Origin of the sequence: Streptomyces sp. NBC_01433, assembly GCF_026340105.1 — a bacterium.
In the GTDB taxonomy this organism is placed as follows: Bacteria; Actinomycetota; Actinomycetes; order Streptomycetales; family Streptomycetaceae; genus Streptomyces.
This window is the reverse complement of record NZ_JAPEPM010000004.1, coordinates 398,531-453,503: the sequence shown is the minus strand read 5'-3', so window position 1 is coordinate 453,503 and position 54,973 is coordinate 398,531. Positions and strand designations below refer to the sequence as shown.

The following is a 54,973-nucleotide window of genomic DNA, read 5'->3' as shown; positions in this document are numbered from 1 at the left end:
GGTGACGGGGTCGTGCGGGTGGCATCCCAGCGGCAACCGTCGCCGTCCTTGGGGAAGTCCACGGTGTCGAACCGCTTGGGCGACCGGACACTGATGCCCTGATCCGGCCAACCACCGCCCCCGTGCCTCTACGGGATCGTCGTGGAGTGCTCGTCACGTTCGGCGCCCGGTCGCCGGCTCAGGCAGTCGGCCGCGATGACCAGCGGCATAAGCAAGACCACCGCCACCAGGCCTACGGCCGCGGCCAGACGGACCACGGCTCCCAGCAGCCCGACCAGAACAGTTGCCAGCGGCCACCCCCCGGCCGCCGAGCACAGTGCTATGTAGAGGAGTCCGTGCCCGGCAACGAGGGCGCCGCCGCACACGAGCATGGCCATGGCTGCCATGGCGAGGTGGGGCAGACCGCGCCGGGTGAGCGGTCTGGCCGCGCGCAGCAGCACGGAGATCACGGTACTCAGAGCCCAGTTCACCGGTTCATTCCAGGGGTGGTGGAGCTGGCGGCCAGGGCCTGGGTGTGGGCCTCGTCGTGGGCGGCGGGCTCTGCCGGGTCGGAAGCGTCCGGGGAGGCGGGGCGCGCCATGGCCTCCTGCAGGCGGGCGCGGATGTGCTCCTCGTCGAGGGGAACAACGGCGGCCGCGGTGTGCTCTAGTGCGTCGCGGGTGCGGGTCAGCAGGTCGGTCTCGGTACCGGTGGTGGCCCGGCGGCGGGCGGGCACCGGCTGCTGGAGCTGGTAGTGGAGCTGGCCTTCCAGCACCTGAGCCGCTCGCTCCAGGGTGCCGAAGGCTTCGATGACGCGGCGCTGGGTCTGCGCGGCCGCGACCGGGACGAGTGCCTCGGGCAGGTCGCGAGGGGCCGCGGCGGGGAAGGACAGGCGGCCGAGCGCGTCGTGCATGAGGTGCAGTTGACCCTCGCGTGCGGCCAGGTAGGAGGTCTCGGCGTGCAGCAGTTCCGGGTCGGCGAAGTAGTCAGTGCTGTCCTCGGCCGTGGTCGCGGCGCGCTGCGCGCTCAGATCCTCGACGGCGTCCTGCGCGGTGGCCGAGCTCTGCCGCCAGGCGGCGGCCGGGCCGCTGGTGGCCAGGGGGCGGGCCGGGACCGGAAAGGCGTCCTGAAGCTGCCGCGCCTCCTGCAGGCGCCCCGCGTGCGCGGCCGCGGTGTAGGCACGGACGGTCTCGCGGGCCTGCGCCAGGTGCGCGGTGCGCGGTGCGTCGAGGGCGGGGACGGCGACACCCAGCAGGGCGCCGTCGGATCGCCGGTCGCGCAGGTAGTCGGTGATGTCCGGCTCGAGGACAGCCCGCAATTGCTGGGCGGGCGCATCCCGCAGGGAGATCTGGTCGAGCAGCCAGTCGGCCATCTCCGCGAGCGCGGGGACGTCGGCGGACAGGGATTCCACGACGCGCCAGTCCTCGATCAACTCGGTGCGGGGGCGGTAGACGCGCTCCAGCCGGTCGAGGAGGTCGACGATCTTCAGCCCGGTACTGACCACCAAGTCCGCGGTGGCCTGGTCCTGTTCGCCGTCGCGCTCCAGGGCCTGGGCGAGTACGGAGGGCGGAGGATAGCTGGCCAGGGCGCGCATGTGACAGGTCCAGGCGGCGGCCGCGGCGATCCACCCGAGTTCGAGACCCTGCGGCGCTTCGGCGTTGCGCCGGTAGAACCAGCTGGCCAGAAGGTCGGTGAGCCGGGCCTCATCGTGGGACGGGTCGTGCATCAGCTGGGCGGCCAGTTCGCCGGGGGTGTGCTCGCTCAGGCCGCCGGGATCGGCGGTGATGATGGCCAGGTGCCGTACTCCGTCGTCCAGGCGGAGCCAGCGGCGCAGTGTCTCCTGCCGGCCGTGGGTGACCTCCTGCCGCGCGATGCGCGTGAGGTCGGCACCCAGGCGGGCGATCCCGGTCTCCCCCACCCGGGGTGTCTCGGCCTCTGTCCAACCGGTCGGCTCGCTCCCCTCGGTCACCCATGCCAGGGCGTATGCGTCCTCTCCCCGCTCGGTCAGCCAGGTACGGAAATCGTCGGGGAGGGGAGTGTGCTGCTCGCTCATCGAGGGGACCTTCTGCTCGGCGGTGGCGCCGCGCAGTCCGTGGACGGCGGCTGGCGGCAGCTTGCCCGGACCGAGGATGCCTGCTGGCCTGCTCGCCTGGAGGGTTTCGTCAGGCGGGAGGCGGCAGCCAAGCATCAGCAGCAGCGTCCCGCGAGACGGGACGGGCATGGTGAAAGGGGCCGACGCGGAACGGCTCGGCGCCGTGTCGCGGGGATCCGGCGAAGGAGTTGCTTGTGCAGGTGCCACAGCCGTTTCCGGAGAGGCGGGTCCGGTACACGAGAGGAGAGAGGTTTCGGGGTGTGCTTGAGTAGTTGCAGTTGCACGGGATGCTTCAGCCAGGGGAGATGGCATGTTCGAGGACTGCACCGCTGCCGAGTTGGCCAACGCCCTGGACAGTGTGCGACACGGGTCGCCCGAGAACACCGGCATCCTCTCTCTGCTCGACCAGGCGACGCTCCGCTGGGCCATGCGGCACCCCGAACTCGTCCCCCGACAGCAGGCATTCGCCCAGGCCCGGCAGGCACAGTGGCCTCGCACCCGCAGCGAGACGACCTGGCAAACCGTCGTGGCCAGCGCGAGCAAGCTGGCCACGGCCCTGCGCGAACACGGCGATGCCGAGCTCCGCCTGTGCCAGGAGCGGACCGGCTGGGGCACCTGCCACCTGCCGCTCCCGAAGGACGGGCCGTGCCGATCCGCCGCTGAGCACCTGCCGGCCCCGGCTCACTGACCGGCCGTTGCCTGCCCGGCTGTTGCTCGTTGAACGCAGATGTGACTGTCCTTTTGCACCACCCCGTACAGGATCCGGCCGCTGTCGAGCAGCTGAGCGCGGCCCTGCGGGAGCTCGCCGAGCAAGATCCCGAGCGTGCGTACGGGCTTATCGAAGACCTGGTCTTGAAGATGGTCACCGAACTTCCCGACGCGACGGGAGCCTTCGGCAGGATCGAGCTGCGGGACTACGGGCGGGCGCACACCCTGCTGGACGATGCCGGAATTCTGATCAAGCAGGCAGCCGGTGTTCTCCTGGGACTCCCCGTTGCCGGGCGGAGGGCTGAGCGGGAGATGGTGGCCCAGGCCCTTGCCGCGCCGGACAGGGATCCGGCCGACCGTGCGGAACATCGCATCCACGTGTGGACGAGGCCCAGGGACGTGTCCGCGTAGTCGGGGCGGGAGCTGGTTTATGGGAGCGGCTCCAGCGCGGTCAGCGTCACTGCCCAGAGCGCCGGCGGCGGGGCCGTTGCGGTGCGCGACGGGAGCTCCGTACGGGGGCCGGGGCGCCCTCGGCGGGCGCTGCGGAGAAGCCGCCCGCGATGCTGGGCCGGGCGGGGGACGGCACCTGTCCGGTGGGCGTTCTGGGTGTCGTGGGCGGCTTGGTTGCGTGGTTCGGCCGCGCGGCGCGGGCCAGGACGGTGGCGTTCGGGATGAGCGGCGCGCACATCTCGCAGACCTCTTCGAGGCTCCACACCCGGCTCACGATCGGGTCGTGTCGCAGGATCATCACCACCGTGCCTGCGCAGGACGTCCTCGCGCCGGGATGGGCGCCGCATCGCTGGGCGCCGCAGTGGCAGTAGGCGTGGGGATTGACGGTGGCGACCTTCGCATGCGCGGCGGCGTGCGCTGCGGCGAACCTTCGCAGTGCGGTGAGGTCCGCGGAGCGGGGCGGCATCCGGCACGCTGCGGTGCTGCAGGTGACCGAGGCGACGCGGCCGCTGTGGCCGATGATCCGGACCGTCCAGGCCCGTCCGGGGATGCGCTCGGTGGATGATTCGCTGCTGTAGGCGGTCGTCACGGCCGTCCGTTTCTGGTTGATCGGTGAGGTTGCTCCACTATGTGCTACCCGCTGGGGCGTTGGGCAGCAGATTTCGGCCTGGGGCTGTGCGGGGTCCCAGGCGCTGAGTCGGGCACCTTCACCGGTGTCCCATCAGACGGCCGCCTCGGTCCGGGGACCAGGTGCAGCCCCGCGGGTACCCGGGCGAATGGCGGACTGTGGGCGCACCCTGTGATGCAGTGTCTCACTGGCAACGAACCCGGAGATGGCCTGGTTGGATGCCGTCCGGCTGCTGATGCAGGGTGGCCAGGTGACGCGGCAGGGGTACTCGGCACGACGAGCAGGCTCTGCGAGCAGGGCTCCACGCTGGCCGAGGTCACCGCGCATGTCGTGCGGTCGGCGATGTCCCAGTGGGAGGACGACGACTCCTCTTCACCCGTGCTGGATGAGCGTGCGTCAGTTGCTGGTCCGTCTCGACGCGCCGTTGGTGGACAGGCTGACGTCTTGAGTGGGCCTCCGCGCCCACCGGTGCTGTGCCCTCCGTCAGGCGTTCGGTCGGGAGCCGTGCTGGCCGGAACGCGTGAGTGCGGGGAGCGGCTGGGCGACGTCCCACTCGATGAGCTGCCCGCCTTGACGCTGGTAGAACTCCCGCTTCTCTGTCTTGCGCCGGTCGTAGGCTTCCCGGCCGTGGATGCCGTAGACCTCGACGTATGCCGCGGGTGTCATGTCAGTGAGGACGAAGTCGGGCAGGACAGCGTCGGCGGTGTCGTAGCGCAGGGGCTTGATGAAGGCGCGGCGGCAGGCGGCGAGGGCGTCGGCCATGACCACCTCGTAGGAGGAATCGGCGGGAATGTAGGCGGCGGTGGTGAGCATCGCGGCCAGGTCGACGGCGATGAGGTGTCCCTTGGGGCTCCGCTCTACGACGAACAGGGCGACCCGTGTGGCGCCGTGCCCGGCGGCTGTCTTGCCGAAGGCATGTCGGTAGGAGCGGATGGCCCTCGCGTGCAGAGCCGAGCGGGCGTAGAGCGGGGTGCGCTGGTGGGCGAGGCGGTAGGCGACGCCGTGTGGGGTGGGTGCCACCTCTTTGATCTGTCCGAGGATCAGGGCGCGCCGTTCGGTCGTGCCGTGACGCCCCAGGCGTGCGCGGAAGGCGTCCAGGGCTGCGGTGTTGGCGTCGGCCGCCGCGTGGGTGAAGGGCGGTACGACGTAGAGCGCCTCGTCCATGCCGTGGCCGTTGATGGTGGTCTCACGCAGTTGTTGGCGCAGCCGGGCGTGGCACGTGCGCCAGGTGAGGCGCCCTGTCTGTGGGTGCGAGACGTTGAGTCGGGCCTGTTCCCAGAGCCAGTGCAGCAGTCCGAGCAGGCCGACGGAGCGCCGCGAACCGGCGTCGTCGCCGGTCTCCTCCGGCGCGGCGTCGTGGGTTGCAGGCTGGGCCAGGGTGCTGGTGAGGGGTGTAGCCAGGCGGATGGACACGCCGTGGTCGGTCTCCCGGATGGCTTGTGTGCTGTAGCGGTCGCGGCCGGACAGGCCGGGCCCGAGTTTATGGAAGGGGCAGGTGGGGTCGTGTTGTTCGCCTTCGCCAGGCCAGCCCGCGACGTGGTAGCGGCCCGCCCGGGTACAGCGGATCACCAGGCGCAGGGCGGGACGGCGGCACAGGCACCGGGCGTGGCCGACCTCGGCCCGGGCACGGGCGAACAGCGGAGCTGCCTGGGTGGAGTGTTCGCGCAGCCAGGCCAGTTGTACGGTGCGGCCCGCCAGTTGGATACATCCGGGGCCGTTTGTGGGTGTCATGTTCATCTGCCTTCAGCCGAGGGGGAGCCCGCGCCATGGGCTGAACTTCAGGTGCGGGGGTGTCGGTGCAGTGCGTGTCCGGGCGGCGTTGAGGCCGCGCGGTGTGGTGTTCAGCGGGTCGGGGGCCGGTGGCCGGGGCCATGTGTGTCGGGCGGGGGCTGCTGGCGCAGCGGCGAGTTCGGCGGCAGGAGGGCCGCGCGGTCGGCGGCGGTGCGGGCCCGCATCTGCTCCAGGCGGCGCTCGACGCGGGCATGGGTGTACAGGTCGATCGCGTCGGTGAGGTGGTCCCATTCCTCGCCGTCGAGGCCCGCGGGGCGCGGGCCCAGGACGTCGGGGCCTGCGCGGTGGTGGCGGCGCCGGTAGTCGCCGATGCCGGTGAGGAGCTTGGTGTAGGCGCGCTGCTCGTCCTCGTCGTCGTCGCCGGGGGCTGTGATTTCCTCCATCCAGGATTCGGGCAGGGGCTCGCCGGCGAGGACGGCGGCCAGGGCACGCCGCGCGAGGCGTGCATCGAGCGCTCCGTAGGAGAGGGGGGCGACGCCGAAGGGGTCGCGCAGGGCCGGGTGGTCGGGCAGGGGCCCGGTGGGCGGCGGCGTGTCGAGGTGGCTGAGGGTTGCTTCGATCATGACCGAGGCGGGGGCGTCGGGTGGCGGGAGGTGCACTGGGCGGCGGCGTCCGGACAGGGCGCGCACCCGGGCGTCCAGGTCGTCCCAGGCCGCGGCGTCCTGCGAGTCGGCGGGGCGCGGGCCCAGTCCGGGGGTGCCGGTGATGGCGTGGCGGGTGCGCCACAGTTCCACCAGTGCGGCGGTTGTGGCCCACGCGTGGCGCCTGCGGGGGGCGCTGGCGGGTGGCGGCGGGCCAAGAAGGCGGGCCCAGGCGGGCGGGGATCCGGCCAGGGTGTGGCCGCGGTCGGCCAGGGAGCGGGCCAGGATGCGGTGGCGCTCGGCGAGGTGTGTGACCCAGTGCTCGGGGGTGTCGGCGTGGACCAGGGCATGGGAGTCGGCGACCCAGTCGGGTATTTCACCACGGTAGTTGGGGCGGTGTGGGGCGTGGTCGGGCAGGCGTTCGCGCCACCGCAGCTCGGCGTAGATCTTGTCGGAGACGGCGTCGGCGCGGGCCAGCGCGGCACGCGCGGAGCGCTGGCGATCGGCCGTGGCGGTACGCCGGGTCGACAGGGTCCGCCGGATCGCGGCCAGTGAGGTGGCGCCGGGGGCGGCGCTGCTGGTGGCCCGCTCGCGCTGGAAGTCCTCGCGGGCGGCGTCGCGCCAGTTCAGGGCGCGGCGCAGCTGGGACTCGCGGGTGAGGGTGGCGATGACGTGCCGGGCCGTGTCGGAGAGCGGGGTCCTGATTCTCTGGGCGCGGCGGATCTGGGTGCGTACAAGGGCCAGTTGGGCGGCGAGTTCGCGGCGGGACAGTTCTCCCATGGGGCGCTGGTCCCAGGGGGGGTGGGTGTGGCCGGCGCGGGTGGTGACGTCGGTGGGCAGGTGGGTGAAGGCGGCGTCGGCGGCCTTGAGCGCCTCGCGGGCGGTGGCGCGGTGGGAGGCGGCGAGCCGGGTCAGGGTATGCAGTTGGGTCAGCGTGAGCCCGGCCAGGGGACGGGGTCGGTCCTCCTGCTGGGCTTCGGCGGCGTCCTTCAGGCGCTCGCGCAGCCGCCAGGTGAGCACTGCGGAGGGGTCGTCCGCATCGGCGAAGCCGCGCCTGGGCACGGTGGCGGACAGCAGACGGGGCAGGTCGAATCCGGCCCGTTCGGCGTCGTGGAGCGCGCGGATCAGGGCCGGGTAGGCGTCGGCGGCCATGAACCAGGCCGCCCGGTCGGTGCCGAGGGTATGTGCGAGAAGGCCGGTCAGCCGGGCGGTGGTGGCGCGCTCGGCGACGTCGGCGAATTCGGCGGACAACTGCCCGGGTGCGGCGACTTCTTGCTGCAACGCGGCGATCGACTCGGTCGCCGACAGCTGGGCGCGGCGTCTGGCTGCTATCGAGGCGAGGACGTCGTCCAGGCGGTCGCCGTCCTCGATCGCGACGTAGAGGCGGTTGGTGCGCGCCCCGCGGGTCAGCTGGACGTAGACGCCTTCGCGGTTGGAGCGGGCGGAGGCCAGCGCGTGCGAGGTGTCGACCGTCATGCCCTGGGAGCGGTGGATGGTGGAGGCGTAGCCGAGCTCGCACTGGGCGGCCATGTAGTTCGCGGGCAGGCGGATGCGGCCGCCGTGCTGGGTGTGGCGGACCACCACGTCCCCGCTGGGCAGGATCTGCTGGATGGCCCAGGTGTCGCCGTTCTTCACGAAGTCGCGCCCGCCGCGCACGGTCATGCGCCGCCGGTTGAGGCGGGTGACGATGACGTCGCCGAGGTGCGCGTGCTGCCCGGCCCGCAGGGCGGCGGACCGGGTGGTGTCGACGGTCCCGGCCTCGATGTGCCAGGCCTGGGCGCGCAGGTTGAGCTCGGTCACGGTCGCCGTGTCGGCGGCCGTCATCAGCGAGGTGAGCCCCTTGCCCAGGTCCTTGGCCCAGGCGGCGAAGACCATGTCGCACATCGCTTCGTAGTTTCCTGCGACGATCCGGCCCTTGTCCCGGTACCAGTCGAAGGCGGCCCGGTGGTCTTCACCGTCGCGAAGGACAAGGGAGGCGTCGGCCTCCCCGGCCACCCGGAAGCGGTGCAGCTGGTCGAGTTCGACGGCGGCGCCCGCCCGGGAGATGAGCCGCAGGGCTCCCCCGGCCTCGACGGCGGCGAGCTGGTGCGGGTCGCCGAGCAGGCGCACTACCGCGCCGGCGGCAGCCGCATCCGCGAGGATCCGATCGAGCAGGAGGGTGCCGGCCATGCCCGCCTCGTCGACCAGGACGACGTCGCCAGGTCGTAGCTGGAAGTCCTTGCCGACCGTCTTTCCGTCGGTCGCCCGGCCGCGCTGGTGCAGCCAGGAGTGCAGGGTGTGGGCGCGCGCATCGAGGTCGCCGCCGAGGACTTTCGCCGCGCGGGAGGACGGGGCGAGCGGGATCAGCCGGCCGCCGGCCGCGTCCACGGCCTTCGCCACCAGACGCATCGCCGTCGTCTTTCCGGCCCCCGCCGGTCCAAGGCCGGCCAGCAGCAGCTTCTCCGACAGGACGAAGGAGGAGGCCAGCGCGCGCTGTCCGGCGTCCATCGGGCCGCGGTTCAAGGCGGCGATACGGGCGAAGGTGCCGCGCCCGACCGGCGGGATCACGCTTCGGCGCGCGGCGGCCAGGAGCCGGTTCTCGGCCGCCAGAAGGGAGTGGGTGGTGTAGGTCTGCGACCCGATCGGCCGGTAGAGGGATGTGCCGTCTGCGCGCTGCAGCTCCGGGTGCGGCGGGTTGATCTCGGGCGGGGTGATGTCCAGACAGTCGACGTGGGCGAGTACCCGGTCGGTGATCTGCTCGGCTGCCTGAGGTTCAGCGGTGGCCCCGGCCAGGGTCCGCATCAAGTAGCGGCGCGCCTCGGCCAGGACGTGGCGGCGTCGGAAGGTCGTACGGCGCTCGCAGACCGCTGCCAGGACTTCCTCGGCCGCGGCGGCGAGGTCGAATGCGGCTGGGGCGGGCCGGGCTTGGGCGGCGGCCTGCGCGGTAGCCAGCAGATTGTCCACGGTGGCGCGGTCGGTGGCCGCGATCGCCCGGCGCCGCCAGTCGCCGAGCAGCTCGTTCAGGGAGCGGGCCTGACGCTTGGGCGGGCGGGTCTTCACGGTCGCCTGCCACTGCAGCCGGGTACGTGCGGGCCGCCCCGGCTGGCGGCCGTGGCGGCGCCGGTAGTCGTCGAACAGGGTGTCCGCCATGGTGCGCACTGCGTGGGAGCGCTGCGCGAACGCGGCGCGCAGACGCCGGTCGATGCCGACGATTTGCATCACCGGCCGCTGGCCGGGGGTGACCTCGACCTCTTCGGCGGCCAGGCCCAGGCGGGAGCAGACGAGCTCGAGGGAGCGCTGGTTGAACAGCTCGCTGGCGACCACGACATCGCGCAGCAGGAGGCGGGAGTCCAGGTTGCGCCATCGGCCGTCCGGCCCTTTCACACGCGGGGATATGACCGCGTGCTCGTGCACCATCGGATCGCCCGCACGGGATTCGTAGTGGAGGTAGACGGTCGCGAGCAGGCCGGGCTCGGCCCGCTGCTGGGCCACGCCGCCCGGGCCGGTACGGACCGCGAGCGCATGGTTCTCCAGCCAGGACATGGCCTCGGAGCGTGCTTGGGCCAGGACCTCAAGGACGATCCGCCGCACCTCGGGGCCGCCGAGCGCGAACAGCAGCGACAGCTCCTCGGAGGAGAAGGTGAGGTCGTAGCCGGTCAGTGCACGGCGTTGCGGGCCGGTTCGCGCGGCCAGGTACCGGCCGAGCTCGGCGCCGTCGGACGGGGCCCGGTGGTACTCGGCCTCGAAGGCACGCGCCGCACACTGCATCCGCAGGTTCTTCGTCTCAGACTTCGTCAGCGGGCGGCACAGCTGCTCACTGACACGCGCGAGGGCCTCCTCGATCTCCTTGTCGAGCGGGGAGAGTTCAGCAAGGCGCGGTACGGCCGGCCCGAGCTTGGCCGCCTTCATGGCCCGCTTGAGGGAGGCTCCTTCGCTCAGTTCGCGGGCCGCGATCACCTCGGCGTCGGGGTGCATGCCGAGTCCGAACAGGGCCCGCATCTGCGTGTCGCTCACGATGCCGGACAGCCCCAGAGCGCGGGCGGCCTGCCCGTGCCACACGCCGGGCGGCACCCCGGGCACGCTGGAGGACACCGTCAGCTCGGTGCCCTGAGCACCGTCGCCGAGGGCGATGTTGCGCCGGTAATAGCGCTCCCGCCCCGCGGTGAACGCGTTCGCTGTCATCCCCACGACGCCAGAAGATCACCGCGTTACAGGTCGGTGCGGGCCATGACCGGTGCGGAGCTCCGAACCTCCCAGGGCTCGAAAAACAACCTTCGAACGCGTCCCGCCCCAAGGGAAATCGGCCCTTGAGCACGGTGGCGCGTCAAAAGTGCCAGAGGTGTACTGCGACCGACCTGCCACCGGCCGGCGGCCACACACCCTCACCGTCATCGGCCCTCACCACCGGCCCGGCACCCGTGGCACCCACACACCACCGGCACCCACCGGCACCCCGGTTCAGGCAGCCCCCTCACCAGGACCGCCCCCGGCCGGAGCCCTCTCCCCCGCCGGGTTCGGACGTCGTCCCGTGAGCAGGACCGGGCGCAGCGACGGGTGTGCTACGGCCTGGGACGTGAACGGCTCCAGCGGGTTGGCAGGTGTGCGGGCGGCTGAGACTGGCGTGACGCGGCCCGCCACGGGGGTGGGCCGGTCGGCCGGGAGGTGGCTGCGGTGGCGTCAAGCCGGACCAAGGGCAAGGGGAAGAACAGCGAGCTGCTGGCACGCCGGAAGGCGGCGTTGGAGCGTGCTGCGGAGCGGATGGCCGAGCGGCGGCGGGTGGCGGAGGAAGCGGAGGCCGAGCGGCTGCGCCAGGAGGCGGCGTTCGATGACCTGGTGGCGGACTTCGAGTTGGCAGTGGAGGACGAGGCTGTGGCGGCCTCCGAGGTGGAGGAGGAGGTGGCTCGGGTGCGTGAGCGCGGCCAGGTGCGGATCGACGCGGCGAAGGTGGCGGCGGCGCGGGTCGTGCTGGCGATGGGCAAGGCCGGGGAGACGGTGGCCGGGTGCGGGCACCGGCTGGGTGTGGGGGCAGAGCGGATCAAGGAGCTGCGGCGGCTGGGGCGTGAGGACTCGGCCGGGGAGGGCTCGGAGACGGCACTGGGGAAGGTGAAGGCGGACGCCTCGGAGAGGGCGAGGGTGCCGGAGAAGGCGAAGGCGGGCGGGCCGGGCGGGGAGCAGCAGCTTGATGGTGTGCGGGCGCCGGGGCAGGCGGGCGCGGTGTCGCGCGGCGAGGGTGCGGCTGCGGCCGCCGCTCCTGCGGTGACTGCTCCGGCTGCTCCTGCGGTTCCTCCGGTCGCTCCTGCCCAGGATGTTCTTCCGACCACTCCGCCGGCCGGGCCCTCGGGGGCGCCGGGAGGTGTGGGCGGGGCACGGCCGGGGTGGCCGGAGTCGTCGCGGTGAGGCGGGGTGCGGGTATGGAGCGGCCCCGGCTACCGCGGGGGCGGTGGCCGGGGCCGGGGGTCGGGGTTCAGCTGGGCTGGTTCGACCAGGGGGCGGCTGGCCGCTGGGGCGCGGCCGGCTGGGGGGCCGCCGGGGTCTGCTGCTGGGTGGGATAGGCGGTGGGCGCGGCGGGCTGCTGCTGTTGCCAGGTGCCGGGCGCGGGGGCCTGCTGTTGGGGGACGTGGCCGGTGAAGCGGCCGGGGTCGATGTCCTTGAGGTAGACGATGACGGTGGCCTGGTCGGCGACGAAGATGCGTTCGTGGATGCCGGGCGGGGTGAGGACCCACACGATGGTGTCGCGGCGCTGGGAGCGGCGGATGAGCGGCGGGGGGAGGGTGACCTCCTCGGTGTTGTCGGTGTCCGGGTTGGTCTCGGGGACCGTGATGTGGTCGACGGCGCTGAAGAGTCCGGCGTATTGGGCGAGTTCGTTGATGGTGGTCTCGTGCTTCACGGCGCTCCCCCCTTCTGGTTGTGGCCTGGCCTGCTGGTTCGTTCGGACGCTAGGCGGCCTGGGGGGCGTGTGGGGCGCGGGTGGGGTATGGGTGCCGGGAGGCGGGATACGGGTTGGGGTGGCGGGTGCCTCAGGCGGGAAACACGGGGGCGGCCCCGCGCCGGACGGGTGTCCGGCGCGGGGCCGCAGGGTGGTGCGGGGGTTACTTGGTGGTCATGGTGAGCTGCATGCCCTCGTCGTCGTAGGCGATGTGGAGCAGGAAGTGGGTGGCGTTGTCGGCGGTGGCGGTGCGCAGCATGTCGATCAGGGCCGGGCCGTCGCCGGGGGTGGTGGTGAGGTCGAGGGTTTCGTGGAGGTCGTCGCCGCCGAGGACGGTGGAGGGGTCGGAGCCCGGTCCCCAGGTGTCGGCGAAGGCGATGTGGCGCCAGTGGCCTTTCTCATCGCGGGCGTTGGGGGTGTTGTCGATGCCGTTGCTCATGAGGAAGGTGCCGTCGCCCTTGATCCACCACAGGCGGGGGTGTGCGTCGGTGTCGCCGGGGCCGAGGGCGTGCTTGGGTGCTGCGATGGCGTGCTCGGCGGCGGAGAGGACCTGGTCGAGGGGGAAGGTGAGGGTGCAGTCCTGTTTGGCGGTGGGCCGGTAGGCGTCGCCGAGGACTTCGCGGAGCAGGGCGTCGAAGTACTCGGGGGTGCCGGGCTGCGGGTCTGCTTCGGTGGTCGGGGTGTGCTGGTTCATGTCGGGGTCCCTGTCGGTCGAGCTGGATGGAGGTGTGCGGGGCCGCCTGTGGCGTGGTGCTGGGGCGGGCGCGGCAGGGGTGACGGTGGGATGCCGGGGGGTTAGCCGGGCAAGGCACGGCACTGTGGGGTGGGGTATGCGGGCGGCCCCGGGCCGGGGACAGGTGTCCGGCACGGGGCCGCTTCTGGGGCGGGCGGGTTACTTGTGGGGGGCGCGGTTGAGGCAGGCGTCGATGCTGGGAGCGGTGCAGCGGGGCGGGCAGGGGGACGGCGCCAGGTTGGTGAGGAGGTCGCGGACGTCGTTGGTGCCCTTGGCCGTCTTCGTGGTGAGGGGGTCCGACGGGTAGGTGAGCGTGGCGCGCAGCACCTTGCCGGAGCGGGCCCCGATGATGACGTGGCCGTTCACGCCGTGCGGGCCGCGGGCGGCCAGGCGGAGCAGATGGACGGCCTTGCCTGTCTTCCAGGTCAGGCGTAGCTCCTTGGATGCGGCCAGGTCGACGATCCGTTGCGTGTATGTGGTGAGCCCGTGCGGGGCGATGGGAACGTCGGCGCGGAGGGTGTGCAGGTCTGTGGCGTCGTCGCCCAGGGTGATCGTCAGGGTGTTGTGGCCGTCGCGATGGGCGCGGATCAGATCGGAGTGCAGGCACTGCCTGGTGTTCGGGTCGTGCAGCGGGAATGCGTCGATCACGCGGTCGTCGGCGCCGAGAATGCCGGATGCGTCGTCACCGCCGGGCCCGTACCCCTGGGCGAACACATCGCGGGGTGCGCCTGGGTGGGTGGAGTTCCCGGTCAGGTACGTGCCGCTCCTGTCGCGTAGCCACCACAGGGCGGCGTGGACGTCTTCCTCGTTCTGGCACTGGTCGTAGGTGGCGCGCAGCGTGTGGCGTGGGGCGAGCATCGAATGGGTGGCGACGTCGAGGACCTCGTTGAGGGCAAACCTCAGGGTGAGCATGTGGTGTTGGCCTATCCGTTCGGGTGCTGCGGGATTCGTGGGCGGCGGAGCGGGGGCGGGAGCGCCGGGCGGACACGAGGGGCGGGTCACGGCGAGTTGGGCGTCTCGGCGTGAGGTGTCGCCGCCGTGTGCGCGGGGTGGCCCCGCCCGGCGGCGGGGTGCAGGACGGGGCCGTGGCGCGGGAGGGTCAGCGGCGGCGAGGAGCGGCGCGGGTTCCGGCGAGGTTGACCAGGGCGGTGGGCTCCGGGACGGCGGAGAAGCCGGTCGGGTCGACGCTGAGGTGGACGATCCAGTGGTCGGGGCCGGTGACCTTGATGACGTCGCCGGTGGAGACGGACCGGATGTCGTTGGGCCAGGTCTGGCCGTTGTCGTCGGGCCCCTGGTGATTGCCGACGGTGTAGGCGGCGTCGGCGGCGCCCTCGTGGGTGCGGATGCGGTCGCTGGCGTGGAAGACCAGGCGCAGGGGGCTGCCGTCTCGGCGGGTGGCCTCGGCGAGCGGGTGGCCCAGCTGGTAGCCGTCGAAGTTGTGGGGCGCGGTGTTCATGTAGACGGTGGCGGTGTACGCGGCCGGGGCGGGGGCGGTGTCGACGGGGGCGGCATCGACGGTGTCGATGCGGGCGGTGACGGTGAGAGGGCGAGTCACGGCGGTCGTCATGGGGGTGGTACTCCCATCGGGGTGGGGCTGGTTGATGGGGTGACGGTGCGGTGGCGGCCGGTTAGCCGGGCAAGCCGTGGCGGACCGACGGACGGACGGCGAGGGGGTATGGGTGCGGCCCCGTACCCGGGCTGTGGGGTCCGGGTACGGGGCCGTTGTGGGAGAGGGAGTCAGTCGTAGCAGGGGCCCGCGAGGGTGGGGCCGTAGCTGTCGCCGGGCTGGCCGGCTGCCTGGGGACCGCCTCCGGAGTGGCCAAGGACGATCCACTCGCGCACGGGGTAGTAGCCGGTGCAGTCCGGGAGGCACGGTTCTTCCTCGTGGCCGAGGAAGTTGCCGCCGCACGCGCAGGATTCGGACCACTCGGTGACGACCCGGCGAGGGGTGGGCGGCTTGAGCTCGGCGAGGTTGCGCTCGATGTGCTGCCGTATCGCGGGGTACGGGGTCTCGGCGGCGCGGCGCAGCATGCGCTGCCGCTTCTGGGTGTAGGTCACGGCCACGGGCTCTTTGTGGGCGGGGGCTTGAGGCGGCCCGAGGGGGCGGGAGGGGGGCACCGCTCCCCCGGGCCGGTGTGCTGACCATGGCCGGGTGTGGGGCAAGGGCCGCAACCAGGCGGCTGTTCGGGCACGGTCGGCCGCCGGGCCGGCGGTGCGGCGGTGGCCCCGTCCCCCGGCCAGCCGAACGGGCGGCGGGCGGCGGGCGGCCGGGGTACGGGAACGGGAACGGCCCCGCACCCGGGGACGTGGGCCGGGTGCGGGGCCGTTGCGGGAGAGGCATGGGGATGGCCCCGCCTCCGCAGGAGTACGCGGTGACGGGGCCGGGGGTGGAGAGTGAGGTGTCAGGTGAGGATTCCGGCAGCGGTCGCTGCGGCGAGCCATCCCGCGTACTCGTGGGTGAGGCCGTCGTAGAGCTGATCGTCGGTGACGGTGTGCGGGTTCGCGGCGTGGAAGAACGATGCGTTGTCGACCTTGCGTCCGCGGCGGAGGCCGTCGAGCTTCTCCAGGAACTCGACCCGCCCGCCGAAGCCGACGAACGCCCAGAAGATCGGGAGCTTGGAGGCGTCCTTCAGAGCGCGCTCGGTGGCTCGCCTGTCGTTGGGTGCGCCGTCGGTCTGGAAGATGACGAACGCGGGTCCGGCCTGTCCGCTGGCGCGGTAGTCGCTGATGACGGCATTCATCGCGGCGACGTAGTCGGTTGTCCCCCACGGGGTCCTGCTGTGAGTGCGGTCAACGATTCCCGCGTAGTTGTGGAGGTCTGTAGTGATGGGGGTGTGGGCCTGGGAGGCGAAGTAGATGAGGGGGACGTTGCCGTCGTCGTCGAGGTTCGCGGACAGTCCGAGAGCCTGCTCGGCGAGGCGCTGCACACTGCCGTCGGCGTAGAAGTTGCTCATGCTTCCGGAGTGGTCGAGGACCAGGTACACGGCGGCGCGCTGCCCGGTCAGTCCAGCCTTTTCCAGGGACACGGCGGCGGCCTTGGTGAGGTTGACGAGGCTGCCGGGGATCTTGTCGAGGCTGATTGCCGGGCCCCGGCCAGTGGGGGCCGGAAGCTGGGTGGTGGGTGCGGTGGTGTTCTTGCCGAACAGGTTCATGAATTCTCTCCGTACGTTGTTGGGCGGTGCGTCCCGCAGATGCGGGGCGCAGGGTGAAGATTCGGGCTGGGGGCTGCCGGGCCGTTGCGGGTGGTGACTGGCGGCGGGCTGATGTCAGCTTGAGGGCGCAGCGGGCTAGCGGCGCAAGGTCGTTGGCTGGAGGTCCGGTGGACGGGAGCAGGTGAACAGTTGTCAGCGCACCCGTCCCGCCAGGGGGCAGCGCCGGGGGGCAGGTGGCGGGGAGACCGACCGGTGAAGTGGGGGGCGACGAGAGGGGCGGCCTGGTCGGCGCGGGCGCGGAGGAAGCGGCGGGTGACTGGGCGGCGGGGGTAGTTACTACGGGATGGCGTCCCAGTCGATGCGGGGCGCGCCGCCCGCGAGTTGGGCGAGCGCGGCGAGCACTGTGCTTGCCCTGGTGCAGGAGGCGAAGAGCCGTCCGGCGTCATTGCCGGTCAGGTCCAGTTCCCGCTGGGCGACGATCCAGACGGGCAGGGGCTGGCTGCCGGGTGTGTGGGCGAGGGTCCGGGTGGCGCGGCTGCCGTGGGAGTCGGCGGGATCGTCGGCGACTTCGAGAGTGTGGCCGGTGAAGTGGGCGGCGTATCCGGCGGCGTCCAGGGTCGTCCTGCACGGGGAGTCGGCTTCGTGGGGCGGGGTGTTGGGGTGTAGGAGGGTGGTCCCGCGAAGCCAGGCAGTGGGGTCGTAGTGGTGGGGGTGGGTGAGGATCGCGGTCCGGATACGGGCTGCGAGCTCGGGGTTCGGCATGCTCGGGTTCCCTCTCATTTGGGCGGGGTGCGCTGAGGTACGTTGCCGCGCGGGGGCCTAGTCGCGTACCGCCGGGACCGTGCTGCGGACGGGCCAGGCCGCCGACTGCCGCGGTCGGAGCTGCGGCGGGCGGCGGTCTGGCGCCCCCGTGGGCTCGGGGCTGGAGTACCGGCGTGCTGAACGTCGACGGCGGGGGCGGGTCGGCAGTCCTGGCCGGAGTGGTTCGGCCGTGAGGGGCGGGGTCGGGGTGGGGCCGGTGTCTAGGTGGGGATGGCGGCGGCCTGGGTGCGGTCGAACGCGGCGGCGTTGAGGGCGTAGGCGTGCCAGTTGTGTTCGCCTGCGCGGCGGGAGCCGCGGGCCATGGCGAGGTGCTCACGGTGGCGGCGGATCCAGAAGGCGCGGGTCTTCATCTCCTGGGCGATGCGGGCGGCGGAGCGCTCGTCTTCCGCCCGGCGCTCGTCGATCACGTTCTGCACGTGTTGGAGGGAGGTGGTGTAGCTGGCCTGCCGGGTGCGCTCGGTGGCGGCGAGCAGTGCCGGGGCGTGGCCGAACATTGCCTGGTTGAACGCTGAGTCGGTGAGGTGGCGGCCGGCGTAGCTGTAGTACCGCTGGATGGTCAGGGGGTGTGAGGCCGCGACGTGGTCGGTGATGACCTCCAGCACGGCCGTCCCGTGCCGCAGGGCGGTGTCCAGGGTCTGGATGATCGGTGCGAGCTGGGTTTCGGCGTCACCGGCGAGGACCATGCCGTCCCCGGCGTAGAGGATCTCGGTGCTGTGGACCGTCTCGATGCCGTTCCAGACATGCTGGATGCTGATGAACTTGTTGCCGGGGGCGTCGTAGGCGATGGCCGTGTGGAGGTGGGTGCGTCCGGCGGTGGTCTTGGTAAGCGTGATGGCCATTGGCTTCCTCGGGTGGCGTGTGACCTGCGCGGGGGCTGGGCTTCGTGCCGGGCCGTGGGCGTCCTTGGTCGGGGGTGGGCGGCCGGTCGGAAGAGGGGGCGGGAGGGTGGTCACCGCTCCCCCGGGGCCGGTGGGCTGACTGTGGCCGGGCGTACGCCAATACCTGCAACTCCTGATGGCGCGGGCTCGGCGTCGGGGAGTCGGCGCATCAGGAAGCGACGGGCGCGAGCGGGGCGCGGCGAGGGTGCCGCGCCCCGGCGGGTGGGAGGGGTTACGCGGTGAGAACGGCGGCGCGGGCGGCGCACTTCTCGGCGGCCAGGCGGCGGGCGGTGGGGAGGTCCGGGGCGAGCGGCGAGCGGACGACGTAGCGGTCGTTGCGATGGGTGTTGACGTTGCGCTCCCAGTCGCGGACCTGCGTCCAGGCGTGGCCGCGCGGGTTCCGGCAGGGGTAGCGCTGCTGGTAATACGGGTCGGTCGCCCGGGGCGAGCACGCCTCGCACGGCCACCCCAGGGCCGATGCGTTCGAGCCGCTGAGCGTGCCGTCCGCGTTGAGGACACAGGCGAGGTAGACGCGCCCGATCTGCACGTCTGCGCCGTCGGGGAGCTGCGCTGCGAGGAGCTGCGCGGCCTCCAGTTCGGCGAGCGCTTCGCGGAATGCGCGGTGCGCGTCGTCCAGGCCGGGTTCCCACTGGCCCGGGTCGTCCATGACGGTGCGCGCCTCCACGTACCGCTCCCATGCGTCGGCGGGGTCGGGCAGGTAGGCCAGGTGTCCGGTCCGGGTCACGGCCCACACGGTCGCACCGTCCAGGTCGATGTCCCGGGCGGTGATCCAGCTGCCGCACGGGCAGCGGAACGTGTGGTCCGCAGCGGCGGTGAAGGGGTGGGTGCCGCACTCGGCGCAGATGATGACGGTCACGCACTCGGGGAGCGCGGGGGCAGGGGTGCTCGTGGGCATGGGCGTCTCCAGACGGGGTGAGCAAGACGGGAAGCGGACCGGGCCGGGGGGCGGGTTGGTGGTCACCGCTCCCCCAGGGGCCGATGCGCTGACCATGACCGGGAGCGCCCTTACAGCCGCAACCCGCACGGGCCGGGCCGGCGGGCTGGCCGAGGGCGGGCGGCGCGTTCAGCCCGCCTGGGGGGTGTAGGTGTGCGGGGCCAGGAGGGTAAGCACTTCTGCGATGGGCTCGATCATGTCCGAGGGCAGGAACGCCTTCTTGAGGGCGGCGAGGGCGTCGTGCGGGGCCATGTCCTGGATCTCGTATATGAGGTCGGAGTCGTCGGGGTCGTCGGATGCCACTTCCCGCGCATCCCGCAGGATCGCGTCGAACAGGGTGTGCGCGGCGTCGGCGGCGGTCTCGCCGGGGGCCGGGGGCGGGGTGCTGTTGGTGAGGGCGGTGATGTGCGGGGCGACGCGGGCGGCGGCCTGGTCGGCACGTGCGTGGAGTTCGGCGTCGCAGAGGCGGCGTACCAGGAGGTGGGTGCCCTGGTCGGTGACCTCGTAGCGGGGGTGGTTGTGGCGCAGGACGGTCTGCATGAGGCTGTGGTCGCGGTCGCGCTGGTAGTCGTCGGGGCCCAGGGCGGTGAGTTCGACGACCGGGCCGAGCTCGGGGTGCTCGGTTTCGCGGGCGGTGTAGCCGTGGCGGGGGGTGTCGGTCGGGGTGGTGTGGCGCAGGCGGGTCAGGTCGAACGGCTTGAAGTAGCGGGCGATGGTGTTCGCGCGGGCGGGGCGGGCGGTGGTGGAGTGGCGGATCGGTGTGCGGCGTTCGGCGTTGCCTTCGGCGTTGGTGTGGGGGGCGGTGAGGGGGGCGATCGTGTACGTCATGTACGGGGCGAGGTGGGCGGCGGCCCAGGCGCGGGCGTCGTCGGGGGTGGTGAACGGGCCGTAGGGGTGGAGGGCGACCTGGCTACCGGTGCGGTCGGGTTCGGTGGCCACGATCATGAACGTGCTGGTGAAGGCGCCGCCGACGAACTGGGCGTCGACGGTGCCTATCGGGTTCTGGTCGAGGTCGAGGAGGGTCGTCAGGTGCAGGAACATGCCGGGCTGCCTTCCAGAGGTGGGGGCCGCGGGGCTCCGAGGGCGGGCTGTGCGGCGGGGTGGTGACACTGTCAGGGCGCAGCCGGCAACACCGGCAACCCTGACGGGATACCGGGCGGGCGCCCCGACCAGCGCGGCGGAGGGGCAGCGGAGGCGCGGGGCGGCGGGATGTGGGGGCGGACGTGACATGACCCGCCCCCCGTGTGAGGGGGCGGGTCATGTCGGCGGCGTGCTGCGTGTGTCAGCTGGCGGAGCGTCCGGCGATCAGGCGGCTTCCATCCCCGCGAGAGGACGGGAGCCGGGCAAGACGGGGCTCGCGACGGTGCGGATACAGGCCGGGGCCGGAGGGGTCAGCAGACCTTGAAGCCGCCACGAGCCTTGGCGCGCTCCAGGTAGGCGATCCACTCGATCCAGTAGCTGGTGCAGTCGTCCTCGTCACCGAGTTCGGCGGCGAGGAGGGTCTTCACCCGGTCTGCGCCGTGGGTCCGGTAGGCCGCGAGCGCCGCTTCGATCTCCTGCGGGGTGACGAGCCACCCGTCGTTCGATCCGAGCTTGTGCACGGCGATCCCGGACGCGGGTTCCAGATACCAGGTGAGGTGAGCATTGAGCTCCATGACGTAGGTGGCAGCCGCCGTCTTGATCGGGAGTACGTCAGCCACCTCGGGGTTCGTCTCCTCTTCGGCGGCGTCGACGTCTTCCCATGTCACGCCGTCCGGCAGATCAGGGAAGCGGGGCTTCTGGTATCCGGTGACGAGCATGCCCAGCTCGTCCATGACGGTCCGGTACGCGCCCATGCCGTGGATGTTGAGACGGAAGTACGAGGTGTGAGCCGTCTGCATCGCCTCGTACGCCTCGTCGACCTTCTGCTGAGCGGCCCGATATCCGGGGTGCGACACCGCCAGGTGTCGCATCACCTCGCCCGCCTCGATCATGATCTTGGTCAGGGCGGCGGGCTGGTCTTCCTGCTTCATCCGCGCCTTCGCAGCGTCCAGGCGCTGTCTGGCCGCCTGGTACTCGGCCAGACCATGCGGGAGTTCGTCACGCTCGCGCACCGCTTCGTCAAACGCCGCACGTGCCGTCTGGTAGGCGGCCTCTTCCTTGGCGGTCATCGGATCGTGGATGTACATGTCGTAGCCCATGACGGGTCTCCTCAAAGGACGTGGAATTGGCTGTGTGCGCGGACGCCTCGGTCAGCGAGGGCTCTTCGTACGCGCGGTGCGTGCAGCCGGGTCGGCTGGCTGATGGCGGCCCGGCGGGCGGGTTGGTGATCACCGCTCCCCGGGCCGGCCGGTGTGCTGACCATGGCCCGGGGCCGGGCAAGGGCGGCAACCCGCAACCCTGCGGGGCGGGCGCGGGCGGGCGCGGGCGGGCGTGGCGGGGGTTCGCTGTGCCCGCGTGGGGCGGGGCTGCCGGGCAGGCCGACCCCAACTGCCCCAGCCCGCCTCACGGTCGGCGCGGGCACGGGCGCGGTCGGCGCCCGCGCGGTGCGGCGGGGTCAGGGCGCCGGGGGGCGCGGGCGGGACCGGGCCAGGGTGTGCGGCAGGACAACGGCCCCCTGCCTCTCGCAGAGGCAGGGGGCCGGGTTGGGGGGTCAGGCGAGGCGGGTGACGGTGATGTCGCCCGCGCGCCGGGAGTCGTCGAAGAGAGCGGTGGCGAGCGCCTTGGGGATGTCCGCCTCGGTGGTGTGGCCGGGGACGATCCGGACGGTGCGGCGGAGGACCTGTCCGGCGTGCTGCTCGGCGAGGCCGGGGCCGGTGGCGCGGAAGTACACGGTGCGGCTGTAGGGCTTGCTGTCGTCGGGGGCAGGGAAGAGCGCGTACCGGGCGCGGCCTGCCCGGTCGGTCAGGCGCAGTGCCGTGTGGGAGGCGAGCGCGAAGTCGGCCCACGTGGAGCGCGCGGCGGGGACGGTGGCGATGACGAACGTGTTGCGGGCGGCGGTGGTGGTGACGTCGGTGAACCCGGCGGTGGTAAGGCTCTTGAGGGCGGTCGCGCGCAGGTCGTCGAGCGTGGTCACGGTCATGGGGAGGCTCCGGGGAACTGGGCGGGGGCGGTGGCCCGCAGGCGGGTGGGGTGGGTGCCGGTCGCTGTGGTGGCCGGGCGGGTTCACCATCGGGGCGCGGCCGGCAAGAACGGCAACCCGGATGTGATATCGAACAGGCGCCTCGACCGGCGCGGCGGAGGCGCGGGGCGGGTGCGCGTACGACGGGGTACCGGCCGGGCGCGGAGCGGCGGTCAGTTGGTGGGGGCGTGGGTCTGCTCAGAGTTGTTGCCGTGCCGGTCAGTGCGAGTGAGATGTGCACCGATCAGGTCGTCAACTGCGGCCAGCAGGTCCGCTGTCGGCTTCGTCCCGTCCAGTACGAGCCCGGCCCGGTGCCGGGAGGGGGCGACGTGTTCTGCGTGGCGCTCGCGGCCGCTGAGCAGGTAGTTGCGCAGGGAGATCAGCGGGTCCTGGTGCTGTACCTCGATCTTGCGCACCAGCTTGCGGGCCAGGCGGATGTCGTCGGGGGCGTCGACGTAGACCTGCCAGGTGGCATGGCTGACGATCTTGGGCAGGGCAAGAGCGAACAGGCCCTCCACCACGACCAGCCGGTGGTCGCCGCTGGTGGCGGCCGCATCGACCGCGGCGGCCGCGGCGGTCTCGTCGATGGACCCGGGGTGGTTCCAATCCAGGATGTCGGCACCCGTGGCGCTCACGGTGCGCATCCCGCGCTGCGGGTCGTTGGCGGGCACGTAGAAGTCGTCCAGGTGGATGAGTGCCACGGCCTCGGGGCGGCGGCGTGCCAACGCCCGCGCGAGACTCGACTTGCCCGAGGCGGTGCCGCCGGCGACGGCCAGCACGGGCCGTCGGTGCCCTGCGCTTGGGGCCCACGTGTTCCGCACGGGTGTCCCTTCTGCCGGGCCGGGGTGTCCGGCGGCCGGGCCGCCGTGCTCGGCGGTTGTGGTGGTGTCGGATGCGGTCATGGCTGCTGCCCTCCGAGGGGTGGGGTGCGTCCGGCGCGGAGATGTCCGGCCGCTGGCGGGCAGCGTGTTCGGCACGCGGCCTAGACCTGCAACCCGCACCCCCCCTGGGGGCTGTCACCGGTTAGGGCAAACCCCGACGTCCCTGACGAGGGTCCTTAGGCCGGAGGAAACGCACGTGCGGTCTGCCCCGGGGGTGTTCCGGGGCAGACCGCACGGTGGTTGCTGGTATGGGGGTGCCAGGGGTCAGGTCGCCGACTTCGAGACCGTGCGCTTGGCCGCCTTGCGGCGCATGCTCTCCCGGCGCAGTGCCGGGAAGACGAAGCCCATCAGGCCGCCGTAGAAGGCGACGACGTACCAGGGCTTTTCCTGCCAGATGGCCGCGACGTTCAGCGCAAGGACCACGACCGACGCGGTCATCAGCTGGGTCATACGGCTCCCCAGGTCCAGCGCCCAAGTCAACGCGGTGAATACGAGAGCAGCGAGCAGGACGGCATCAACAATGTGCGCCATGACAGGTAACTCCTTCGGCTGTACCCGGTGTTCGGGCTGGTCGGGCCGGTGTGGCCCGATCCGGTGGGCACACCATGAAGTCGCGGCCGGTAAGCCGCGCAACACCAGCCGGGTAGCAGCCGTCACCCCCGGAAACCCGCCGGACCAGAGCAGACCGGACACCGACAACACGCACGGCACGCAGCGGGGCGACGGGGCGGCGGGAACGGCACGGACGGCGGGAACCAGCTCAGGAAAGGACCGCGCGCGGCGTGGACTGGGCACGGCGCCGGGCAGGACGTGAGTGTCCGCTGGCGGGTGTGCGGGGAGGGGTGCGGCTGAGGCCCGTACTGCCGGGTGGCGGTACGGGCCTCGGGGGCGGGGCTGGTCAGGCGGTGTGGAGCGGGGAGATGCCGGTCGGTTCAACGGCGAAGCGGGTGACGGTGCCCTGGGGGGTGGTGACGGTCAGGGCGTCATCGATATGCAGTGTCCGGGTGTCGGCGGGCCAGCCCTGCCCCGCGTCGTCCTGGCCGTGGCTGGTGCTGAGGGTGAACGCGGCCCGAGCCGCTTCCTCCGCGCTGGCAGCGCTGCGGGTGGTGAACACCAGACGCAGCGGCTTGCCCTCGGTGGTGACTTCGATGCCCTGGTCGATGTTGTCGAACCCGAAAGACGAGCCGTTCAGGTAGGCGGTGACGGTGAAGGCGTCCCGCAGGGCGGCGGGCTGGAGGCGGGCAAGGAGCCAGCGGAGCCAGGTGAGCACCATGGTCACGGCTGTGATGAGCGCGCAGAAGGCGGTGAACGCCGGGGAGACGCTGCGAGTGGCGCTGAGGACGGTGGCCGCCAGCAGCAGCGGAATGTGCACCACACCGGTCAGCGCGAGGACCCTGCTCACCTCTGGGCGGTGGAGAGCCTCGTTGGCGGCCCGGCCGCGTGAGACAGCCGGAGGCAAGGGGCTGGAGCGGTGGTAGTACCAGGGCACCACAACCGTAGGAACGATGATCACAGCGGCGGCCAGGGCGAACAGGACGAGAATCAGGTCCATGCGAGAGTCCTTTCCCATCAGGATGAGACACCGGGCGGTGTCCCCACAGCCCGCAGCATGCGAGCTGACATACCAAGCCCCACAACCCCCACAGCGGCCGGGGGCCGACGTACGACGCGGCCCGGATCGGGGCAGGGCGGGCAGGGGGCGTGCGATGCGGGGCGGATCGGGGCGGGGGGCGTGCGATGCGGGGCAAGTGCGGAAGGCGGGCACGTTGAGGAGACGGGCCCGAAAATGGTGCCGCCGGGGGCGTTCTCGGGGCCGGGTTACCGAGCGTCGATGGCCGCGCGCCAACCGTTCAGGACCGCGGTCTTCTGGTCGACCGCAGTGAGCACGGTGGTGATGCGCGTCTCGGCGCCGGACAGGTCACCCGGACCGAAGCCGCTGGGATGGACCCACGAGGGGCTGCGGTCGATGTGCAGCATGGCCACGGTGGTGTCTGCCGCGACGGTGCGGCGAGAGTCGTCGAAGAACCGGCAGGAACCGGCGGCGTCGGCGATGTGGAACGTGTCGAACTGGAAGTTGAGGAGCAGCCGGTCGGCGTGGTCGTCTCCGTAGAGGGCGCGGCGGGCCCGGTCGGGGACGAACCCGGCACGCAAATGCTCGATGCCGGAGACGGCGCAGCTGGTGAACAGGTCGTCGTTGTCGAAGAGGCCGGACAGCGCGTTGCCCATGAACCCGCCGGTGAAGCGGAGGGCGCCCAGGGTGGCGCCGGTGTGCTCCCACCACAGCGGGGCAAGTTCGAGCACGTGGGTGAGCATGTCCTTCAGGTTGCACAAGGTCCCGGTCCGGCTCATGGCGTGGGTGCGCAGGTAGGTGTCCAACTCGGTGTGGCCGTAGGTGATGTAGCCCATGAGAGCTCTCTCCGCTCGGTGACGTGGGGTGCGGCGCAGGAGCGGCCCGGGGGGGCCGGTGCGCGGTGACGGCACGGTGGCCTGGCGCGGGCCAAGCACGGCAACCAGCACGGACGGGGCCCAGCAGCGGAGGCGTCAGAGACACCCGCGCGGGACTGCGGGCATGACGCAGCCCCCGAACACCGGCCGTGTAGGCGGATTTCGGGAGCAGGTTGCCGTCCGGGCGGGGGTTGCGAGCACGACAGAGCAAAGGCCCACCCCGGGAACGGGATGGGCCCTGCAAAGAGACGGGACGGACAAGGGGGTGGATCACCGAGTTGCGGGGGGTCAGTCGTCAGCCTGTTGTGAGCGGGCGCCGACGACGAATCCGTCTCGCCACATCGCGGCCATGAGCCTGATGATTTCCTCGTGGTGTTCAAGCGGGAGGATCTTACGGAGCGTTCCGTGACCCTCGAACATCATTTTGGCGCGGACACCGGCCGCACCTAGGAGGGAGAAGCTGTCGTATCCGGCGAGTTTCCCGTCCGGACCGGGTTCGTTGCCATTGGACTGATCGTGGTCGCGGAGTAGGGCGATGAGGCGGAAGCTATCAGGGGGCGGTTGGGGCATTGACTCATCCTGTCGCATCGGGCGGGGCGTGGGTTCGGGGTTCAGCAGGCGGGCGCAGCGCGTCGCAAAGGTAACGCTCATGCTCGGCCCGGTGAGGTGTCGGCCGAGGACCGAGCCGGGTGGCGCGCACGCTGCCGTGCGGCCCGTGGGCGGGCTAGCGCAGGAGTCGGGCCCGCACGGCGTCGGGACCGCGGGTGAAGCCCAGCAGCGTGCGCCGGGTTCTTGCACTGGGCTGCGGTCTCCCGCAGTCCCTCCAGGACGTGCGGGAATTCGAGGACGTAGCCGCTGGGTGTCGCCTTCATCAACTCCTCCGGGGAGAGCGTGCGTCTGCCGTGCCGGGCCGCTGGGGAGAACATGGCTGAGGGCGGGGCAAGAGGCGCAACCGCCGGGCGGCGGCCCTACGCGTCGGAGGAGTCGGCGCTGGCGTGCTCGTCCGTCTCGGCCATCTCGGTATCGCTGTGGTCTCCGAAGGAGATGCCTTCGATCCGTACGCCGACCTTGCTGAGGGAGGCCAGGTCGTGCGTCTCGTGTTCGAGTCGCACGGACTGCGCCTGGGCCTCCTCGGCGGTCGCGGCGGTGAGGCTGAAGCGGAGGGAAGTGGGGAGCGAGGAGAAGGTGTAGCGGTGCATGGGCGCGAGCGGGCCGACCGTCCGATGCACGGGCCCGGGGCCGGCTGCGGGTTCGGGGGACGGGGCAGGAGCGAGATGCGAGGCGGCGTTGCCGTAGCAGGTGCAGGAGCGTTGCCGGTGGGCTTCAACGGCCCGGTCGTCGTTCTTGCTGTCGGGGACTTGATGGTGCGTGCCGTGGAGGTCGAACACGATGTGGCCACGGTCGTCGGCGGGGTCGGAGGGGCATCCGTCGCCCTGCCATCGCAGGTGGGCGGTGAGAGTGACCTGGTGGTCTCGCGCGAAGTCTTCGATGGCGACGAAGTCCTCCGACCAGGGCCACGATTTGGCCCAGTCGCTGTTCTCCTCATCCACCTGGAAGCCGGTGACGTAGCGCTTGGTGTCCGTGCCCTCGGTTCGCTCGAACAGCAGCGGGTTGAAGAACCGGGCGAGATCGCAGAGGTGCTCCTCTGCGCCGGGACGGTCCAGCCTCACCGGCCGGTCGAAGGTGATGCGGCCCTCGTAGTACAGCTCGTATCCCATAGCGGGTCTCCCTGGTGCAGTTCTGGTCAGGTGCCGTGGAGTGTGGGGCGGGAGAGGGCAAGCCGCACAAGACAACCCGGCGCGGCGGCCCGAGCGGCATGCGGGTGGCCCCGCGCCCGGGGAGCGGAGTCCGGGGCGCGGGCGGCGGTTCTCAGCGCCGGGGGCGGCCGATGCGTTCCTCGCGGGGCAGCATCGAGCGGTCGGGCTTCGGGAACGGGACGGCGCGGCCGTACGCGGCGCAGCGCCATGCCGTCGCCGCCGCCAGGCCCCCGCGGCGGATGGCGGCCTCCTGCACGCTGTGCCGCCATTCCCCTCTCGTCACACGCGTCTTGAGCCAGGGCGCGGCGCGGCGCAGCCCGGACGGGCACGAGCGGGCGAGACGGGAGCGGGCGGCGCCGACGGTGCGGCGCGTCGAGCGCGGGCCGGCCGGGCGGCGGTCGGCGTAGCTCGGCGAGCGGGCCTTGCGGGCACGGTGGGCGCGGAGCGTGGCGGTCATGACGACGTCCTCGAAGATCGTGTGGGCAACAGGGCACGGGAGCGGGACGCCGGGGCCCGGAGGCCCGGCGGCGCGGCGGCGCGGCGGCGCGGCGGTGGTCACCGCTCCCCCCGGGGGGGGCCGACCATGGCTGGCCAGGCCGCAACGGCCGCAAGCCGCCCGCCTGGTTGGCATTGGACCGGGCGGGCGCACTACGCGCCCGTGGCTGCGGGGCGGAGACCTATCCGACACGGGCCATGCGGTCGGCGGCGTCCTCGTTCGGGTCGGAGCGGAATCCGTACCGGGTGTACCAGGCGGCCAGTGCCTCGGTCGGCAGACCGGCGACCCCTCTGGGCCACTCCCCCAGGTCATCCACGGTGAAGGCGGAGCAGGAGAGCGCGATGTCCGCACCGGGGTTCTCGTGGATCACAGCGTTCAGCAGGCGGGAGGCCAACCCACGGCCGCGGTAGTCGGGATGCACGGCGATGTCCGTAATCCACAACTCGTGACCGCAGTCGATGATGTCAACGAACGCGGTCAACAGGTCTCCGTCGTGCAGCAAGAACCAGGTCTCGTTGGCCTCGTCATCGGTTTTGCGGGTGAGGACGCATGCATGCGCGGCGGCGGACTCGGTGTTCTGGGGCATGGCGAAGTTCCCCTCGGTGTGAGGCGGCTGGTGGGCGAAGAGCCGGGGTAGGGCGGCAGCGCATACGGAGGCGCCGGTGGGTGTCCGTCTCAGCGGGCGCGCGGACGGCGGCCCAGTGGGCGGGGCAGGTAGGTACTCATCGCTCGCCCGCTTCGCAACTCGGCGCCGACCCTGACCGACACGTGGGGCAACCGTCGCAATCTGCGGCCGGAGGCTGGCAGAACGCCGCCCGACGGGGCGGCTGAGCGGCCACCGCTCCCCCGAGGCCGGCCCTGTTCCAGCGCTGGAACAGGGCCGGGGAGCGGCCGGACGGCCGGAGCGCGCCGGTCAGGCGCACAGGGCCGGGGTGGCACCCGGGGTGTCGGGGTGGAAGAACACGTCACCAACCAGCCGGGAGTGGAGGGTGACGATGCCGGTGGGCAGCTCCAGGTGGACGCTCACCGTGCGGGTGCGGGCGGCCTGCCAGGCCAGTTGGCGCAGCCACGGGCCGGAGACCGCCTCGGCGTACGTGAACGCGCCGTCACGCACGCTCAGAACGCGGCTGCGGCTGGTGTAGCAGTCGCCGGTGATCAGGCTCGTCTCGGTAGGAGTGAGCCGGTGGACCAGGGCGAACTGGCTGCCCGGCCGGTGCCGGGTGTGCCACCAGCCGGTGACGGTCCGGTCGGTCAGGGTCAGGCCGCCCGTCCGGCCGGGGACGATCCACCGGCCGTCGTGGCGCATCCACTCGACGCCCACGGGGCAGCTGACGCTGTCGCCGTCGCGGAAGGGCGGCAGCGTGGTCTGCGCCCGGCCGGTCCGGGCGAGGGTGAAGAAGTCGGCGGCCGCGGCGCGGGGACCGTCGTAGAGGGCCGGGTGAGCGGGCACGGCCGGGACACTGCACGGAGCGGCGTACGGGGCGGCGTACGGGGCGGTGTACGGGGCGGCGGCCATCGGGTGGGCGGACGCGGGCATGGCAACTCCAGTGCAGGGGTGGCGGGAGAGTGCGAGAACGCGTCCGGCCCGGCGCTTTCACCGGCCTGGGGCTCCACCACCCCGACGGGGTGGGAACCGCGTTCTCGATGCCCGCACACTCACCCGGGAGCAACCAACCCCAGCAACCCCCGGGGACGGCAGAGAGCAGCAACCCGGCAGGGGGCAGGAACAACAACCCGCAGGGACCCTTGGAAGAACGGTTTAGAAAGGGCGAACACCCGCGAGACGCTCGGCAACGGGAATGGCCCGCCCCCGTACGCGGGCGCGGGCCATCCGATGGTGATGCGGGTCAGGTACGAGCGGCGGGCCGGGTCGCCTTGCTCAGGCGGCGGATGGTGGTGGTGCGGGCCGGGGCGCGGGAGAGCGAGATGCGGTCGGCGTACTCGTGTCCCTTGGTGTTGAAGTGGTCGGTGGGCCACGTGTGTGCAGCCTGCTCCGGCGCGGGCAGGTCGTTGAAGTCTCCGTCGAGCAGGGCCCGGCCGACCGGTCCGCGCTCTCCGCACGCCCGGCACCGGTAGAAGATGATCTCCGCGTACCGGTCGGGGTCGAAGCCGAAGGGGGTGAAGGGGTCGGCGAGAGCGAGAGCGGTCTCCGCGTTCATCGTGGTGGCGTCGGACGCGGCGGACGTGGTGGTGGTCATCGGTTCAGCTCCTGCCCGGGAGACGGCGAAAGCCGTCGACGGTGGTTGATGGGGCCGGGCCCGAAGAGCGGGGAAGCGATTCCCTTGGGTGCCCGGTGATCCGTACCGTGGGGCGGCGGCCGGCAAGGCGGTCAAGCAGCGTGCGCGACACGGCCATGGCATGGCGGGACGGCGCGGCCGGGGGCGGTCCCGCAGCGTGCGGCGGACATGGGACGGCGCGGCTGGGCAGAGGGCTGCGGGGCAGGCACACCGACGGCCCCCGGGCCCCGCCGTGGCAGCGGGGCCCGGGGGCCGGAGGAGACGGTCACGGTCGGTGGAAGACCTGAGCGGCCGGGTAGAGGGCGGACTTCCAGTCGGGTGCCATGCGTACGCAGATCAGGCCGTCCTCGCCCGGCTCGTGCCACCGGCCGCCATCGGCGAACTGGGAGATCCTGGCCTCGTGCGCGGGGCTGTCGGCCGGGCGGATGGTGACATGCTGGCCTCCGCGGACGCGTTCGGGGTCGACCGGCTTGCCGGTGAGCCACGGCAGCACGTTGTCCCGGTAGTAGGTCAGGCCGCCTGCGGCGTCGATCATCCGCTTGCCGATCAGGCACCGGTAGCAGGTACCCCACCAGGCGTGCTGACGCTGGCAGGAAGGGCATTCGGCCGTGTGCGCGTCAACGGAAGCGGCGAGTTGCGCGAACGACTCGTCGAGCTGGATGCGAGTTGGGCGCAGTTCCTCGTCGAGCCGGACCAGGTGGTGCGGGCTGGCGTTGCGTGTCGTCTCCTCTCCCTGGCGCTGGAGGACGACGACCGGTCGACGCCCGTCGGGGCCATAGGCGGTGCGCACGACGGTGGCAGGAGTGCGCCCGGCATCACGCGGCTCGAACACCTGCTGGCCAAGCTCGTATGTGAAGCAGGACGCCATGTGGAAGGTCTGCGGGCGGGTAGTCACGTGGTCATCTCCGGTGTGGGTGTACGGCGAACGGTCGCCTCGGTCGTGTGGCGCACTGTGGCCTGGCCCTCAACGGCTCGTCCGCATGGGACGGGGCAGAAAGGTCCCTGGCGGCATCAACACTCCCCCGGGCAAGGGCAAGCCCCGCAACTTCTGGCCGGGAGGCCGGAGCGCGAGGCGGCGCGCCGCGACGGCCGACAACCCGCACCGCCCTGCGGCGGGCGACGGCACGGCAGCACGGGCAGAGGCCACGCGTAGTCGGGGGCGGGCGGCTGCGCGGGCCCGGGCTGCGGCGGGTACGGCAGCAGCCCCGGCACGCGAACGCGCATGCCGGGGCTGCTCAGTTTCACGGGCTACAGGGCGGCTCGGGTCACGGCGACTGCCTCCGCGAAGCGACGGGAGGCGGGGTTGACCGGCCACAGTGGGATGTCGTAGTCGTGCTCCAGCCACCAGCCGGCCGCCGCCTTCAGTGCCGCCTGTGTCTGGGTGGCCATCTGCCCGGTAAGCGGCAGGTACGTGCCGCTGAGGTCGGCGCGTCCGGTGATCAGGGCAGGCCCGTGCAGGGTGTAGGGCAGGATGCGGTCGCGCCAGGCGCAGGCCAGGGTCCACAGGACCGGGTTGGGCTGCTGGCCGAGCACGATGGCGCTGCTGTTCACGTGCACGGACGCGTGGAGGTGGTAGGCGACTGCTCTGACCCCACCGCCAATCTGCCCCTCCAGCCAGTTCTGTTGCTTGTCGGTGGGCAGGTGAAGGGGCGTACTTCCCTCGGAGGGCGTGGTCTTGGTCGGGGTGAACGGGAGCGGGGTGACGTACAGAGCGGAAGGAAGGGTCATGGTCGGGGGCTCCGGGATGGTCGGCGGGCTCACCGGCGGCGCCGTGCCCGGCGCGGCCGATGAGGACTGATATGGGCCGGGGCGAGGGAGCGGGGAATGGGTGGACACTGCTCCCCCGGGCCGGTGCTCCGCACCATGACCAGGCGGTGGCCAACGACCGCAACACCCCACGACCGGCCCACGACCGGTCCGGGGCGGGGCACGGCGGCGCGGTACGGCGGCGGACGGGCGGGGATGACCAACGCGGAGGCCCACCCCGGCGACGGGATGGGCCTCGTGCACGCGGTGCGGGGGCGGTCAGTCCGCTGCCCGCTGCCCCTATGGCTCCGCTCGGCGTCGCGCAGGGCGTGCCGCCGCCCTTTCGACTGAAGCGGCCACCGCCAAGCCGAATCACAGAAACGCCAGGAAAGTTGGCGAACTTGCCATCTTTTATGGCGTTTGCACTATCGTGGTGACATGGACATCAATGAAGGACCGCGCTCGACTCTTGAGCACCTCGGAATGCTCGTACGGGATCGGCGCCTGGAGATCGGATGGAACAGAGACCAGGCCGCCCAGGAATGCCAGTTGTCACCCATGACGTACCGCCGAGTGGAAGGCGGGGAGCCGACCCGCAGCGCCACGTACGCGAAGATCGAGAACAAGTTCGGTTTCGTTACGGGTAGTTGTATCGCATTCCTCGACGGAGCCGACGGCATCCCCATGACTGGCGGAGCCGTGATGACCCCAGCCACGGCCTCGATTCCGTCCGCTCTCATGGAGTCGGAAATCCGCAAAGCGACGATCCTCGCTTCAGTCGCCACGTTGCCGGATCTGACGGTCAGTCAGGTACGGGATCTCAGCGAAGGGATCGTCAAAGAGCTGAAGGTGCGCGGATGTTTGTGAGCAAGCCGACCGTTGACCGCGCCTGGATCGTCAAGAAAGGGCAGGCATCTGCACCCTCGGGACTTCTCCAGAATCGGGAGCAGCAGTCCCTCGGCGGTCTCGGGTAGGCCGTGGACTCCAGGACAACCGTCCCGCTGAGGCGAAGGTCGCCTTTCATCGGGGTCGTCGCGCCTATGCGCGGCCCCGTGCCCTGCTCCGGCGCCGGAGCAGGGCACGGTCGGCCGTCCCGCCTGCTGGAGCCCGCTGGCCCGTGTCGCCTTGGCCCGCCACCCGCCGCGCTGGGGGCCGGCTCATGGCTGCGGTGCGCGGGCACCTGAGACCAGGTGGAGCAGGAGACTGCGGAGGAGTTGTGCCGCGAGTATGGCTCTGATCCGCAGGCCCTGGCGGATGCGCTGACCTCCGCCGCCGAAGCGGATGACGACGGCTACAGCAACGATGCCACAGCCGTGGTCCTGCTGCGACACACCGACTGACGAACCCCAGATCCCGGCTCCTGCCCGTGGGACAGTGCCGGGCCGTCGGCGGTCGTTGGTGGCCCGTACCGTGCGGCGGCGGCCAGCAAGCGCAAGAGGGAGCGGGCGGGGCGATCCAGCAGTGTGCGGCGGGCATGGGACGGCCCCGGCCGCCGTGAGGGCGGGCCGGGGCCGGGGTGAGGCGGGGGCTGGCCCTGCTACTTCCTGGACTTCTCGTCCTTGCGGGCCCGGACCCAGCGGACCAGGACCCGGGGCACCTGGCCCCAGGTGACCAGGAGCAGGGCGGTGAGGGCGGCGAACAGCGTCCCGGCGAGCATGTGGCCGCTCATCAGGTGGGCGACGGCGGCGAGCAGCGTCGCGGCGGTCATGACGCTGAACGCCCTGTGCCGGGTCCGCTCCGAGGTGCCGGGCTTGAAGACCGTGAACAGGGCGGCCAGGGCGGATACCACCTGGAGGGCGGTGATGAGCGTGAACAGGATGTCGGACAAGAGAACTCCTCGCAAAGACAGCAGGGTTCGGCCGTGCTGGCCGTGCACCGGGCGGGTGGCCCGGGTGCTGGGCGCACCGTGGAGCGGGGCCGGGCAAGCTCCGCAACTCGCTCCGCCCCGGGCCGTGATTCGGCCAGCCGGGGCGGGCAGTGCGGACGGCCCCGGCCCGCTGGTGCGGGCCGGGGCCGGTGAGAGATGGCAGCGTCAACGGCGCGGGGCCGAGCGGTGCGGCTGCGCCGACCGCCGCCGGACCAGACGGTGCACGCCCTCCACGAAGCCCGCGAGCAGGGCGGCGGCTGCCAGAACTGTGATGGCGAGCCAGTAGACGTGAGCCAGGGCGAACAGCAGTGCGGCGGGCACGAGCGGCACGGCGACCATCAGGAAGCGACGAGGGGAGGCAGTGCCGCGGACGCTGCGGACGAACCCGTGTACCGCGATGGCGTCCGCTGCCAGTACCAGCAGAACGCCGACGATCAGCATCGGATGGTCGAACACACAGACTCCTTGGAGCGTGAGGGGCGGGGCGGGTGGAGGCCGGGCCACGTGGGGGCGGGAGGGGGCCGCGTCCCGCGCAGCCCGGCCGAAGCCGGTCGCTCACGGCGCACGAGAGGGGGTTCGTGGCGGGCGTTCCGGCTGCGCCGACTCTGACCTGCGGACGACTTAGCCCCACAACCCCTTCCGCGCAGATGGTCCCGGCGGCCGGGGCGCAGCCGTCGTCCGGGTTGCCGGAGCGGCGGCGGTCGACGGTCCGTGCTCGGTTGCGGGCACGGGACGGCCCCGACGGGGCGGACGCGAAAGGCGCACCGCTGCGGTGGGGTGGGCCTCGTGCGGGCCGGGGGCGGAGGTGGGGGATGTGGTCAGCCCCGCAAGCCCCGGCAGGCCGCGGGCGGGGGCGGGATGGCGACGGCCCGCCCCCGGGGATCGGGAGCGGGCCGGGGATGCCTGGGCGCAGCGGAGCGGCGGACGGGCTCTACTTCGTGCGGGAGTCGAGGACGGCGGGGGCGTTGCGTACGGCTTGCCGAGCCATGTCCCGGACCATGCGGATGCCGAGGACGTCGGCGGCCAGGCGGAGGGTGACGTCGTTGAACAGGGCCAGTTCCGGCCAGTCGGCCTTGGCGACGGCGAGCTCGGCGTCGGTGAGACGCTCGATGCTCCACGCCGAGGGGGCGGCGCTGTCGATCACGCGGCGCTTGGACATCTCGGCGTCGATCGCGGTGAAGTCCTCCACGAGCTTCGCGGCGATGTCGTCGCGGTCCTCCATGAGCTGGACGTCGAAGGCGATGCCCTTGCCCTTGCGCCTTTCGGACAAGTGCCGCTCAAGGCTGGCCTGCCACGCGGTGATGTTCGTGCGCAGGGCGGCGAGCGGGGAGTCCAGGTCGGGCTTCTCGTACACGATGCGGTTCCTAACTTCGGGGTCAGACCGGTTGCCCGTGGTGGGTGCGTGCACTGTGAAGTGGCGGCCGACAAGCCGCGCAAGCGGCGGCTAGGGGATAGACACGTCGTCGGCCCGCCCCCAGGAATTGCGGGGCGGGCCGACGGTGGTTATCGGGGCGCGGGTGGGTCAGTGGCCGGTCGGGGCGATCAGGAGACGGCCGCTCCGGACGAGTTCATGCGTGCGCTGGGCGGTGTGCAGGCGGGACAGTTTGGTCCAGAACCGGTACAGGTGCGGCTGGTCCGGTCGGGAGTACTGCGGCGGCGGGGCGACGTAGCCGCCGGGCGCGGCCGTCCATCTCCACCCGGCGGGCTCCGTCTTTCTTCTTGATCATGGGGGCCGTTGGTTCCTGGTCACGGCGTCACCAGGAACCAACGGCCCTCATGGCGCAAACAGGACAACAACCCCCACGTCACCCCAATACCTGCACACCCCAACCGTCCGCACACAACCGGCACATTATCCCCGGCCCCGGCACCGGCACGTGCGGCGGCGCCCGGCACGAAGAGCGGAGCCAGGCACGGCGGCACCAACTGCTGTCCCCGGCCCGCGCACAGGGACGCGACCGGGGACAGAAGAGAAGGGGGTGGTGGTGGGGTTGGTCAGCGGTCGTCGAGCTCGCGCATCACGCCGTGCAGGGCACCGCCGTATCGGCATCGGCGCCGCCGCTGGTGAGGGCTTGAAGGAACCGTACTCCCTGGTCCCAAGCAGGTACGCAGTGTTCACGCGTGGAGGGAGCGATGCCCACGGTGGCGAGCAGAAAGGCGGGGTCGGAGTGGTTCTTGAAGTGGGTGGAGACATCGATCGGGCTGGGCAGGATCAGCTGGCCGCAGGTGGTGTTCGGCACGAAGGATTTCACCTTCTGCCAGCCAGGCACGCCGAGCGGGCCGAGGGAGTATGGGTTGCGCTTGGCGGGCTCGGAGGCGGGGCCGATGGCACCGAGCGCGGCCATCCACTGGTCATCGTGGACCCGACGTACCGTCACGGACAGGTTGCCCGTGCGCGCTCCGATGCGGACTGAGCCGCTCAGGCAGATGGAGCAGATGTTGCGGGGATGCTGGCAGGACGTGAAGTCGAAGCCTTCGCTGTAAGGACTATCGTGCGGGCGCGTCTCACAGTCGGCGAGGGCGGACTTCAGTCCGGTCCAGAGTCCCGATGCGACGAGTGTGGAGAGCAGAGACTGTTTGTGGTGGTAAGTCGGGGTGGCGGGCACGGCGGGCTCCTCTCAAGCGGTGAGCAAAGGGGCGCGTACAGCGCAGGGGAGGCGAGACTGATGGTCATCACTTCTCCCGGGGTCGGTGACCGCACTCTGAGGCGGCGGCCGGCAAGACCCGCAAGCGGGTGCCCTCACCGCACAGGCCGCGCCCCGCCCCACAACTTCGCACCGCGGCGGCCAGGAGCGGCGGACGGCGCAAGGGCACGGGCAAGAGGCCGCGTGGAGCGAGCGGCGGCGCGGGCCGCGCGGCCAGAGTGTTGACCGGCCACAGTGGGATGTCGTAGTCGTGCTCCAGCCACCAGCCGGCCGCCGCCTTCAGTGCCGCCTGTGTCTGGGTGGCCATCTGCCCGGTAAGCGGCAGGTACGTGCCGCTGAGGTAGGCGCGTCCGGTGATCAGGGCAGGCCCGTGCAGGGTGTAGGGCAGGATGCGGTCGCGCCAGGCGCAGGCCAGGGTCCACAGGACCGGGTTGGGCTGCTGGCCGAGCACGATGGCGCTGCTGTTCACGTGCACGGACGCGCGGAGGTGGTAGGCGACTGCCCTGACCCCACCGCCGATCCGCTCCTCCAGCCAGTCCTGTTGCCTGTCGGTGGGCAGGTGAGGGGGCGTAGAGAGTGAACTTTGTCGGCGCGAACGGGAGCGGGGTGATGTACAGGCCGGAAGGAAGGGTCATGGTCGGGGGCTCCGGGATGGTCGGCGGGCTCACCGGCGGCGCCGTGCCCGGCGCGGCCGATGAGGACTGATATGGGCCGGGGCGAGGGAGCGGGGAATGGGCGGGCACCGCTCCCCCGGGCCGATGTGCCGCACCATGACCGGGAGCCGACCAACGACCGCAACACCACCACGACCAGCCCACGACCGGCCCGGGGCACGGCGCGGCTGGGCACAGCGACGCGGTACGGCGGCGGACGGGCGGGGATGACCAACGCCAAGGCCCACCCCGGCGACGGGATGGGCCTCGTACAGGCGGTGCGGGCAGGGGCGGTCAGTCGGAGCTGTCCTGGTCGGGGCTGTTCCCACGCCGGTCGCCCCGGATGATGTCCCCCTCGATGTAGGTGATCATCGATCCATCAAGGGCGCGCATCGTGTAGTAGACCGGCGACTCCGCCCAGACGGCGGTCCAGCCCGCGGTACGCAGGGCAGCAGCAACGGTTCTGTCTCCCCCCGAACCCGCAAAGAAGCCGTCACCCGCAGCACCGTCCCAGTTGGGGCCGTAGGGGTTGCGGGCGTGGCTGAGGATGCGGAGGACGTCGTCGGCGGTGCGGGCCGACTCCAGCTCCTTGTGCTGTTGAGCGATCACCGTCCAGAAAGTGTCGGGCATGGTTTGTCTCCTGAATCCATTGGTGTGCCTCTTCGGCTGCGCCGACGATGCCGAGCAGGCAGCCAAGCCACGCAACCCTCTGCCTGGCGCGCCGGGGGCGGCCGGTGAGCGCGCCGGCGTCAACGGTGGCGGCGGGGGTAGACGATGCCAAGCCGGTGCCAGACGAGGGGCCTTCCTGCGAACTGCGGGTGTCGGGACGGCGCGCCGTGGGCTGGTGGCCGGGCGGGTGCGCCGTGAGAGCGAGGTGCCGGTGGCTCGACCGCAGGGTGGGGTAGTACGGGAACATCCCCTTCCGGCCACACCGACACGGCCGCGGGGCGGGGGCTCTGCCGCACAAGGCCCGGCGGCAGGCCGGGTGGTCAGCGGCCCGAATCCGGGTGGGTCGAGTGGCGGGGGGTTCGGGCATTCCCTTGATTCTCCGGCCGTCCAGGCCCAGCAACGCACGCCCGCGAACGAGGTGCAGGACGGTGAGAGCCGTGAAGCATGAGCAGCAGAGTCATCGGTTGGTTCTCGGTGGGTTGAGACCCGCCCCGTCTTCGGGGCGGGTCTCGGGCTGAGCGTTGGCCGTTCCCGTCGGTGCGTCAGCCTGCGATTACGGCCTGGACTGCGGTGACCACGAGGTTGGTGTCCGTGGCAAGGTCACTGTGGGAGGACCGGTAGATTTCGGTGAAGCGTCCGCCGTCCAGGCCGTCGGGGTAGAGTCCCGCTCCCCAGCCTCGGTGCTCGGCCGGACGGTAGTGGAGTTCGTTCTCCTTGGACTGGCCGCTGACTCCGGCGACCAGGATGACTCCGCCGTCCTCGACGGGAACGACGAAGTAGTCGCTGGTGCGGTCTCCGTCCGCGTGGGCGCGAATCTCCGCGCGGCTCAAGGCATTCAGCAGGAAACGTCCTGCGCAGAGAGCGAGATTGCACGTGGGCATGGTTAGTCCTTTCGTCGTGTGGAGAGGTACGGCAGGACCATGCGCGGCGTCGGGGCTAGTGCCACAACCGTGCCAGCCGAGCGGAGTCGGGAAGGTTGCAGACGGTGGAGGCCCACCCGGGTGGGGTGGGCCTCGTGTGAGCGGACGGTCACTGGGACGGGATGGTCAGTAGATGGCGCAGCCGGTCCAGGCCGGTGGCGCTTCGGATGCGGCGTTCGTGCTCTGCCCGGCGGTCCTGGGCGCGGCGGTGGCTGGTGTAGGGGAGCTGGAAGTCATGGGCCAGAGTGCTGTTTTGGTCCTCCATGCGGGTGGCTTGCTCGGTGGTGATGTACGCCTCGGTGACTTCCTCGAAGATCAGCCGGGCGGTGCGCTGGGGGCAGCCGTTCAGGATGGGCTCGGCGTCCGGGCCCTCCTCCTCGAACGAGGTGATCGCGGTGGTCACGAAGTCGAGGTGTGCCGGGTTCTTGCACTGGGCTGCCGTGGCCCGTAGCCGTTCCAGAACGTGCGGGAATTCGAGGACGTAGTCGCTGCGTGTCACCTTCATGAAGCCCTCCGGGAACGTGTGTCTGCCGCGCCGGGCGCTGCCGGGCAGGTGTTACCCGAGAGGGGGAAGGGGGGCCGTTCCCTCCGCGCCGCTGGCCCGAACATCGCTGAGGGCGAGGCAAGAGAGGCAACCACCGGAGAACCGAAGAGGCGGGTGCCCCTCAGTGCCGGGGCTCCGGGTTCTCGGCGGGGCGCTGCGGCACGTACCGGGCGTTCTCCACCACGATCGCCTGATCGTCCGGGTCCTGGATGAACACCTGCCGCTTGCCCCGCAGGTTCTCGACGATCTTTCGGATCTGGTCGGCGGGTACCCCTTCGTGGCGGAGCTCACCGGAGAGGTACAGGGTGTGCGGGACGTCGACCACGTTGTCGACGGTCGGAGGAACGGGGCGCAGCTCCCGCGCCTGGCACTGCCGGACTCCGTCCGCGCCGTGCTCGTCGGCCTCGACCGCACGGACGTTGTAGTGCCCGGCAGCCCAGTTCACTACGGCGCCCTCGTACTCAGGCAGGACGTATGTACGTCGTTCCTCGGGCTGGTAGTAGGTACCCCGGACGATCACCCGGTCGCCGGGCGCATACCGCTCCGCCTCTGGCTTCTGCTCCGTCGCGACCTGGGCGGCCGTCGCCGGGGTCAGCCACACCTCACCCCGGACGTCTCGGTACACGATCCGGGCGGTCCCGGCGGACTCCGACATCTCTCGTACGGCCTTGCGGCCCTCGCCCATCATGGCGTTGTTGATCTCCCGCAAAGCCTCCGGCGACGGGATGCGCTCCGGGGTGCCGCGGTTCATCATCCGCATGTGCCAGCGCAGCGGCCGCAAATCCGACAGCAGCGGCGCGTGCCGCTCCCCGCCCAGTCCCTCGACGGCGGCGCATGCCTGTCCGTCAGCAGCCCACACAACACGCAGATATCCGTACCCGCCCGGGACGAACTCCCGTCCCTCATCCGTCTCCACGGTCCAGCCCGGGAACTGGACCAGATCACCAAGGGACAGCCCCGAATCCTGAATCTGCTGCGCCGCGGGGTCGGTGCGTCGGGTGGCTGACAGTTCCATGAGGTACTCCTTCAGTTCGAGTGACCGGCGTTACTCTCGCCGGAGTCGGGGACCAGGACGTCTTACGTCGTGGTTTTTGCACTTGTCGGACCGGTCCATCGCGCGGGCACGTCAGGCGGTCGGGACTGTGCGCCCTGCGTAGCAGGAGGGCAGTGCGGGTGGTGAGGAAGCCTTCCGGCAGCACCGACACTGCCCCGGGCGAGGCCAAGCCCCGCAATCCCTAGAGGACTGACGCGGTTCCGGGCGGGGCGAACACGGGACGGGGGCCCGGCTGGATGAGGTCCCGGCGCCGGGGGAGCGCGAAGCCGCCCGTCCCGCCGGGAGGGCGGAACGGGCGGTACAGGATGCGGGGCGGGAACGGGAGTCGGGCCCCGTCGCCCTGCTCACAGCGGACCGTCGTAGGGCGGGCCTAGGCGTGACGGCGCTCAGGTCTACGACTGATCGGTGGCTTCCTCTGTGTCTGCGGCGTCAGCGTAGAGATAGAGCAGTTGGGCCTGGATACGCAGTCCCGTCGGTGACAGAAGGTAGCCATCATCGAAGTCCGCCTCATCCAGGACGCGCAGGTAGCCAGCTCGGCTGATCAGCTCGCGGAACTGCTCCCCGCGTTCACCGGCCGCGTTCTGTACTCCGCGGGACACCAGAGCTGCCAGGATTCCGCCTGGGCGCAGGAAGCGGTAAGCCTGCAGGACGTGCTTGATGGCCAGGTCTCGCCGGTGGGGCGGATACATGACGACGGCGTCGTAGGCGGGCTGGGCGGTCACCGTCAGGAAGTCCGTGGTGGTCACGTTGCGTGCGATCCCCGCGCGGGTGATGTCTGCGGCGCGGTGGATGTCGATCTCGTAACAGTCAACGGCGTGTCCTAGAGCCGTGCCTTCGGCTGCAAGGACTCCATGGCCCGCAGAGGGCTCAAGCACCTCCGACTCCGGTTGTACCTCATCGAGGCCGGCCCAGAGGGTTTCCGCGATCGACTGCGGACAGGACACCACGCCGCGGTCGGGCCGGTTCACCGCGCACCGGAGGTCGAGGATCTGACTGACCAGCGCAGCGGCCTGCCCGAACGGGAACAGGTCGGAAAACACGTAACTGCGGTGCCTCACGCTCCAGGTGGCCCCGGACCGAGTAAGGACCTTGTGAGCCCCCTCCGCGCCCACCGGGTCGGCGTTCGTACGCAGACGAACCATGGGGCCGTCACAGGCTGCGTGCTGAAGCTCTTTGAGCGTGGCCCTTGAGATCTGCATGACGATATTCCCTTTCTAGATAGTGGGCCGTGGCGGTCACCTCGGCTCCGGGGGCTGACTGTGGGGCAGGTTCGGGCAACCCCCGCAACCACCGGACCCGGCCGGCTGCGGTGCAACGGGCCGGTTGAGAGCTGCGTTCTCGATGTCCGCACACCGGCCTGGGTGCAGCCAAGCCGAAGCCGCACAACACGCAGGGCTGGCGCGGTGCCGGGTGTGGTGTGGAGCGAGGCGGACACGGGATCGGCTGGCTGGACGAGGGCCCGGCGCCGGGGCAACGCTGTGCAGGTGGATAGGGAGGGCTTCCGGGTCGTACAGGTCGACCTCCCAGTTGGCGGTGCGGATGGCGTCGGCAATCGCGCGGTGGCGGTCTTCTTCCGCCGCCTGGCGGTGGCGTCTTGAAGCGCGGCAGGCGGAGGCGGGCACGCAGCGGCCTCCGGCTCCTTGGAGGGCGAGACCGGAGGGCGCGGCGTCAACTGGCGGGCGCGGCACTGGGATACGGGATGAGGGCATCCGGGGCCGGGTTGTTTTTGTTCCAGGGGCGGCTGTGGGTGCGCCAGAGGTTCTCTTCGGGGTTCCAGTGTTTTACGCAGACGTTGCTTACGCCGTTGGCGGAGTCGTGGTAGCGGAAGATGGAGCGGAAGGAGACGCCTTCCTCGTTGGCGGCGTTGTCCCGGGCTTGGCGGGCCACCTTGTATGCCTCCTCCTCGGTGAGGCAGGGTGCGTGCGCGCTGAGGCCGGGACCTGCCAGTTCGATCTGCCAGGGGGCGTGGCGGAAGGAGTTGCCGGGGGTCGAGGCGAGGATTTCGGCGAGCGTCTGCGTGGTGGTGCAGTTGGCGATCCACTGACGGGCCTGCTCCTGAAGCCAGGGCAGCAGGGGGCCTGTGGCCTGCTCACGCGGATGGAGGAGGAACGTGGAGTCATAGAGGGTGGCGAGGCGGGGATTGTCAGGACAGGTGATGTGGACGCTATTGCCGCCGAGCCAAGAGAAGTTGAAGCGGGTCCCGTCGGCGGTGATGTCCTGGTACGTCCATGGTGCCCAGTCGGCGACTGGCCGTGTGACGATTCCGGCGTTGCGCCACTGCTCGGGCCCCTGCGGTGCGTTCCAGACCTCACGTGCGGTGGCGGCGAACCAGGTGGTCCAGGCGCCCCAGGTGCTGTCGGCCTTCACCTGGGTGGGCAGGTGGCGGATCGTCCAGGCGGTGACCGAGTCACCCGTGCCGTCGCCGTAGCGGGCCGAGTCCGGAACTTGCTGGGGTGCGTGAATGCCGAGGTGTTCCAGTACCCCGGTGGTCCAGCCGTTGGTGCGGCGGTACAGCCAGTCGGTGGTGACGTCGGTGGGGGTGCGGTCATCGGCGGCGAGGTCGATTATCGGCTGCCAGTCCATGCTGTTGGCGGGGAGAGGCTGGCAGTGCTCGGTGAGGACTGCCTCGATGAACGGGCCCCCCTGGTAGCGGATCTGCACTCGTCCGCTGAACTCGTAGGTGGTCCACGGGTGCTCTGCGAAGTTCCGGCCGGTGGTGATCTCCCTTCCTTCCCACCAGGCGTCACATGCGTCGCGTAGTGCGCTGAGGGTAAAGGGCAGCTCGCCGACGCTGATCCGGTCGGGGTAGACACCCCAGTGCGGGACCGTGCTCCCGGCGCGGATCGTGATCTGGGTGCTGCTGTTCCAGGTGAAGGTGAGATCGGCGCGGTCATGGTGGTACATCAGGGTGGCAGACACAGCAAATTCCTTAAGGCCGGTGGACACGGGTGGCGGGCGGGTCCCGGGAGAGGTTGGTGGTCACCGCGCCCCCGGGCCGGTGGCCGCACCATGGCCTGGCGGCCGGCAAGGCCCACAAGCGGGAGTCAGCACCGCAGACGCCGCGCCCGCGCGCCTCACAGGTCAGGGAGTCGGGTGGAAGACAAGCGCGGGAGTTGGGGCGTTCGGGGACGGGCTGGTCGGGAGAGCGCGAAGCGGCCCGCCCCGGTGGGGGCGGGCCGCTTCGGGTGCCGGTATAGGGTGTTCAGCTGTTCAGCTGTTCAGCACCGACAGTCAGCCGAGAATGGGGCGTTGCAGCCAGGTTGGCAGGTGGACCGGCGAACGCTGCTGAGCAGGACGCGGACGGCGTTGGTGCCCTTGGCGTGGCAGGGATGTCTGGCGTCGTTGCCGTGGATGACTTCGGCGCGCAGGACCTTGCCGCTGGTGCGGCCGATGACGATGGAGCCGAACGCGCCGTGGGGTCCGACTGAGTTGAGGACGATGCGGCGGGTGCGACCGTGCGGCTGGCCCCAGGTGGGACGCAGACCCTTCTCTTCAGCGAGGCGCACGATCGCGGCCGTGTAAATGGTGAGTCCGGTGAGATCCATCGTGGTTTCGGCTGCGACGGGGATGGGCTCGGGGACAGGGGCGAGGGCGGTGCTCAAAGCGGTTGACTCCGAGTTGTAGGGGTGGCTGTGTCGGGGGGCGGCCGGGCGCCGCTGGTCAGGAAGAGGCGCGGGCGGGGCAGCTGCACAAGGCGTCGTGGATGGCGCCGCCTTGGGTCAGGTGTTCGGGGCTCGTGGTGGCCCGAGCCCGGCCGAGGTCGTCACGGGAGCGGGTGCCCGCGGACACTTCTGCTTCGACGAGATAGAGGCATGCGCAGTCGCCCCAGCGGGCAGCGCTGCGGGCAAAGGCGAGTGCCTCGGCGACACTGCGCCGGTAGTCGGGGCCGAAGCGGGTGAACGCGGTGAGGGCGTCGATGCGGGCTTGTGCGGCTGTCGAGAATGGCACGGCAGAGGCTCCGGAGGGTCGGTGGCATTCGGCGGCACCGGCAGGGAATGGTTGTCACCCGCCGGTTGGCCGTACTCTCACCCGGCGTCTGGCAACACCCGCAAGGGCCCCTCCCTGCATTCACTGGCCCGCGCGCCGAGCCCGGTGCCAGTGCACGGGACCGGGCCCGGAGGCGAGCGGGGAGGAGACAGCGATCCGGCCCCGCTCCCGGAGGAGGCGGGGCCGGAAGCGGGGTGAGTAGGGTCAGCGTTCGCGGATCTGCTTGGTTTCCGTAACGGACAGGAGGTAGGCGGGCAGCGTCGGCCGGTTCTCGACCATTGCGCGGTATATGCGGTGGACGCCATCGATCAGGAGGACCGCCTCAGCGCCGTCGAACTCCATCGTGGCGATGATCACTGGTCTGGCGAGGTCGGTCTGCATCGCGTGCTCGACGTTGAAGTGCGACTGGTCCGGACCGAAGACTGGGCACCAGGACGCGCCCTGATAGTCCGGGCCCAGCTGGTTCAGGTGGTAGGCGTCCGCCCAGGCGGCGACGGAGGTCGGCAGGGGGGTGTGGTGAGGCTGTTTCACGATGGTCAGGGCGCTGTCGATGTTGAACACCCAGCCTCCGTAGCGGAATGTCTGGACGTGGGTGGAAGTGGTCACGCGCGGTCTCCTCGACTCGGCTGAACGACTGGGGCGGTGCGGCAGGTATTGGCTGGTCACGGCATCCCCCGGCGCTTGTAGGTGGTCGAACCGTGGCCCGGTGGCCAGCAAGCAGCGCAAGGACCGGTTCCGGGCGGGTGGCGGGGCGCGGCGGGCATGGGACGGCCCCTGCCTCCCTGCGCGGGAGACGGGGGCCGGGGATGTACAGCGGGCTGCTGCTGGTCAGCGCGCGGCCCCTTAGCCCCTACTTCGCGAGTGACTTGAGGATGGCGGGCCCCGTTGCCAAGCGGGTGGTGGAGACGGGCCTAAGGGGCGGAGCTCCGCGGGCGGTCAGGCGCCGGGCTGGCCGAGGAGAACGCGGCCGCTGCGGACGAGCAGGTGCGTGCAGTCGCTCGTGTCCACGTCGGTGGGGTGGGTGATGTGGGCGGTGTGGAGACGGGACAGGCGGGTCCAGAACCGGTACAGCTGGGGCTGGTCCGGGCGCGAGTAGCGCGGCGGCCGGGCGGCGTGACCGGTGGGAGCGGCGGCGTTAGGAGTCATCTCGGCTTCGACCGCGACCCAGGCGCGCTGGTACTCCTCGTCGATGCCGAAGATCCGGTAAACCGTGTAGACACCCCAGTCGTCGGCGTGATCGCGGCCTGTGCCGATCTGGTCGGCCAGGGTCTGATCGTGGCCGTCGGGGTCGAACGGCCAGTCGGTGAACGAGCAGTGGAGGGTGCAGGCGGGCAGGTCGGGACGCAGATCGATGCCCTGGCGGCCGCGTCGGCTGACTGGGGCCTTCGAGCACTTGAGGTACTCGCGCACCCTGCTCGCGTCACGGTCACGGCCACGGTCAGGGGTGGCGGTGGTGGTGAGGGGCTGTCCGCTGGCAGGGTGGATACCCTGGCCGAGCAGGGCGCGGACGTTCGCGTTGCCCGCCTTGGCGGGGATGTGCGGGTACCGGGGCGTCCTCCTCGGGGTGGTAGCGGGCGCCGTGACAGTGGCTGTGGCGAGGGCGGGCGTGGCGATGGACGGGACGGCGGCCGGGGCGGTCGTGGATATGGACATACGGGGTCTCTCCTTCGAACACGCGGGCGGGGCGGGTTGGGGAGTTGGTTGTTGTGGGCCGGGGTGGGGGTTGAGTGGCCACCGCCACCCCGGCCCACCGCACACTGACCGCCGGCGCGGCTACCCCCACAACCCCCCGCCAATCAGCGGCACGGGGTGGCGGGGGCGTCTCACCGACCATCGGTGTCGTGGACCAGGCCGCAAGAGCAGCCCGCAGGGGTGCGTCAGGAATCGGCTGGAGGCGTTACGTCCACCCGGAGGGCGCGCCGTGTCGCCGTGTTCCTGCTCTCAACTCGCCACACCGTCCAGCCCTCCTCGGCGAATGTGGCGGCGATGGTGTCGAGGGCCGAATTCCGGGCGGATCGCACGCTCCGGGAATCACGGGACCGCATGCCCCGCTCGTCCTGGGCGCCGTTGATGAACCAGGTGATTTCCAGCGTCCGGCCCAATACGGGCCACATGAATGCGCCCTGGGGACCTTCCTGGCTGTGCCATTCCCGGTACAGCATCTTGCGGCCTGGGACCGTGGCTACTCCCACTTCAGCGGCTCGCAGGATATTGAGGGCCTTGACCAACATCGGGTGCTGTGCGTCCTCGGGCATGGCTCCAACCGCGTCCAGCTGCGGTCCGTCGTCACTCGGCTTCAGCGTAGGGCTGCTCACAATGGGTGTTCCTCTCTAGCGTCAACGAATTCCGGCGTGCTCACGCCCGTGCTCGGCGCCGTGAAGTTGCGGGCAGGTCGGGCATGGCCTGGATGGTGTCGGCGTGATGCGACCTCCGGTCCGGCAACCACACTCTGACGGTGCGCAGGGCAAGGCGTGCCACCCCGCATCGGCCGGCGGGACGTCGGGGCTCGGGCGGGCGGCGGGGCGTGGCATGGGGCAGCCCCCGGCTGCCTCTGGGGGCGGCCGGGGGCCAGACATGAGGGATGTAGTTGGTCAGGACGGGGTGGTGGCAGGCAGGCGGGGAGCGATGTATGTGCGGCCGCGTTGGTAGTGCGGGATGGGGTCCCCTGCCGGTACCAACACCCGGTGCGTAGGTTCGAGTTCGCTTCCGTCTTGGTGGTAGACAGGTCCGTCCGGGTCTTCGTGTTGGGCTTCCCACTCGCGCAGTTCATCGTCGGTCAGGCCCTTGGGCGGGGTTGTGCCTCGGAACCGGTCCTCGGTGATGCCGAGCAGTGTCTTCTGGGTGGTCGTCAGTTCCAGAATCTCGTGCACGGTCGCCGCCTCCACCTTGAAGGCTTCGGGCTGCTCAATGTGTGCGAATGCGGTCTCCAGCTCCTCAAGGCATGCGCGGAGGCGATATTGCCAGTCCGTCGGCATGGACTGCATCAGTGTCCTGTGTAGCACCAGGTAGTTGCTGTAGCTCAGGCTGAACCACTCGTGGACGGGGCCATCGGTCGGGTTCTGGGCAGGGTGGACGTTGACGGGGGCTGCGGCTTCGGCGTCGGGGGTGCTCATGGGCGGGCCTCTGGATGCTGGGCGGGTTGGGTTCGGCTTCAGGGAGCCGGGTTGAGTGGCGCCGCTCCCCGGGGCCATCGGAACCGTGATGCGTGCCGAGGTAACCGCCGCAACCCCCTGGGGGCGAGGCCGAGCTGGGAACGCGGCACGGCCCGCCCCTTGTGGTTCGGGGCGGGCCGTCAGGGACGCTTCCCAGAGGACTCCACGGTCAGGCTGCCGCTGCGCCAGTGCGGGCGGCCAGTTCTCGGGCCATCGCCCGCCGGATTACTGCATCCGCCAGCGCAGGCGGCATTGCGTTGCCGATCTGCTCGTACTGTTTGGTCTTGGGGCCCTGGAAGGGGTGGTCTGGCGGGAAGGTCTGGAGCGCGGCGGCGTCGGCGACGGACACTCGGATCATGTCCTTGCGGCCTCCGCGGTAGGCGGGTAGCGAGTCGGCGTCCACCAGGCGGGTGTCCGCGATCCAGCGGCCTGCGTCACGTTCTCCGTACAGGGTGGCCCGGCTTCCGGAGCCGCCTACGCAGGAGGGATCCGGGCCGCCCGCCGCTGTGCCCACCGCGACGGTGAGCGCCGGGCGGTGCGTCATTCCCCAGCCGATTCCCTGTGCCATCGACACCCAGGGGCGCAGGGCCAGGTCCCCGCCGTTCTGCTCGGTAGTGCGGCTGTAGCGGCGGTGGGTGGGGGTGGGTAGCGCCGCCTCGTCTCCCAGTCGGGCCACCAGCACGGCGCGCGAACGGGTCTGCCAGACGCCGTGCTCCTCCGCGTGCAGGCGGGTCGTCACCACCGTGTAGCCCTCGGCTCGCAGGATGTGCGCCACCGCCTCCCACACCGGCAGCACAGTGGGTACCTGCTCCAGCATCACGGTTCGGTAGGGGCGTCCGATGTCCAGGGCTTCAAGGGCCCACCGCAGGGGCTCCAGAACCAGGCCGGTACGTTCGTCGTCCAGGGTGGCGAGGCCGGAGCGGATGTCCTTCCTGGCAGCGAGCAGTGAAGCGAAGTGCAGCACCGTGTCCAGGGCCCGGCGCCCGGCGCCCTTACCGCCGATGGAGTACGGCTGGCACGGAGGTGAACCGATCAGATCGGTGGCGGTGGGGAAGTCGGCGGGGCCGTACGCGCGGACGTCGCCCTCCACGGTGCCCAGCCCGGCGGCCCGGCGGGTCTCGCAAGCGGAATGGTCGTTCTCGATGCCCGTCACTGGGAGGCCGAGCCGCTGTGCGCTGACGTCCCATCCTCCCGGGCCTCCGAACAGGTCGACTATGTCGACCACTGGCTCATCAGGCATGGCTGGTTCCTCGCTTCCTGGTTCTCTGTCACCGGAAGCGGAACCCCCAGGTGAGCTGACGGAGCCAGGAAGTCACGAACGGGGACAAGCGCCGCAAACAAGCAAGTGCGGTTGTGATAGGAGGAGTTTGCGGGCTGTCCACGCGCCGACACCCGCAACTGCCACGCGCAGCTGAATGGCGGACCGACGACGTGGTCGGCCTCGACCGGGCCGCTGGGGAGGCCGTTGACCCCGGCTCCCCCGTGCCGCGGGTGCACTGGGGAGTCGGGGTCCAGGGGTGGGGCGAAGAGGGTTAGATGTCGATCTCTCCGTGCTTGTCCATGACGTCGAACAGGGCGCTCATCCGCAGCGCGTCGTACTCGCTGTGGATGGTGTGCATGCTCTCGTCCTCGCGCTGGCCGGGCGTGAGGGTTTCGGCCCGGGTGCGGGCTTCGGCGTACACGATGTCGTCGGCCGTGCGGCCGACGGCGCCGGGGTTGGTGTAAGCGAGACGGGCGTGGACGAGGGTGAGGTGGCGATTGGCGATGCGGAGCGCGGCGGCCGGTCCGGTGGTGGTGTAGACGATGACCTGGGTGGGGTTCTGCGCGTCATCGACGGCCGAGTCCTGGCAGTCGCCGACGGCGGGAGGCTCGGAGGTGAGATTCGCGGCCTGGGCAGTGAACTTGTGGACGCGCAGCGTGTACTTGAGCATGAGGAGATGGGCCCTTTCCGGGCTTGGGAGCAGTGGAGGTGCGGCGCTCGGCCGCGATGCGGGCACCATGGCGGTGTGACGGGTTAGCTGGGCAACCACAGAGGCGCGGGGCCTCAACAAGGGGCGCTGGGTTGGCTGAGCGTGAGCGGCACACGGGCGTGGGTGGGGCGACAGAACGCGATGGCCCCGGCCGTCCGCGTGAGGCGGACGGCCGGGGCCGGATGGGGCGCTGGAGGTTAGACGGGGTCAGCGATGGGTTCGAGGTAGGGCCAGAAGGGCATGTCGCGGGCGCCTTCGCAGGTCAGGACGTCGATGGTCTCGCCGCTCTCCAGGCGGCCGCCGCTGAATCCGGTGGGGCTCCGGGTGCCCTGCCACCAGGAGTGGGCCAGGTCGTACGCGGCCTCCTGGGAGGGGGCGCGGACCAGGAACCGGTAGGTGCGCTCCTCGCTGGTCTGCATCCATAGCCGGTAGACCCGGCGTGGTCCGGGAACACCCCGGTCTCCCCCGGCGGTGAATGCTGTCTTGATGGCGTGGCGGCAATGGTCGGTGTGCAGGGCGGTGACGTCACCGCGGTTTCGGCGGTGGATGAGTCGCAGTTCGTCCAGGTCGCCTACCGCGATCGTGCGGCGGGTGCGCTGCGCGTCGGCAACGGGGCGCACCACGCCCGCGCGGTCCTCCCTCTGCTCTGGGGCGATGAGCGCAGTGCGGGTGTGCGGGTCGTATCCGTGGACGGTGTAGCGGGTGGTCAGTCCAGTCCGGGGCTCGACGGTCGCGGCTGTGCCGATGCCGGATGGGGTGGTGCCGGTGACGGGCTGCTCGGCCCAGGAACAGTCGGGGTACATGTCCGGCGGAGGGGTCAGCATGTGGGTGGGTGTCCTTCCGTGAGGGGCGGCCGGCCTGGATACCGGCGCGGGATCACGGTCAGGGCCCGGCAGGCAAGCCGGGCAATTCCTGGAGGTGATTGCGGCAGGCGCGGGGCGATGTGAGGGCGGGCCAGGCGTGCGGCCCCGACACCGCGCGCGGGCGGGGGCCGGGGCCGAGAGAATTCGCGGTCAGTCGCTGATCTTGATGGCTTCGCTCGCGTTCGTGCGATCGTCGGTCACGGGGCGCCAGTCGTCCCCGATGTCCAGGGAGTTGTTGAGGTCGCTGGCGCACTGGCGGCACAGGCTGATTGCTTCGGCCTCGGCCTTCTCGACGGCCAGGGTGGCAATCTTGTTCGGATCTGTTTCGTCAGTGGTGACCGTGACGGTGATGTTCGCGATGCCGGTCAGCGGCACGTTGTATGTCGCCATGAACGCTTCCTTCGGCTGGGCTGGGATCGGGTGGAGGAGTGTGGCGGGCCTGTGCGTTACACCCGCAAGCGGTGGCAGGCACCGGCCCTGGCGCTGTTGGAGTGCGAGGCAGACAGGGACAGGACACGGTGGTGGGGTTCAGGAGTCATCGGCGCGGAAGGCGGCGACGGATGGGGCGCTCGCTGCCGAAGCCTTGCCGAGGCGGAGCGCCGCATCAGAGTTGAGGGCATGCACGTGGCGGACCCAGCCGGTCAGCTCGTCCGAGACGTCATTGTCGGCGGGTTGCTGTCTTCCGGGCAGGGCCGTCAGGGCGACGACGCTGTCGGGGGATTCGTTCCACCGCACACCGATGACGGTCCATTCAGGGACAGCCGTCTCATCGGGGCTGCCGTCGCGCTCGACTTCGCTGGCCTCGGCGAGGCCCTCGGTGAAGCTGTAGCCGGGGCGCGCGGTGGTGGGTACAACGGCCTCATCGGACTGCGTCGCTGGCTGCTCCCCAGTGGCACGTGATGCGGGGACGAGCATGCCGAGGAGATCGCGGGCGTCGACCCGGTAGTCGGCCTCGCGTTTCGCCTCCTTGGTGATCGACCTCAGCCAGCTGACAAGTTCGGCGAGTTTGGTGTGGGCCACTGTGTCTCGATTCGTCGGGCACCTGGTGGCTCTTGTCGGGTCGCACAAGGCACCGGTGCTGAGGAAGCGCGGCGATCAGCCGCGACGCGGAGCACCGTGCCGGCATCATGGGCTAGGTCGGCAAGACCGGCGTCCATACCGCCCGCGCGGAAATGCGCGCTTGCTCCCGGCACCGTGAGCGAGCCGGGGCCGGGGCTGAACGGGAGAGAGAGCGGGGTCGGGAATCAGCGAGGCGGCACCGACCCGACCTGGTCAAGGCCCCCGAGGGCGGCTGTTACCGGCCGCACGCCTCGCACAGCACGGGGCGCTGGCGAGCGGCACACGCGGCTTCCACGTCGTTGGTCTCGACGGCTGCCCACGCGCCGCGCTGGGCGGCTTCGTTGGCGGCGGGTCGCTTGGCCATGAGACGGATCTCCGTTCAGCGGGTTGGTGGTGGGGCACGGTCAGGGGGATGAGGGTGGCGCGGCATCCAGCCGGATCACGGGCGGGCAGCGGGTACAGGGCGGCCGGTCCCCGGCACCACAGGCGGGTGCCGGGGGCGGGCTGGCTAGTTGGTGGGCCAGAGCAAGACGGCGGGCACTGCGTTGTCCGGGGCCTTGTCGTAGTCGTCGGGATCGGCCTGGGCCTGGCGTGCTGCGTCGGTCATATAGCGCTCGCCGCTCCACTCGGTCTCGGCGTGGTACATCGACGGGTCGACTTCGTCGAGCGGCGAGAAGGCGTTGCCTTCTGCGTCCTTGGCGAGGACCACAGTCGTGTCGCCGGGCAGGTGGTCGAGCTCGGCGAGCGCTGTACGGAGTTCGGCGAGTGTCATCAGGGGCTCCGTTTGGAGTGGATGCAGGGTTCGGCCGGGGTGGGAGTCACGGCCGGAGGTCGGGCTCAACGGGGGCGGCAGGAGATAACTGCCTGCTCCTGCGCGGTCCGGTCGCCTCCAGGCACGGGCGTTCGGGCCGGGGCTCACACTCAGGGACGGCGCCGTTAGACCCACAACCCCCGGGGCGGCGGCCGGCGGGCGGCCGTCGAAGCAACGGGGAACGCGGGCACGGCGGCGGTGGGGCTCCGCGACATGAGAGGCCCACTCCGGTCGTCTGGCCGGAGCGGGCATCAAGCTGGTCAGTGAGAGGGCGTGGTCGGGAAGGTGATCCGGTAGAGGGCGGTGGACTTCTCGTCGGGGATGCGCTCCCAGCCGGATGCGGCGAGGTCCTCGGTGGCGGCTTCATCCATGGCCATGCGCAGTACCTCGTCGGCCCAGCCGAGCGTCTCCGTGTCGAAGGGGCCGGTGTCGTCGGCCGTGTCGATTTCGCTGTTTCCGGCGAACACCGCGCACACGCGGGCGAGGTCGGTGAGGTCCACGAGGGCCGACGTGGCCCCGGGCGCCGGGATGCGCAGAATCTGCCCGATCTTGACGCCTGCGGTTCCCAGCGGGGTCTTCGGCTGGCTGTCGCGGGTCAGGCCACACAGGCACTCGGTCTCGTGCCAGTAGGAGTCACTGCCGCACGCACACCACCAAGAGGCGAAGTGCCATGTCCACTCCCATCCACCGATCGAGTACAGGCCCTCGTCGTTGGGGCGGACGATGTTGGCAGCCGTGACGCTGCCTTCGTCCAGGTACTGCCAGCGGATGTGTACGACGACGACACGGCGTGCGCTCCTGCCGGTGACCTTGCGCTTGCGGGCTGCCTTGCGGGCCTGCGGGGTTGCGTTGGTGATCAAGGCGTTCGCGCCTCGGCTCATGGCTCGCCATGGGACATGCACGGCGACGGCCACGTTCTCCTCGCCTTCTTCGCAGTACCGGCTGGGGCCGCCCTCGATGATGTGGACGGTGTCCTGGCTGTCCGCGCGGGCCTCGATGACGTGGATGGTCTCAACGCAGTCGTAGCCATCCTCGTCGGCAAGGCGGAGGGTCTGCGCAGACAGCTCGCGGACTGCGTCCAGGGCGAAATTGGGGCTCAGCCAGCCGTTCCACCGGTTCGCCGGGTTCAGCGTGCAGTCGAGCGGGCCGAGCATGTCGTCGATGCAGACGCGGGTGTTGATCATTTGGCAGGTGTGGTTCACGGGTCCTTCTCTCCGTTCGGATGGATCGCCCTGAGAGCCGCGCCCCCGAGCCAAGGGCTTGGGATCGGCGGCTTCGCTGCTGGGGCGGGGGATGAAAGCTGGGGCCCGGCTGTGGCTGCCAGGCGGCGGCCGTGGGGCCGCCGGGCCGCGCGGGGCGTGACTCCGCTCGACGCGCAGACCGACTGGTGCCGGACGCCGTCGGCACGGAGGGGATCGTGCGGGGCGTTCCGGCCGACCACACGGTGCGGCCGGGCAGAGTTAGGTCCGCAACCCTGGTGCGATGCCGCCGCCCGGGTTGGCGCGGGGCGGCGGCAGGGGCTTGCTATCTCCCGAGGCGGTCAGGTCAGTGGGGAAGGACGGCCTTGACGCGCCGGGCAAGCCAGGCTGCGACGTTGACGGGGACCGCGTTGCCGACCTGGAGGCGCTGGTCTTCCTCATCCCCGCTGAAGATGTGATGGTCGGGGAATCCCTGGGCTCGGGCCTTCTCGCGGATGTTCAGCGGCCGGTACTCGCACTCGTCGATGCTCAACTCGTCGGTCGGGCGTACCAGGTAGTGGTGGCCGCCGCCTTTCGCAGTCAGGGTGCCGATCGGCTCGTCCAGCGAGCTGGCCGAGCAGTGGTTGCGCAGGGTGACGATGAACGGTTTGCCGCAGTACCGCTCCAGGCCGATGGCGACGCGGTCGCGGGTTGCCTGCTCGTAGGGCATGACAGTGCGGTAGAAGTGATTGAAGTAGCCGTCGCCGAACCGTGCGCCGCGCACGCTCGTGTCGATGACCTCGCCGATGCCGCGGGTGATGGGCTCAACAGCCGCTCCACAGCGCGTGTTCGGGCATACGTAGTAATACTGGCGGTTCTTGCGGCCGTACTCGCCGACCTGAAGGTCGGGGTTCTTTTTCCAGTACTGGACGCCTTCGACGGGGCCGCAGGTGGGGCACATCGCGTCGCAGGTTGGCCGAAGATCGGGCAGGCCGTGCGCCTCGGCAATGTCGTTGCGCAGGAAGCACCACACGACTCGGTCCCGTGACTGCGGCAGTGGAGGAATGCCGTCGGCCTTCAGGTGCGCGGCGTTCACCGAAGCGACGGCAGGGGTGTAGCCGAGGGCGTCCCATACGTGTAGCCATGCCTTGAACAGCGGAGAGGTGCCGAATTGTGCGACGTTCTCGCCGACGTAAGCCATGGGGCGGTGGACTTCGGCGTAACGGACGGGCTCCCACATGGTGATGCGGGTTTGCGGCCAGTCCGGGCCCGGCGTCGGGCGGCCGTTCTCGTCGAGCTGCACTGCCTTCCGTGGGGCGGCCTTGCCGCCTGCCGGAGACGCCTCGGTACAGATGGGCGATGCAACCAGGACGTCGGCGGTGGGTACGCAGCGCATGTCGATGGTCTGCACGTCGGCCGAGTTCACGAACAGGCCGGGCCAGTTGGTGCGGGCGGTCTCTACTGAGGCCGGGTGGTGGTTCGCGGCGTACAGGGACAGGTATCCGGAGTCGGTGAAGCCACGCATGTCACCGAGGCCACCGGTGAAGAAGTGCACCGAAGTTGGGCCGTCGAACAGGGCCGTCATCGCAGCATTCCCTTTCCAGAAGCAGGGAGTCGAGTTGCGCGGCCAGGGAGTTGGCCGGGCGGTGACGGCACAATCGAGGCTGGGACGGCAAGCCTCACAACCTGCACCCAGTCGGGCGTCTGCCGGGAGCGCGCCGTCGATCAGGTGTGGGTAGACGTGACAGAGCCCCTGGCGCCACAGGAAGAGCGGGGCGCGAGGGGCTGGGGCGGTTTGTAGTCAACTGTCGTACTAGTGACGGCAGTTCTTGTGGTGGTGCAAGGACAGGCCACAGTGGTCGCCGTTGCCGTCGTAGCTGTCGCACCAGGTACCAGGGATGCCGCGCGGGGGCTGTGTCGTGGCCCGGTACACCTGTCCGAGTTCGATGACTGGCTTGGTCAGCACGATGTGCTGCTCGGTGGGCATCAGCGCCCGGCCATGTCGGCGGCACAGCACACCGGTGCCGTCCGCATGCCGGCCGACGGGTTCAATCACCGTCAGGTGCAGGGTCATGGTGTCGGTGTCGCCCAGCGGTTTGGTGAAGCGCAGCCACTGGCCGGGCGAGAGCGCGCGAGGGTCGGTGACGCGCTCGTAGTCGAGTCCGGCGACGGTGATCGTGGTGCCGTCCGCGAGGGGCTCCACGGCCGCGCAGGGCTGCGGCGGGGGACTGACCGGGTGGTTTGTCACAGGATTGTCACTTGCGT

General features: G+C 71.1%; 61 protein-coding genes and 1 pseudogene (2 of these 62 cut by a window edge). 5 read left to right on the top strand and 57 right to left on the bottom strand.

Features of this window, described 5'->3' with window-relative positions:
- The 3 genes and pseudogenes from OG413_RS41670 to OG413_RS41660 all read right to left on the bottom strand — a co-directional run.
- Positions 1-71 (bottom strand): annotated as a pseudogene (locus OG413_RS41670) (RNA-guided endonuclease TnpB family protein); its annotated part reaches 243 nt to the left of the window's first position; the annotation flags it as partial.
- A gap of 57 nt (positions 72-128) precedes the next feature.
- The gene (locus tag OG413_RS41665) at positions 129-470 is read right to left on the bottom strand and encodes a hypothetical protein (protein WP_266814404.1); all 342 of its coding nucleotides are present in this window, start codon (positions 468-470) and stop codon (positions 129-131) included.
- Positions 467-2,200, bottom strand: a complete 1,734-nt coding sequence (locus OG413_RS41660) for a hypothetical protein (RefSeq protein WP_266814406.1) — start codon at positions 2,198-2,200, stop codon at positions 467-469. The genes OG413_RS41665 and OG413_RS41660 overlap by 4 nt, the downstream gene beginning before the upstream one ends.
- Before the next feature lie 181 nt (positions 2,201-2,381).
- On the opposite strand from OG413_RS41660, the gene OG413_RS41655 reads away from it, so the two are divergent.
- Both OG413_RS41655 and OG413_RS41650 read left to right on the top strand, forming a co-directional pair.
- Positions 2,382-2,759 carry a hypothetical protein gene (locus tag OG413_RS41655; protein WP_266814408.1) on the top strand — a complete coding sequence of 126 codons (378 nt, stop codon included), beginning with the start codon at positions 2,382-2,384 and terminating at the stop codon, positions 2,757-2,759.
- A 41-nt stretch (positions 2,760-2,800) separates the two neighbouring features.
- Positions 2,801-3,190, top strand: a complete 390-nt coding sequence (locus tag OG413_RS41650; RefSeq protein WP_266814410.1) for a hypothetical protein — start codon at positions 2,801-2,803, stop codon at positions 3,188-3,190.
- Between the two features lie 46 nt (positions 3,191-3,236).
- Here the strand turns inward: OG413_RS41650 and OG413_RS41645 are convergent, their stop codons facing one another.
- The 3 genes from OG413_RS41645 to mobF form a co-directional block, all read right to left on the bottom strand.
- Entirely contained in the window at positions 3,237-3,818 is a 582-nt protein-coding gene (locus OG413_RS41645) for a hypothetical protein (protein ID WP_266814412.1), read from the bottom strand.
- Between the two features lie 522 nt (positions 3,819-4,340).
- Entirely contained in the window at positions 4,341-5,588 is a 1,248-nt protein-coding gene (locus tag OG413_RS41640) for a DUF1173 family protein (protein ID WP_266814414.1), read from the bottom strand.
- 110 nt (positions 5,589-5,698) lie between these two features.
- The gene (mobF, locus tag OG413_RS41635; protein ID WP_266814416.1) at positions 5,699-10,390 is read right to left on the bottom strand and encodes a MobF family relaxase; all 4,692 of its coding nucleotides are present in this window, start codon (positions 10,388-10,390) and stop codon (positions 5,699-5,701) included.
- Positions 10,391-10,879: 489 nt separating this feature from the next.
- Here mobF and OG413_RS41630 point away from each other — a divergent pair, with 489 nt between their 5' ends.
- Positions 10,880-11,605, top strand: a complete 726-nt coding sequence (locus tag OG413_RS41630) for a hypothetical protein (RefSeq protein WP_266814418.1) — start codon at positions 10,880-10,882, stop codon at positions 11,603-11,605.
- Positions 11,606-11,672: 67 nt separating this feature from the next.
- Here the strand turns inward: OG413_RS41630 and OG413_RS41625 are convergent, their stop codons facing one another.
- From OG413_RS41625 to OG413_RS41510, 24 genes are all read right to left on the bottom strand, one after another.
- Complete coding sequence (locus OG413_RS41625; protein WP_266814420.1) at positions 11,673-12,095, bottom strand: hypothetical protein; 423 nt, start codon at positions 12,093-12,095, stop codon at positions 11,673-11,675.
- A 202-nt stretch (positions 12,096-12,297) separates the two neighbouring features.
- Positions 12,298-12,828, bottom strand: coding sequence for a hypothetical protein (locus tag OG413_RS41620; RefSeq protein ID WP_266814422.1), 531 nt, complete (start codon positions 12,826-12,828; stop codon positions 12,298-12,300).
- A gap of 198 nt (positions 12,829-13,026) precedes the next feature.
- A complete protein-coding gene (locus OG413_RS41615; RefSeq protein ID WP_266814424.1) occupies positions 13,027-13,779 on the bottom strand; it encodes a hypothetical protein in 753 nt (250 codons plus the stop codon).
- A gap of 187 nt (positions 13,780-13,966) precedes the next feature.
- The gene (locus tag OG413_RS41610; RefSeq protein WP_266814426.1) at positions 13,967-14,434 is read right to left on the bottom strand and encodes a hypothetical protein; all 468 of its coding nucleotides are present in this window, start codon (positions 14,432-14,434) and stop codon (positions 13,967-13,969) included.
- Between the two features lie 170 nt (positions 14,435-14,604).
- A complete protein-coding gene (locus OG413_RS41605; RefSeq protein ID WP_266814428.1) occupies positions 14,605-14,925 on the bottom strand; it encodes a hypothetical protein in 321 nt (106 codons plus the stop codon).
- 344 nt (positions 14,926-15,269) lie between these two features.
- Positions 15,270-16,019, bottom strand: a complete 750-nt coding sequence (locus OG413_RS41600) for a VWA domain-containing protein (RefSeq protein ID WP_266814430.1) — start codon at positions 16,017-16,019, stop codon at positions 15,270-15,272.
- A gap of 336 nt (positions 16,020-16,355) precedes the next feature.
- Positions 16,356-16,781 (bottom strand): hypothetical protein, encoded by a 426-nt coding sequence (locus OG413_RS41595; protein ID WP_266814432.1) that lies wholly within the window; start codon positions 16,779-16,781, stop codon positions 16,356-16,358.
- A 260-nt stretch (positions 16,782-17,041) separates the two neighbouring features.
- Positions 17,042-17,680, bottom strand: a complete 639-nt coding sequence (locus tag OG413_RS41590) for a hypothetical protein (protein ID WP_266814434.1) — start codon at positions 17,678-17,680, stop codon at positions 17,042-17,044.
- Positions 17,681-17,951: 271 nt separating this feature from the next.
- Positions 17,952-18,635 carry a hypothetical protein gene (locus OG413_RS41585; protein ID WP_266814435.1) on the bottom strand — a complete coding sequence of 228 codons (684 nt, stop codon included), beginning with the start codon at positions 18,633-18,635 and terminating at the stop codon, positions 17,952-17,954.
- 168 nt (positions 18,636-18,803) lie between these two features.
- Positions 18,804-19,715, bottom strand: coding sequence for a hypothetical protein (locus OG413_RS41580; protein ID WP_266814436.1), 912 nt, complete (start codon positions 19,713-19,715; stop codon positions 18,804-18,806).
- 350 nt (positions 19,716-20,065) lie between these two features.
- Positions 20,066-20,854 carry a hypothetical protein gene (locus OG413_RS41575; RefSeq protein ID WP_266814438.1) on the bottom strand — a complete coding sequence of 263 codons (789 nt, stop codon included), beginning with the start codon at positions 20,852-20,854 and terminating at the stop codon, positions 20,066-20,068.
- A 452-nt stretch (positions 20,855-21,306) separates the two neighbouring features.
- Complete coding sequence (locus OG413_RS41570) at positions 21,307-21,735, bottom strand: hypothetical protein (RefSeq protein WP_266814440.1); 429 nt, start codon at positions 21,733-21,735, stop codon at positions 21,307-21,309.
- A gap of 212 nt (positions 21,736-21,947) precedes the next feature.
- Positions 21,948-22,553: a uridine kinase gene (locus OG413_RS41565; RefSeq protein WP_266814442.1), complete on the bottom strand. Its 606-nt coding sequence runs from the start codon at positions 22,551-22,553 to the stop codon at positions 21,948-21,950.
- A 366-nt stretch (positions 22,554-22,919) separates the two neighbouring features.
- Entirely contained in the window at positions 22,920-23,186 is a 267-nt protein-coding gene (locus tag OG413_RS41560; protein WP_266814444.1) for a hypothetical protein, read from the bottom strand.
- Between the two features lie 367 nt (positions 23,187-23,553).
- Positions 23,554-24,207 (bottom strand): hypothetical protein, encoded by a 654-nt coding sequence (locus tag OG413_RS41555; protein ID WP_266814957.1) that lies wholly within the window; start codon positions 24,205-24,207, stop codon positions 23,554-23,556.
- A gap of 266 nt (positions 24,208-24,473) precedes the next feature.
- A complete protein-coding gene (locus OG413_RS41550; protein WP_266814955.1) occupies positions 24,474-25,061 on the bottom strand; it encodes a hypothetical protein in 588 nt (195 codons plus the stop codon).
- A gap of 327 nt (positions 25,062-25,388) precedes the next feature.
- Positions 25,389-25,751 carry a hypothetical protein gene (locus OG413_RS41545; RefSeq protein ID WP_266814953.1) on the bottom strand — a complete coding sequence of 121 codons (363 nt, stop codon included), beginning with the start codon at positions 25,749-25,751 and terminating at the stop codon, positions 25,389-25,391.
- Positions 25,752-26,068: 317 nt separating this feature from the next.
- Positions 26,069-26,818 (bottom strand): hypothetical protein, encoded by a 750-nt coding sequence (locus OG413_RS41540; protein WP_266814951.1) that lies wholly within the window; start codon positions 26,816-26,818, stop codon positions 26,069-26,071.
- A gap of 151 nt (positions 26,819-26,969) precedes the next feature.
- A complete protein-coding gene (locus tag OG413_RS41535) occupies positions 26,970-27,314 on the bottom strand; it encodes a hypothetical protein (RefSeq protein ID WP_266814949.1) in 345 nt (114 codons plus the stop codon).
- 220 nt (positions 27,315-27,534) lie between these two features.
- Positions 27,535-27,939: a GNAT family N-acetyltransferase gene (locus tag OG413_RS41530; protein WP_266814947.1), complete on the bottom strand. Its 405-nt coding sequence runs from the start codon at positions 27,937-27,939 to the stop codon at positions 27,535-27,537.
- A 327-nt stretch (positions 27,940-28,266) separates the two neighbouring features.
- The gene (locus OG413_RS41525; RefSeq protein ID WP_266814945.1) at positions 28,267-28,890 is read right to left on the bottom strand and encodes a hypothetical protein; all 624 of its coding nucleotides are present in this window, start codon (positions 28,888-28,890) and stop codon (positions 28,267-28,269) included.
- Positions 28,891-29,200: 310 nt separating this feature from the next.
- On the bottom strand, positions 29,201-29,551 hold the full coding sequence (locus OG413_RS41520; protein WP_266814943.1) for a hypothetical protein: 351 nt from the start codon (positions 29,549-29,551) through the stop codon (positions 29,201-29,203).
- 304 nt (positions 29,552-29,855) lie between these two features.
- A complete protein-coding gene (locus OG413_RS41515) occupies positions 29,856-30,485 on the bottom strand; it encodes a hypothetical protein (protein WP_266814941.1) in 630 nt (209 codons plus the stop codon).
- 353 nt (positions 30,486-30,838) lie between these two features.
- A complete protein-coding gene (locus tag OG413_RS41510; RefSeq protein ID WP_266814939.1) occupies positions 30,839-31,318 on the bottom strand; it encodes a hypothetical protein in 480 nt (159 codons plus the stop codon).
- A 456-nt stretch (positions 31,319-31,774) separates the two neighbouring features.
- Between OG413_RS41510 and OG413_RS41505 the strand changes: the two genes are divergently transcribed.
- Together OG413_RS41505 and OG413_RS41500 are read left to right on the top strand one after the other, a co-directional pair.
- Positions 31,775-32,203 (top strand): helix-turn-helix transcriptional regulator, encoded by a 429-nt coding sequence (locus tag OG413_RS41505; RefSeq protein ID WP_266814937.1) that lies wholly within the window; start codon positions 31,775-31,777, stop codon positions 32,201-32,203.
- Between the two features lie 323 nt (positions 32,204-32,526).
- Positions 32,527-32,676, top strand: a complete 150-nt coding sequence (locus tag OG413_RS41500) for a hypothetical protein (RefSeq protein ID WP_266814935.1) — start codon at positions 32,527-32,529, stop codon at positions 32,674-32,676.
- A 197-nt stretch (positions 32,677-32,873) separates the two neighbouring features.
- Here OG413_RS41500 and OG413_RS41495 read toward each other — a convergent pair whose 3' ends face one another.
- From OG413_RS41495 to OG413_RS41365, 27 genes are all read right to left on the bottom strand, one after another.
- Positions 32,874-33,164, bottom strand: a complete 291-nt coding sequence (locus OG413_RS41495) for a hypothetical protein (protein WP_266814933.1) — start codon at positions 33,162-33,164, stop codon at positions 32,874-32,876.
- 204 nt (positions 33,165-33,368) lie between these two features.
- Positions 33,369-33,659, bottom strand: coding sequence for a hypothetical protein (locus tag OG413_RS41490; RefSeq protein ID WP_266814931.1), 291 nt, complete (start codon positions 33,657-33,659; stop codon positions 33,369-33,371).
- 475 nt (positions 33,660-34,134) lie between these two features.
- A complete protein-coding gene (locus tag OG413_RS41485) occupies positions 34,135-34,557 on the bottom strand; it encodes a hypothetical protein (protein WP_266814929.1) in 423 nt (140 codons plus the stop codon).
- Between the two features lie 664 nt (positions 34,558-35,221).
- On the bottom strand, positions 35,222-35,809 hold the full coding sequence (locus OG413_RS41480) for a hypothetical protein (RefSeq protein ID WP_266814927.1): 588 nt from the start codon (positions 35,807-35,809) through the stop codon (positions 35,222-35,224).
- Positions 35,810-35,876: 67 nt separating this feature from the next.
- Complete coding sequence (locus OG413_RS41475) at positions 35,877-36,317, bottom strand: hypothetical protein (protein WP_266814925.1); 441 nt, start codon at positions 36,315-36,317, stop codon at positions 35,877-35,879.
- A 478-nt stretch (positions 36,318-36,795) separates the two neighbouring features.
- The gene (locus OG413_RS41470) at positions 36,796-37,131 is read right to left on the bottom strand and encodes a hypothetical protein (RefSeq protein ID WP_266814923.1); all 336 of its coding nucleotides are present in this window, start codon (positions 37,129-37,131) and stop codon (positions 36,796-36,798) included.
- Positions 37,132-37,712: 581 nt separating this feature from the next.
- Entirely contained in the window at positions 37,713-38,051 is a 339-nt protein-coding gene (locus OG413_RS41465; RefSeq protein ID WP_266814921.1) for a hypothetical protein, read from the bottom strand.
- 148 nt (positions 38,052-38,199) lie between these two features.
- Positions 38,200-38,595 carry a hypothetical protein gene (locus OG413_RS41460; RefSeq protein WP_266814919.1) on the bottom strand — a complete coding sequence of 132 codons (396 nt, stop codon included), beginning with the start codon at positions 38,593-38,595 and terminating at the stop codon, positions 38,200-38,202.
- Between the two features lie 160 nt (positions 38,596-38,755).
- Positions 38,756-39,649: a hypothetical protein gene (locus tag OG413_RS41455; RefSeq protein WP_266814917.1), complete on the bottom strand. Its 894-nt coding sequence runs from the start codon at positions 39,647-39,649 to the stop codon at positions 38,756-38,758.
- A 431-nt stretch (positions 39,650-40,080) separates the two neighbouring features.
- Positions 40,081-40,887 (bottom strand): SAM-dependent methyltransferase, encoded by an 807-nt coding sequence (locus OG413_RS41450; RefSeq protein WP_266814916.1) that lies wholly within the window; start codon positions 40,885-40,887, stop codon positions 40,081-40,083.
- A gap of 469 nt (positions 40,888-41,356) precedes the next feature.
- Entirely contained in the window at positions 41,357-42,607 is a 1,251-nt protein-coding gene (locus OG413_RS41445; RefSeq protein ID WP_266814914.1) for a hypothetical protein, read from the bottom strand.
- A 299-nt stretch (positions 42,608-42,906) separates the two neighbouring features.
- The gene (locus OG413_RS41440) at positions 42,907-43,290 is read right to left on the bottom strand and encodes a hypothetical protein (RefSeq protein ID WP_266814912.1); all 384 of its coding nucleotides are present in this window, start codon (positions 43,288-43,290) and stop codon (positions 42,907-42,909) included.
- 58 nt (positions 43,291-43,348) lie between these two features.
- Positions 43,349-43,636 carry a hypothetical protein gene (locus tag OG413_RS41435; RefSeq protein WP_266814910.1) on the bottom strand — a complete coding sequence of 96 codons (288 nt, stop codon included), beginning with the start codon at positions 43,634-43,636 and terminating at the stop codon, positions 43,349-43,351.
- Between the two features lie 243 nt (positions 43,637-43,879).
- Positions 43,880-44,281, bottom strand: coding sequence for a hypothetical protein (locus OG413_RS41430; RefSeq protein WP_266814909.1), 402 nt, complete (start codon positions 44,279-44,281; stop codon positions 43,880-43,882).
- A gap of 330 nt (positions 44,282-44,611) precedes the next feature.
- Positions 44,612-45,328 carry a hypothetical protein gene (locus tag OG413_RS41425; RefSeq protein WP_266814907.1) on the bottom strand — a complete coding sequence of 239 codons (717 nt, stop codon included), beginning with the start codon at positions 45,326-45,328 and terminating at the stop codon, positions 44,612-44,614.
- A gap of 224 nt (positions 45,329-45,552) precedes the next feature.
- Complete coding sequence (locus OG413_RS41420) at positions 45,553-45,930, bottom strand: hypothetical protein (RefSeq protein WP_266814905.1); 378 nt, start codon at positions 45,928-45,930, stop codon at positions 45,553-45,555.
- A 336-nt stretch (positions 45,931-46,266) separates the two neighbouring features.
- Positions 46,267-46,788 carry a hypothetical protein gene (locus OG413_RS41415; protein ID WP_266814903.1) on the bottom strand — a complete coding sequence of 174 codons (522 nt, stop codon included), beginning with the start codon at positions 46,786-46,788 and terminating at the stop codon, positions 46,267-46,269.
- Positions 46,789-46,996: 208 nt separating this feature from the next.
- On the bottom strand, positions 46,997-48,067 hold the full coding sequence (locus OG413_RS41410; RefSeq protein WP_266814902.1) for a DNA cytosine methyltransferase: 1,071 nt from the start codon (positions 48,065-48,067) through the stop codon (positions 46,997-46,999).
- A 292-nt stretch (positions 48,068-48,359) separates the two neighbouring features.
- Positions 48,360-48,758, bottom strand: a complete 399-nt coding sequence (locus OG413_RS41405; RefSeq protein WP_266814900.1) for a hypothetical protein — start codon at positions 48,756-48,758, stop codon at positions 48,360-48,362.
- 236 nt (positions 48,759-48,994) lie between these two features.
- The gene (locus tag OG413_RS41400; RefSeq protein WP_266814898.1) at positions 48,995-49,621 is read right to left on the bottom strand and encodes a hypothetical protein; all 627 of its coding nucleotides are present in this window, start codon (positions 49,619-49,621) and stop codon (positions 48,995-48,997) included.
- 189 nt (positions 49,622-49,810) lie between these two features.
- Positions 49,811-50,050, bottom strand: a complete 240-nt coding sequence (locus OG413_RS41395; RefSeq protein ID WP_266814896.1) for a hypothetical protein — start codon at positions 50,048-50,050, stop codon at positions 49,811-49,813.
- Between the two features lie 138 nt (positions 50,051-50,188).
- Complete coding sequence (locus OG413_RS41390) at positions 50,189-50,680, bottom strand: hypothetical protein (protein WP_266814894.1); 492 nt, start codon at positions 50,678-50,680, stop codon at positions 50,189-50,191.
- A 274-nt stretch (positions 50,681-50,954) separates the two neighbouring features.
- Complete coding sequence (locus OG413_RS41385; protein WP_266814892.1) at positions 50,955-51,083, bottom strand: hypothetical protein; 129 nt, start codon at positions 51,081-51,083, stop codon at positions 50,955-50,957.
- Between the two features lie 144 nt (positions 51,084-51,227).
- On the bottom strand, positions 51,228-51,491 hold the full coding sequence (locus OG413_RS41380; RefSeq protein WP_266814891.1) for a hypothetical protein: 264 nt from the start codon (positions 51,489-51,491) through the stop codon (positions 51,228-51,230).
- Positions 51,492-51,790: 299 nt separating this feature from the next.
- Positions 51,791-52,732, bottom strand: coding sequence for a hypothetical protein (locus OG413_RS41375; protein ID WP_266814889.1), 942 nt, complete (start codon positions 52,730-52,732; stop codon positions 51,791-51,793).
- A gap of 343 nt (positions 52,733-53,075) precedes the next feature.
- Positions 53,076-54,293, bottom strand: a complete 1,218-nt coding sequence (locus OG413_RS41370) for a DNA cytosine methyltransferase (RefSeq protein WP_266814888.1) — start codon at positions 54,291-54,293, stop codon at positions 53,076-53,078.
- A 228-nt stretch (positions 54,294-54,521) separates the two neighbouring features.
- Positions 54,522-54,973 carry the 3' portion of a hypothetical protein gene (locus tag OG413_RS41365; RefSeq protein WP_266814887.1) on the bottom strand. 154 nt of this gene lie beyond the right edge of the window, so only the last 452 of its 606 coding nucleotides appear in the window; the start codon falls outside the window, past its right edge — the gene reads right to left on this strand; its stop codon occupies positions 54,522-54,524.

Excerpts from the sequence above, each read along its gene's own strand:
- OG413_RS41380 (WP_266814891.1), bottom strand. The coding sequence starts at position 51,491 with ATGACACTCGCCGAACTCCGTACAGCGCTCGCCGAGCTCGACCACCTG.
- OG413_RS41450 (WP_266814916.1), bottom strand. The coding sequence starts at position 40,887 with ATGCAGATCTCAAGGGCCACGCTCAAAGAGCTTCAGCACGCAGCCTGT.
- OG413_RS41530 (WP_266814947.1), bottom strand. The coding sequence starts at position 27,939 with ATGCCCCAGAACACCGAGTCCGCCGCCGCGCATGCATGCGTCCTCACC.
- OG413_RS41590 (WP_266814434.1), bottom strand. The coding sequence starts at position 17,680 with ATGGCCATCACGCTTACCAAGACCACCGCCGGACGCACCCACCTCCAC.
- OG413_RS41510 (WP_266814939.1), bottom strand. The coding sequence starts at position 31,318 with ATGACCCTTCCTTCCGCTCTGTACGTCACCCCGCTCCCGTTCACCCCG.
- OG413_RS41455 (WP_266814917.1), bottom strand. The coding sequence starts at position 39,649 with ATGGAACTGTCAGCCACCCGACGCACCGACCCCGCGGCGCAGCAGATT.
- OG413_RS41580 (WP_266814436.1), bottom strand. The coding sequence starts at position 19,715 with ATGTTCCTGCACCTGACGACCCTCCTCGACCTCGACCAGAACCCGATA.
- OG413_RS41410 (WP_266814902.1), bottom strand. The coding sequence starts at position 48,067 with ATGCCTGATGAGCCAGTGGTCGACATAGTCGACCTGTTCGGAGGCCCG.
- OG413_RS41595 (WP_266814432.1), bottom strand. The coding sequence starts at position 16,781 with ATGCCGAACCCCGAGCTCGCAGCCCGTATCCGGACCGCGATCCTCACC.
- OG413_RS41520 (WP_266814943.1), bottom strand. The coding sequence starts at position 29,551 with ATGACCACCACCACGTCCGCCGCGTCCGACGCCACCACGATGAACGCG.
- OG413_RS41535 (WP_266814949.1), bottom strand. The coding sequence starts at position 27,314 with ATGACCGCCACGCTCCGCGCCCACCGTGCCCGCAAGGCCCGCTCGCCG.
- OG413_RS41505 (WP_266814937.1), top strand. The coding sequence starts at position 31,775 with ATGGACATCAATGAAGGACCGCGCTCGACTCTTGAGCACCTCGGAATG.
- OG413_RS41575 (WP_266814438.1), bottom strand. The coding sequence starts at position 20,854 with ATGGGCTACGACATGTACATCCACGATCCGATGACCGCCAAGGAAGAG.
- OG413_RS41395 (WP_266814896.1), bottom strand. The coding sequence starts at position 50,050 with ATGGCGACATACAACGTGCCGCTGACCGGCATCGCGAACATCACCGTC.
- OG413_RS41550 (WP_266814955.1), bottom strand. The coding sequence starts at position 25,061 with ATGGGCTACATCACCTACGGCCACACCGAGTTGGACACCTACCTGCGC.
- OG413_RS41555 (WP_266814957.1), bottom strand. The coding sequence starts at position 24,207 with ATGGACCTGATTCTCGTCCTGTTCGCCCTGGCCGCCGCTGTGATCATC.
- OG413_RS41415 (WP_266814903.1), bottom strand. The coding sequence starts at position 46,788 with ATGAGCACCCCCGACGCCGAAGCCGCAGCCCCCGTCAACGTCCACCCT.
- OG413_RS41425 (WP_266814907.1), bottom strand. The coding sequence starts at position 45,328 with ATGTCCATATCCACGACCGCCCCGGCCGCCGTCCCGTCCATCGCCACG.
- mobF (WP_266814416.1), bottom strand. The coding sequence starts at position 10,390 with ATGACAGCGAACGCGTTCACCGCGGGGCGGGAGCGCTATTACCGGCGC.
- OG413_RS41610 (WP_266814426.1), bottom strand. The coding sequence starts at position 14,434 with ATGACGACCGCCGTGACTCGCCCTCTCACCGTCACCGCCCGCATCGAC.
- OG413_RS41640 (WP_266814414.1), bottom strand. The coding sequence starts at position 5,588 with ATGACACCCACAAACGGCCCCGGATGTATCCAACTGGCGGGCCGCACC.
- OG413_RS41545 (WP_266814953.1), bottom strand. The coding sequence starts at position 25,751 with ATGAGCGTTACCTTTGCGACGCGCTGCGCCCGCCTGCTGAACCCCGAA.
- OG413_RS41560 (WP_266814444.1), bottom strand. The coding sequence starts at position 23,186 with ATGGCGCACATTGTTGATGCCGTCCTGCTCGCTGCTCTCGTATTCACC.
- OG413_RS41540 (WP_266814951.1), bottom strand. The coding sequence starts at position 26,818 with ATGGGATACGAGCTGTACTACGAGGGCCGCATCACCTTCGACCGGCCG.
- OG413_RS41615 (WP_266814424.1), bottom strand. The coding sequence starts at position 13,779 with ATGCTCACCCTGAGGTTTGCCCTCAACGAGGTCCTCGACGTCGCCACC.
- OG413_RS41400 (WP_266814898.1), bottom strand. The coding sequence starts at position 49,621 with ATGCTGACCCCTCCGCCGGACATGTACCCCGACTGTTCCTGGGCCGAG.
- OG413_RS41620 (WP_266814422.1), bottom strand. The coding sequence starts at position 12,828 with ATGAACCAGCACACCCCGACCACCGAAGCAGACCCGCAGCCCGGCACC.
- OG413_RS41420 (WP_266814905.1), bottom strand. The coding sequence starts at position 45,930 with ATGCCCGAGGACGCACAGCACCCGATGTTGGTCAAGGCCCTCAATATC.
- OG413_RS41385 (WP_266814892.1), bottom strand. The coding sequence starts at position 51,083 with ATGGCCAAGCGACCCGCCGCCAACGAAGCCGCCCAGCGCGGCGCGTGG.
- OG413_RS41370 (WP_266814888.1), bottom strand. The coding sequence starts at position 54,293 with ATGACGGCCCTGTTCGACGGCCCAACTTCGGTGCACTTCTTCACCGGT.
- OG413_RS41525 (WP_266814945.1), bottom strand. The coding sequence starts at position 28,890 with ATGCCCGCGTCCGCCCACCCGATGGCCGCCGCCCCGTACACCGCCCCG.
- OG413_RS41585 (WP_266814435.1), bottom strand. The coding sequence starts at position 18,635 with ATGCCCACGAGCACCCCTGCCCCCGCGCTCCCCGAGTGCGTGACCGTC.
- OG413_RS41465 (WP_266814921.1), bottom strand. The coding sequence starts at position 38,051 with ATGCCCACGTGCAATCTCGCTCTCTGCGCAGGACGTTTCCTGCTGAAT.
- OG413_RS41600 (WP_266814430.1), bottom strand. The coding sequence starts at position 16,019 with ATGAACCTGTTCGGCAAGAACACCACCGCACCCACCACCCAGCTTCCG.
- OG413_RS41660 (WP_266814406.1), bottom strand. The coding sequence starts at position 2,200 with ATGCCCGTCCCGTCTCGCGGGACGCTGCTGCTGATGCTTGGCTGCCGC.
- OG413_RS41405 (WP_266814900.1), bottom strand. The coding sequence starts at position 48,758 with ATGCTCAAGTACACGCTGCGCGTCCACAAGTTCACTGCCCAGGCCGCG.
- OG413_RS41655 (WP_266814408.1), top strand. The coding sequence starts at position 2,382 with ATGTTCGAGGACTGCACCGCTGCCGAGTTGGCCAACGCCCTGGACAGT.
- OG413_RS41470 (WP_266814923.1), bottom strand. The coding sequence starts at position 37,131 with ATGCCCGACACTTTCTGGACGGTGATCGCTCAACAGCACAAGGAGCTG.
- OG413_RS41570 (WP_266814440.1), bottom strand. The coding sequence starts at position 21,735 with ATGACCGTGACCACGCTCGACGACCTGCGCGCGACCGCCCTCAAGAGC.
- OG413_RS41460 (WP_266814919.1), bottom strand. The coding sequence starts at position 38,595 with ATGAAGGTGACACGCAGCGACTACGTCCTCGAATTCCCGCACGTTCTG.